General features: G+C 44.9%; 42 protein-coding genes and 1 riboswitch. Of the genes, 30 read left to right on the top strand and 12 right to left on the bottom strand.

The genetic code is table 11. From position 1 onward, the window contains the following. The first annotated feature begins 534 nt into the window (after positions 1 to 534). The 3 genes from uvrB to luxU all read left to right on the top strand — a co-directional run bounded on the left by uvrB (position 535) and on the right by luxU (position 4439). A complete protein-coding gene (gene uvrB, locus AWH66_RS19355) occupies positions 535 to 2565 on the top strand; it encodes an excinuclease ABC subunit UvrB (protein WP_063606492.1) in 2031 nt (676 codons plus the stop codon). Between the two features lie 132 nt (positions 2566 to 2697). Continuing rightward, entirely contained in the window at positions 2698 to 4095 is a 1398-nt protein-coding gene (luxO, locus tag AWH66_RS19350) for a quorum-sensing sigma-54 dependent transcriptional regulator LuxO (protein ID WP_063606493.1), read from the top strand. Next, positions 4092 to 4439 carry a quorum-sensing phosphorelay protein LuxU gene (gene luxU / locus AWH66_RS19345; RefSeq protein ID WP_063606494.1) on the top strand — a complete coding sequence of 116 codons (348 nt, stop codon included), beginning with the start codon at positions 4092 to 4094 and terminating at the stop codon, positions 4437 to 4439. Before luxO ends, luxU begins: the two co-directional genes overlap by 4 nt. Before the next feature lie 63 nt (positions 4440 to 4502). Here luxU and yvcK read toward each other — a convergent pair whose 3' ends face one another. After that, positions 4503 to 5387 carry a uridine diphosphate-N-acetylglucosamine-binding protein YvcK gene (yvcK, locus tag AWH66_RS19340; RefSeq protein ID WP_063606495.1) on the bottom strand — a complete coding sequence of 295 codons (885 nt, stop codon included), beginning with the start codon at positions 5385 to 5387 and terminating at the stop codon, positions 4503 to 4505. Between the two features lie 171 nt (positions 5388 to 5558). After that, a riboswitch (molybdenum cofactor riboswitch) is annotated at positions 5559 to 5696 on the top strand. On the opposite strand from yvcK, the gene moaA reads away from it, so the two are divergent. The 5 genes from moaA to moaE all read left to right on the top strand — a co-directional run bounded on the left by moaA (position 5685) and on the right by moaE (position 8429). Beyond that, the gene (gene moaA, locus AWH66_RS19335) at positions 5685 to 6674 is read left to right on the top strand and encodes a GTP 3',8-cyclase MoaA (protein ID WP_063606549.1); all 990 of its coding nucleotides are present in this window, start codon (positions 5685 to 5687) and stop codon (positions 6672 to 6674) included. (Overlaps the previous riboswitch by 12 nt.) A gap of 44 nt (positions 6675 to 6718) precedes the next feature. Then, positions 6719 to 7231, top strand: a complete 513-nt coding sequence (gene moaB / locus AWH66_RS19330) for a molybdenum cofactor biosynthesis protein B (protein WP_006072950.1) — start codon at positions 6719 to 6721, stop codon at positions 7229 to 7231. 16 nt (positions 7232 to 7247) lie between these two features. After that, positions 7248 to 7727, top strand: coding sequence for a cyclic pyranopterin monophosphate synthase MoaC (gene moaC, locus AWH66_RS19325; protein WP_006072951.1), 480 nt, complete (start codon positions 7248 to 7250; stop codon positions 7725 to 7727). Beyond that, complete coding sequence (gene moaD / locus AWH66_RS19320) at positions 7724 to 7969, top strand: molybdopterin synthase sulfur carrier subunit (RefSeq protein ID WP_063606496.1); 246 nt, start codon at positions 7724 to 7726, stop codon at positions 7967 to 7969. The genes moaC and moaD overlap by 4 nt, the downstream gene beginning before the upstream one ends. A gap of 1 nt (position 7970) precedes the next feature. Beyond that, positions 7971 to 8429, top strand: coding sequence for a molybdopterin synthase catalytic subunit MoaE (gene moaE, locus AWH66_RS19315; RefSeq protein WP_006072953.1), 459 nt, complete (start codon positions 7971 to 7973; stop codon positions 8427 to 8429). A 41-nt stretch (positions 8430 to 8470) separates the two neighbouring features. Here moaE and AWH66_RS19310 read toward each other — a convergent pair whose 3' ends face one another. Further along, on the bottom strand, positions 8471 to 9274 hold the full coding sequence (locus AWH66_RS19310) for a Cof-type HAD-IIB family hydrolase (RefSeq protein ID WP_063606497.1): 804 nt from the start codon (positions 9272 to 9274) through the stop codon (positions 8471 to 8473). Positions 9275 to 9443: 169 nt separating this feature from the next. Continuing rightward, positions 9444 to 10214 carry a glycoside hydrolase family 16 protein gene (locus AWH66_RS19305; RefSeq protein WP_063606498.1) on the bottom strand — a complete coding sequence of 257 codons (771 nt, stop codon included), beginning with the start codon at positions 10212 to 10214 and terminating at the stop codon, positions 9444 to 9446. A 435-nt stretch (positions 10215 to 10649) separates the two neighbouring features. Between AWH66_RS19305 and AWH66_RS19300 the strand changes: the two genes are divergently transcribed. Beyond that, on the top strand, positions 10650 to 11636 hold the full coding sequence (locus AWH66_RS19300) for a glycosyl transferase family protein (RefSeq protein ID WP_063606499.1): 987 nt from the start codon (positions 10650 to 10652) through the stop codon (positions 11634 to 11636). Between the two features lie 48 nt (positions 11637 to 11684). On the opposite strand, the gene AWH66_RS19295 is transcribed toward AWH66_RS19300, so the two are convergent. The 3 genes from AWH66_RS19295 to AWH66_RS19285 all read right to left on the bottom strand — a co-directional run bounded on the left by AWH66_RS19295 (position 11685) and on the right by AWH66_RS19285 (position 16394). Then, on the bottom strand, positions 11685 to 13052 hold the full coding sequence (locus AWH66_RS19295) for a TrkH family potassium uptake protein (RefSeq protein ID WP_063606500.1): 1368 nt from the start codon (positions 13050 to 13052) through the stop codon (positions 11685 to 11687). Then, entirely contained in the window at positions 13049 to 13711 is a 663-nt protein-coding gene (locus tag AWH66_RS19290; protein WP_063606501.1) for a potassium channel family protein, read from the bottom strand. Before AWH66_RS19290 ends, AWH66_RS19295 begins: the two co-directional genes overlap by 4 nt. 166 nt (positions 13712 to 13877) lie before the next feature. Next, the gene (locus AWH66_RS19285) at positions 13878 to 16394 is read right to left on the bottom strand and encodes a molybdopterin oxidoreductase family protein (RefSeq protein ID WP_063606502.1); all 2517 of its coding nucleotides are present in this window, start codon (positions 16392 to 16394) and stop codon (positions 13878 to 13880) included. Positions 16395 to 16821: 427 nt separating this feature from the next. Here AWH66_RS19285 and cobA point away from each other — a divergent pair, with 427 nt between their 5' ends. The 5 genes from cobA to AWH66_RS19260 all read left to right on the top strand — a co-directional run bounded on the left by cobA (position 16822) and on the right by AWH66_RS19260 (position 23958). After that, positions 16822 to 17628 carry a uroporphyrinogen-III C-methyltransferase gene (cobA, locus tag AWH66_RS19280; RefSeq protein WP_240495642.1) on the top strand — a complete coding sequence of 269 codons (807 nt, stop codon included), beginning with the start codon at positions 16822 to 16824 and terminating at the stop codon, positions 17626 to 17628. A 17-nt stretch (positions 17629 to 17645) separates the two neighbouring features. Beyond that, positions 17646 to 20201: a nitrite reductase large subunit NirB gene (gene nirB / locus AWH66_RS19275; protein WP_063606504.1), complete on the top strand. Its 2556-nt coding sequence runs from the start codon at positions 17646 to 17648 to the stop codon at positions 20199 to 20201. 51 nt (positions 20202 to 20252) lie between these two features. Next, the gene (nirD, locus tag AWH66_RS19270) at positions 20253 to 20591 is read left to right on the top strand and encodes a nitrite reductase small subunit NirD (protein WP_006072963.1); all 339 of its coding nucleotides are present in this window, start codon (positions 20253 to 20255) and stop codon (positions 20589 to 20591) included. 55 nt (positions 20592 to 20646) lie between these two features. Further along, a complete protein-coding gene (locus AWH66_RS19265) occupies positions 20647 to 22116 on the top strand; it encodes a NarK family nitrate/nitrite MFS transporter (protein ID WP_063606505.1) in 1470 nt (489 codons plus the stop codon). 96 nt (positions 22117 to 22212) lie between these two features. After that, entirely contained in the window at positions 22213 to 23958 is a 1746-nt protein-coding gene (locus tag AWH66_RS19260; RefSeq protein WP_063606506.1) for a bifunctional protein-serine/threonine kinase/phosphatase, read from the top strand. A gap of 7 nt (positions 23959 to 23965) precedes the next feature. Here the strand turns inward: AWH66_RS19260 and AWH66_RS19255 are convergent, their stop codons facing one another. Then, positions 23966 to 24223, bottom strand: coding sequence for a hypothetical protein (locus AWH66_RS19255; RefSeq protein WP_063606507.1), 258 nt, complete (start codon positions 24221 to 24223; stop codon positions 23966 to 23968). A gap of 253 nt (positions 24224 to 24476) precedes the next feature. Here AWH66_RS19255 and AWH66_RS19250 point away from each other — a divergent pair, with 253 nt between their 5' ends. The 4 genes from AWH66_RS19250 to udp all read left to right on the top strand — a co-directional run bounded on the left by AWH66_RS19250 (position 24477) and on the right by udp (position 29827). After that, entirely contained in the window at positions 24477 to 24893 is a 417-nt protein-coding gene (locus AWH66_RS19250; RefSeq protein WP_062462838.1) for a CBS domain-containing protein, read from the top strand. A 72-nt stretch (positions 24894 to 24965) separates the two neighbouring features. Continuing rightward, a complete protein-coding gene (locus AWH66_RS19245; RefSeq protein WP_063606508.1) occupies positions 24966 to 26432 on the top strand; it encodes an MATE family efflux transporter in 1467 nt (488 codons plus the stop codon). 70 nt (positions 26433 to 26502) lie between these two features. Further along, complete coding sequence (locus tag AWH66_RS19240; protein WP_063606509.1) at positions 26503 to 28815, top strand: zinc/cadmium/mercury/lead-transporting ATPase; 2313 nt, start codon at positions 26503 to 26505, stop codon at positions 28813 to 28815. A 253-nt stretch (positions 28816 to 29068) separates the two neighbouring features. Further along, entirely contained in the window at positions 29069 to 29827 is a 759-nt protein-coding gene (gene udp / locus AWH66_RS19235) for a uridine phosphorylase (protein WP_006072970.1), read from the top strand. Between the two features lie 68 nt (positions 29828 to 29895). Here the strand turns inward: udp and AWH66_RS19230 are convergent, their stop codons facing one another. Beyond that, positions 29896 to 31152 (bottom strand): MFS transporter, encoded by a 1257-nt coding sequence (locus AWH66_RS19230; RefSeq protein ID WP_063606510.1) that lies wholly within the window; start codon positions 31150 to 31152, stop codon positions 29896 to 29898. Positions 31153 to 31796: 644 nt separating this feature from the next. Then, on the bottom strand, positions 31797 to 33323 hold the full coding sequence (locus tag AWH66_RS19225; protein ID WP_063606511.1) for a diaminopimelate decarboxylase family protein: 1527 nt from the start codon (positions 33321 to 33323) through the stop codon (positions 31797 to 31799). A 682-nt stretch (positions 33324 to 34005) separates the two neighbouring features. On the opposite strand from AWH66_RS19225, the gene AWH66_RS19220 reads away from it, so the two are divergent. The 3 genes from AWH66_RS19220 to AWH66_RS19210 all read left to right on the top strand — a co-directional run bounded on the left by AWH66_RS19220 (position 34006) and on the right by AWH66_RS19210 (position 37499). Continuing rightward, entirely contained in the window at positions 34006 to 34941 is a 936-nt protein-coding gene (locus AWH66_RS19220; protein WP_031494278.1) for a bifunctional enoyl-CoA hydratase/phosphate acetyltransferase, read from the top strand. A gap of 36 nt (positions 34942 to 34977) precedes the next feature. Then, entirely contained in the window at positions 34978 to 36042 is a 1065-nt protein-coding gene (gene buk, locus AWH66_RS19215) for a butyrate kinase (RefSeq protein WP_143081542.1), read from the top strand. Between the two features lie 80 nt (positions 36043 to 36122). Next, positions 36123 to 37499: an aldehyde dehydrogenase gene (locus tag AWH66_RS19210; RefSeq protein ID WP_038229549.1), complete on the top strand. Its 1377-nt coding sequence runs from the start codon at positions 36123 to 36125 to the stop codon at positions 37497 to 37499. A 75-nt stretch (positions 37500 to 37574) separates the two neighbouring features. Here AWH66_RS19210 and AWH66_RS19205 read toward each other — a convergent pair whose 3' ends face one another. After that, complete coding sequence (locus tag AWH66_RS19205; protein ID WP_063606514.1) at positions 37575 to 38456, bottom strand: LysR family transcriptional regulator; 882 nt, start codon at positions 38454 to 38456, stop codon at positions 37575 to 37577. A gap of 364 nt (positions 38457 to 38820) precedes the next feature. Between AWH66_RS19205 and AWH66_RS19200 the strand changes: the two genes are divergently transcribed. After that, entirely contained in the window at positions 38821 to 40065 is a 1245-nt protein-coding gene (locus AWH66_RS19200; protein WP_063606515.1) for an MFS transporter, read from the top strand. A 59-nt stretch (positions 40066 to 40124) separates the two neighbouring features. On the opposite strand, the gene AWH66_RS19195 is transcribed toward AWH66_RS19200, so the two are convergent. After that, positions 40125 to 41297, bottom strand: coding sequence for a DUF1887 family protein (locus tag AWH66_RS19195; protein ID WP_063606516.1), 1173 nt, complete (start codon positions 41295 to 41297; stop codon positions 40125 to 40127). Between the two features lie 209 nt (positions 41298 to 41506). Next, complete coding sequence (locus tag AWH66_RS19190) at positions 41507 to 43498, bottom strand: methyl-accepting chemotaxis protein (protein ID WP_063606517.1); 1992 nt, start codon at positions 43496 to 43498, stop codon at positions 41507 to 41509. A gap of 418 nt (positions 43499 to 43916) precedes the next feature. Here AWH66_RS19190 and hinT point away from each other — a divergent pair, with 418 nt between their 5' ends. From hinT to AWH66_RS19150, 8 genes are all read left to right on the top strand, one after another. Continuing rightward, a complete protein-coding gene (hinT, locus tag AWH66_RS19185) occupies positions 43917 to 44267 on the top strand; it encodes a purine nucleoside phosphoramidase (RefSeq protein ID WP_063606518.1) in 351 nt (116 codons plus the stop codon). A 77-nt stretch (positions 44268 to 44344) separates the two neighbouring features. Then, positions 44345 to 45748: a COG3014 family protein gene (locus AWH66_RS19180; RefSeq protein ID WP_006072982.1), complete on the top strand. Its 1404-nt coding sequence runs from the start codon at positions 44345 to 44347 to the stop codon at positions 45746 to 45748. Further along, on the top strand, positions 45748 to 46140 hold the full coding sequence (locus tag AWH66_RS19175) for a YcfL family putative periplasmic lipoprotein (RefSeq protein WP_006072983.1): 393 nt from the start codon (positions 45748 to 45750) through the stop codon (positions 46138 to 46140). Before AWH66_RS19180 ends, AWH66_RS19175 begins: the two co-directional genes overlap by 1 nt. A 36-nt stretch (positions 46141 to 46176) precedes the next feature. Next, positions 46177 to 46767 (top strand): penicillin-binding protein activator LpoB, encoded by a 591-nt coding sequence (lpoB, locus tag AWH66_RS19170; RefSeq protein ID WP_006072984.1) that lies wholly within the window; start codon positions 46177 to 46179, stop codon positions 46765 to 46767. 10 nt (positions 46768 to 46777) lie between these two features. After that, positions 46778 to 47620 (top strand): phosphotransferase, encoded by an 843-nt coding sequence (locus AWH66_RS19165; RefSeq protein WP_062462861.1) that lies wholly within the window; start codon positions 46778 to 46780, stop codon positions 47618 to 47620. A gap of 115 nt (positions 47621 to 47735) precedes the next feature. Then, positions 47736 to 48275, top strand: a complete 540-nt coding sequence (ycfP, locus tag AWH66_RS19160; RefSeq protein ID WP_006072986.1) for an alpha/beta hydrolase YcfP — start codon at positions 47736 to 47738, stop codon at positions 48273 to 48275. Between the two features lie 211 nt (positions 48276 to 48486). After that, positions 48487 to 49518, top strand: coding sequence for an outer membrane beta-barrel protein (locus tag AWH66_RS19155; RefSeq protein WP_063606519.1), 1032 nt, complete (start codon positions 48487 to 48489; stop codon positions 49516 to 49518). Between the two features lie 10 nt (positions 49519 to 49528). Further along, a partial coding sequence (locus tag AWH66_RS19150) for an Ig-like domain-containing protein (RefSeq protein WP_206360063.1) occupies positions 49529 to 50388 on the top strand: 860 nt, incomplete at its 3' end.

Here is a 50388-nt window from a genome sequence, read left to right as displayed (position 1 = left end):
CGACATACGGATTAACAGTCCGCCGTTCTACCAACTGAACTAAGGGGGAATTGCTATAAGCGGGGCGAATGTTAGCTATCCCACCAAATAGAGTCAATATTTTTCTGCAAAAAAAGCAGAAAAAAATCCAGAGAAAAAACTTTACTTTTCTGTATGCCTTGCTGGATATAAGGCTATTTTACTTATCCACCAAATTTGTGGATAAATGTGTTAATTACACGGTATCAAATTAGAAGTAGGTGAAATGTGAGAAAAGGAGGCTGTGAATAAGTTTTAAACTTTCATGGTAACTATCTGAATTTTATATGATTAAATAGGAAGGTAAAATTAATGTCAGAATTGAGACTTGTGTGAATAAGGTGCTTTTATCGGTTGATTGGGGAAAAGTCGTGGATTAATTAACAATAATTAGTTGGCTGTGACGCCGAGCAGGGCGAATACAATATCAAAAAGTTTGTCTGATAGCGAGCTTTAGGTTGCAAATTACGTCGGCTAGGGGTGAAATACTAGGTTCGTTAACAAGGGAATCGCATTATGGCAAAACACTTCGAATTGGTTTCAGATTATCAACCTTCTGGAGATCAACCTACCGCCATCGCGCAGCTAGTCGATGGGCTGGATTCTGGTTTAGCACATCAAACATTGCTTGGTGTGACCGGGTCAGGTAAGACGTTCACGCTTGCCAATGTGATTGCGCAATCTCAGCGACCAGCGATTCTGTTAGCGCCAAACAAAACTCTTGCAGCTCAGCTGTATGGTGAAATGAAAGGCTTCTTTCCAAATAATGCGGTTGAGTATTTTGTCTCTTATTATGACTATTACCAGCCAGAAGCTTATGTGCCGACCACCGATACCTTTATTGAGAAGGATGCGTCAGTCAATGCACACATTGAGCAAATGCGTTTGTCCGCGACCAAAGCACTACTAGAGAGAAAAGACGCCATCATTGTGGCTTCGGTATCGGCGATTTATGGTTTGGGTGACCCAGACTCTTACTTGAAAATGATGTTGCACGTTACTCGAGGTGCGGTTATCGACCAACGAGATATTCTATTGCGCCTAGCCGAACTGCAATATTCTCGAAATGATGTGGCCTTTGAGCGTGGTCAGTTCCGAGTTAGAGGGGAGGTCATTGATATCTTCCCTGCGGAATCCGATCAAGAAGCGGTTCGATTGGAAATGTTTGACGATGAAATCGACTGCATCAGTCTTTTTGATCCTCTTACCGGAGTGATTACTGAGCGAGATATTGCTCGCTATACGATTTACCCAAAAACTCACTATGTGACGCCTCGAGATCGTATTTTAGATGCGATTGAGAATATCAAAGTAGAGTTAGCATCAAGACAGACTTATCTAAAAGAGAATAATAAGCTACTAGAAGAACAGCGTATTTCGCAACGGACTCAATTTGATATTGAGATGATGAATGAACTTGGCTTCTGTTCTGGTATTGAAAACTACTCACGTTATCTCAGTGGAAGAAATGAGGGGGAGCCGCCTCCGACGCTGTTTGACTATCTTCCTGCCGATGGTTTATTGATTATCGATGAATCTCACGTCACTGTTCCTCAAATCGGTGCTATGTACAAAGGTGACCGTTCAAGAAAAGAGACGCTGGTGGAGTATGGATTCCGATTACCTTCAGCATTAGACAATCGCCCCCTCAAGTTTGATGAATTTGAGATGATCGCGCCACAGACTATTTTTGTTTCGGCGACACCAAGTACTTATGAACTGGAAAAATCGGATGGCGATGTCGCTGACCAAGTTGTTCGTCCGACCGGTTTACTTGACCCAGAAATTGAAGTACGTCCTGTGGCTACTCAGGTTGATGATCTGTTATCCGAAGTGCGCGCTCGATCAGCGATAGATGAGCGTGTGTTAGTAACCACACTAACCAAACGTATGGCTGAGGATCTTACTGAGTACTTGAGTGAACATGGCGTCAAAGTACGTTACTTGCACTCAGATATTGATACCGTGGAACGGACTGAAATCATACGCGACTTACGATTGGGCGAGTTTGACGTGTTAGTAGGTATTAACTTACTACGAGAAGGCTTGGATATGCCAGAGGTGTCACTGGTGGCCATACTTGACGCCGACAAAGAAGGTTTCTTGCGATCTGAGCGCTCCCTGATTCAGACCATCGGTCGAGCTGCGCGTAACCTAAAAGGTAAGGCGATTCTTTACGGTGACCGCATTACCAATTCCATGCAAAAAGCCATTAATGAAACCAACCGTCGCCGTGAAAAGCAGCATGCTTATAACGTTGAAAACGGTATGGTCCCGATGGCCTTGAAACGTAATATCAAAGATATTATGGAGATTGGCAGCGTGGCCAAGGGTGGTAAGCCCAAGAAAGGCAAACAAGTACCGTTATCGAAAGTGGCTGAGCCTTCCCAAGCGTATGTGGCACTGTCACCTCAAGATCTAGAAAAACAAATTCTAAAACTCGAAGCAGAGATGTACCAGCATGCTCAGAACCTAGAATTTGAACTAGCAGCAGAAAAACGTGATGAAATAGAAAAACTTAGACAGCATTTTATTGCTAATAGTTAACAGTTTTAGTTGAGTTTGATAGGCTGTTGCAAATATAAACAGCAAAATAAAAATGGTCTTTACTGGATAAAAATTGCAAAATGCGAATATTCTTATAAAGACCAAATTATAATCAACAGTTAGCTAGGAACTATGCAACAACTATTCGACGAGCCAAAGTCTCGCTATCTACTTATGGTAGAAGACACGGCTTCCGTTGCTGCGCTGTATCGCTCGTATCTATCTCCATTAGGCATAGATATTAATATCGTTGGAAACGGTAGAGATGCAATTCAGAGTTTAGCGCACCGGACGCCTGACCTCATTCTACTGGACTTACGACTTCCCGATATGACGGGTATGGATGTATTGGACGCTGTAAAAGAGTTCAATACTGATGTACCTGTCATCTTTATGACAGCTCATGGTTCTATCGATATCGCGGTAGACGCTATGCAGCATGGCGCTCAGGACTTTTTAATCAAACCGTGCGAAGCCGACCGACTTCGCGTGACGGTAACCAACGCCATTCGCAAAGCCTCTAAGCTACGTAATGAGATTAATGATTCCAGTAGCCAAAACTACCAAGGATTCATTGGCAGTAGCCAACCCATGCAGGCGGTTTACCGCACTATCGACTCTGCCGCTTCCAGTAAGGCCAGTATCTTTATTACTGGAGAAAGTGGTACAGGTAAGGAAGTGTGCGCAGAGGCGATCCACGCTGCGAGTAAACGAGGCGATAAGCCTTTTATTGCGATCAACTGTGCCGCCATACCAAAAGATCTTATTGAGAGTGAGCTGTTTGGTCATGTCAAAGGTGCCTTTACGGGGGCGGCAAGTGACCGACAAGGTGCGGCAGAACTCGCTGATGGCGGCACGCTGTTTCTTGATGAGCTCTGTGAAATGGATCTTGATCTACAAACTAAACTACTGCGCTTTATTCAAACGGGTACCTTCCAAAAAGTGGGGTCTTCACGTATGAAGAAAGTGGATGTACGTTTCGTATGTGCGACCAACCGAGATCCTTGGAAAGAAGTACAAGAAGGGCGGTTTAGAGAAGATTTATACTACCGACTTTATGTTATCCCTCTTCATTTGCCACCGCTTCGAGAGCGTGAAGAAGATGTGATTGAAATTGCCTACTCGTTATTAGGCTTTATGTCGCATGAAGAAGGTAAAAGCTTTGTGCGTTTTGCTCAAGATGTCATTGACCGCTTCATTCAGTACGAGTGGCCGGGTAATGTCCGTCAACTGCAGAATGTATTGCGTAATGTGGTGGTATTGAATCAGGGCAAAGAAATTGAGTTAAGTATGTTGCCACCGCCGTTGAATGAACCTGCGGTTAAGCCCGCAACCTCAAGTAATGTAGTATCCGTGTCATTTGGGCCACAGGACATTCAGCCTTTGTGGAAAACTGAAAAAACAACCATAGAGCAAGCGATAGAAGCGTGTGATGGTAATATTCCTCAAGCAGCGAAATTCTTGGACGTGAGTCCCTCGACAATCTACCGCAAAATACAGGCATGGAATGCAAGCGAGAAGAAAGCATGAAGTTTATGAATCGAGAAAAAGTAGAGCAGCTCACTCGCGAGATTGGTCGAGATAACATTCCTATTCTTCTAGGAATTTTCACCGGAGAGTTGGTGACTTATCAGGCGCAGTTAAGTAAAGGTGACTTAACCGAAAAAATGTCGCATATGAAGGAAATCTGTCATGCGCTCAAGAGTAGTGCTGCCAGCTTCGGCGCTGAATCATTGTGCGAGTTTGCTATTGATGTAGACGCTCAAGTGAAAGGCGGCAAATTACGAGAAGATCAAGCTCAGGTCGACAGTATGCTGGCGAATCTCTCGGAAACACACTCCCGCTATATAGAGTTCTTAGAGTCGATCAAATAATATCATCGACGAGTTGCAAGACGGGGGTACCATTTGGTGTCCCCGTTTCTTTTGCGGCAATCATTAAAGCAGTGATTCGATAGCGTGCTTTAATTTTACTCGGTCATGACGCCAATCTCTATTAGGCGACGCCAGAGGAAGGGTAACGCAATTCCATTGATTGCAAATATCAGAGTGCGCTTCTTCACCCAAAATAACATCCAGCTTTCTACCTTGAAGTGCACGTTCACACCACAACAGCTTCTGTTCTAATGTCATGCGGCCAGCTGGACCATATTCGGGTGATAGGTTTTCTACGAATACGACTTTTGCCGTTTGATTCTGACAGATCGCTTGGCTCAAATCTGCGAGCAGTAGCGGTGGCATAATGCTGGTTAAGAAACTGCCCGGTCCGAGAATAATACAATCGGCTTGAGCAATCGCCTCTACTGCCTCTTTGGTAGCAGGGACGACTGGGTCGAGATCCAATCTTTGTAAATCTTGTTCCATCTCATCAACGGAGGTTTCGCCTGTCACCCATTTACCATCGACTGAAAGTGCTGTCAGGTCGGAAGGGTGTTCTGACATCGGAATAATATTGACATCAACCGCGAGAAGCTTGCGGATTAAGTGTATGGCTTCAAGTGGGCGAACGGACAAGTTATCCAGCGCAGTGAGCATTAAGTTGCCAAGGTTGTGACCGTTGAGATCGCCGGAACCTTTAAAGCGATACTCAAACATCATGGAGCCAATAGATGGGTCGGTGATAAGTTGATTGATACAGTTGCGAGTATCACCCCAAGCGATGCCGCCCTGACATTCACGGATGCGCCCAGTAGAACCACCATTATCTGTAGTAGCAACAATGCCAGTAGCATTCTCGCCAAATTCCTTTAAAGCCGCCAACATACGACCTAGCCCGTGACCACCGCCAATGGCCACGATTTTCTTTGATGAATATATGCTCATCTTATACTTCTTTTGAGTTATCTTAACTTTGTAACATAGGGTAAATTGTTCATTTGAGATACTCAACTATAATAAAAATGACGAATATGTAAGGTTTTTTGACATGAAGGCTGGAAAACCATACCGTTATTGAGTATTTTACTCAAAAGCTGTTATCGACTCATTATGCGGTAACTGCCATAACTCCGAGCTCTACACGCTAAGTCGAACCAAAGATAAGCTTCTAGAGCCAGTGACAATTTGTCACAAGGGCATAATTGGAAATGATTATGCCTCCCGTGTTTGGAAAGGTGTTCCGTGGCGCAACAATTCGAAGATAAATTTAATCGCAAGTTTTACTACTTGCGTCTTTCAGTTACAGATGTCTGTAACTTCAAGTGTACATATTGCCTCCCTGATGGCTACAAACCGCCTGGTCAAAAACGACCAGCCTTTTTGACGCTTCCAGAAATCAAACGCGTGGTTACCGCGTTTGCAGATTGTGGTACTTCCAAAGTACGAATCACTGGTGGTGAGCCGAGTTTGCGCAAAGATTTCCCTCAGATCATTGAAACGGTAGCGAATACACCGGGTATTACGAAAGTAGCAACGACGACCAATGGTTATCGAATGGCTAAGCAGGTTGATACATGGCGTCAAGCTGGCCTTACCAATATCAACGTAAGTGTAGATAGTCTCGATCCGAGAATGTTCCACCAGATCACCGGTGAAAACAAATTTACTGAAGTGATGTCTGGTATCGACCGAGCGTTTGAAGTCGGCTATGAGCAGGTCAAAGTCAACGTTGTTTTGATGAAAGATCTCAATGCCAAAGAGCTACCCGCCTTCCTCAACTGGATCAAAGATCGTCCGATTCAATTGCGTTTTATCGAGTTGATGCAAACTGGCGAGATGGATGAGCTATTTAACAAGCATCATGTGTCCGGCACTGACATTCGCAATCAACTGATTGCTAACGGTTGGATCTTGAAAGCTCGTAGTCAAAATGATGGCCCAGCTCAAGTGTTTGTTCATGCGGACTACCAAGGTGAGATCGGCCTTATCATGCCATACGAGAAAAACTTCTGTGAAAGTTGTAATCGTCTACGTGTTTCAGCAATGGGCAAACTGCACCTCTGCCTATTTGGTGACCATGGTGTAGAACTACGCGACTTACTGCAAGAAGACGCTCAAGAGAGCGCTTTGATCGAACGAATTCAAGCACAATTACAGACCAAATCAGTCAGTCATTTCCTGCATGACGGTAATTCAGGGATGACGCCGCATTTGGCATCTATCGGCGGCTAATAGACCGCGAAAAAATACGTAAAAATTTTATAGGGTGAATAATCATGGGTCACGCAGAAAGCAAATTCGTGCCTGCAAACATCGCAGTGCTAACCGTATCGGATACACGTACCGAAGAAAATGACACGTCTGGTCGCTTTTTAGTAGAGAATCTACAAGAAGCAGGCCACACTCTGGCGGATAAGCAAATCGTTATTGACGATATCTATCAAATTCGCGCAGTTGTGTCGAAATGGATCGCAGATGAGAGTGTGCAAGCGGTAATGATCACGGGCGGTACGGGGTTTACTTCTCGTGACAGCACGCCTGAAGCACTCGTTCCATTATTCGACAAACAAGTGGAAGGCTTTGGTGAGCTATTCCGCGCAGTTTCTTACGAGGAAATAGGCACATCAACTATTCAATCTCGTGCTATCGCAGGTTTTGCAAACCACACAGTTATCTTTGCGATGCCAGGCTCGACTGGAGCATGTCGCACAGGTTGGACGAAGATTATCAAGCAGCAACTAGATGCTAGCCACCGTCCATGTAACTTCATGCCTCATCTAAGTAAGTAATCATCTAGGGAAAGTCATGTCCGAATTTACCCATATCAACGCCTCTGGCGAAGCAAACATGGTCGATGTGTCGGCCAAAGCCGAGACTGTGCGTGAAGCAAGAGCCGAAGCTTTTGTTCACATGGCACCAGAAACACTGCAGATGATTACTTCAGGTAACCATCACAAAGGTGATGTGTTTGCTACTGCACGTATCGCTGGTATTCAAGCGGCTAAGAAAACATGGGATCTTATTCCTTTGTGCCATCCGTTGCTACTGTCTAAAGTGGAAGTACAACTGGAAGCGATCGAAGCGGAAAACAAGGTACGTATCGAGTCTGTTTGTAAGCTAGCAGGTAAAACTGGCGTAGAAATGGAAGCGTTGACAGCGGCGTCTGTGGCGGCTTTGACCATTTACGATATGTGTAAAGCGGTACAAAAAGACATGGTTATTGAAAACGTTCGCTTACTCGAAAAAACGGGTGGAAAATCAGGACACTTCAAGGTGGAATCATGATTAAAGTACTTTTCTTTGCACAAACTCGTGAACTGATTGGTCAAGACAGTGTGGAGCTTGCTGCTGAGTTTGTCACTATCGAAGATATTCGTGCCCATCTTGCGGCTCAGCAAGGTAAGTGGGAACTAGCTCTTGAAAGTGGTAAGTTGCTTGCTGCTCTTAATCAAAATATTGTCGCTCTGGATGAGAAAGTTCAAGACGGCGATGAAGTGGCTTTCTTTCCGCCGGTAACGGGAGGTTAACATGACCTTAAGAGTTTCCGTTCAACACGAAGACTTTTCAGTGGGAGCTGAATACGATGCGTTGGCTGAAGGCACAGCGTCGGGTGCAATTGTCACTTTTACTGGCAAAGTTCGCGATATGAACTTAGGTGACAATGTTACCGGTTTATCGCTAGAGCACTATCCGGGAATGACGGAACGTTCATTAGAAAAGATCTGTGATGAGGCAGAAGAGCGTTGGATGTTAAATGGTATTCGTGTGATTCATCGTGTGGGTGATATGGATGCCGGTGATCAAATCGTATTTGTTGGAGTATCTAGCGCTCATCGTGGCTCTGCGTTTGAAGCTTGCGAATTCATAATGGATTACCTTAAAACCAAAGCTCCGTTCTGGAAGAAAGAGCGAACCACAGAGTCTACGCGTTGGGTTGAGTCACGAGACTCTGATGCCGAAGCGGCGGCGCGCTGGCAAGAAAAATAATCTAAATCAAAAGAGCATGTCGATGACATGCTCTTTTTGTATCACTCGACGGTGGCTAAGTATTTATCTACCACTTTCAAGACACCTGCTTCATTGTTGCTCGGCGCAATAAAGCGACTCAGTTTCTTTATCTCAGGATGTGCATTGTCCATAGCGTAAGAGTGGTAGCTCTCTTTTAGCATTTCAACGTCATTGAAGTAGTCACCGAAGCTCATTGTTTCCTCAAACTTAAACCCTAAGTGCTGTTGCAAGAAACGAATAGCAGCCCCTTTTGAGGCTTCTTTATTCATTACATCCAACCAGATTTTGGCGCTTACCACCACTTGATACTCATTGCCAAAATGATCATTGATGGTTGGGAAGACATGTTGCTCCGCGCCGTCAAAGTTGCAGATAGCGACCTTGATAAAATCGTCTTCGACAGAGAGTAGGTCTTCGACATATTCGCATCGATGATAGTATTTACGGATCTCCTCAAGCGCTCTAGGATCCTGAGTTTCAATATAAGCTGAGTGCTTACCGCATAGAACCATATACGTATTATCTATAGCTCGGGCAGTTTTGATGATCTCTTTTGCGGCCGCAGTATCTAACGTGCAGCTGTAAAGTTCCTCATCGTTTTGCATGACCAGCGTGCCGTTTTCAGCGATAAAAATCAGCTCATCTTGAATAGAAGAAAACATGTCTTTAAGGCTATAGTACTGACGGCCGGAAGCCGGTGCAAAGTGAATACCTTGCTCTTTAATACGCTCGTAGAGAGGGAAAAAATCCGGAGTCAGTTGACCATTAGGGTCTAGCAGTGTGCCATCCATGTCCGTTGCTATAAACTTGATTGTATTGTGCATATATTATCGCTGTTCAAATGGTAAGAGACGTGCGCAGTATACGTAAATCAACGCGATGGTGAAGTAAAAAACTGGAATCTTAGTTAATGACTGGGTCACGTTGACTACAGACGGTTTAGTTGTCGGGTAAATGGGTTCTTATCACACTCACAATCACCTTTAAAGATAGCTAGTTATTGCATTTCGAGCGTGTGAAACGGAAATTTCGATAGTGAGCCGAATAGTGAGCGCCAGTACTTTGATCGTACAATCCTGCCCAGTTTGAGAGCTCTGGCGCTGTGGCCCAGATATTCATCATCGCTCTCAGTTTCGTATCGGATTGGCTAGGAATAGGTTGCGTTTTAGTATTGCGCACTTTGTATACTAGTTCATCGTCGATGTACCATTTTATGGTGTTTCTATTCCATTCTATGGCGTACTTATGAAACTCGTCTGCGGCGTCAAAATCTAGGTAGTGAATATACTCATTACGCTGCTCGTAGCTATCGTCGTTACTCCAGAAGTTAAACTGTACCAAGTTGGTGTTCAGTCCAATAAATTCAATGTCAATTTCGTTATGGATTCCATTGCCACCTTCTGGCTGATCGTAGGGACCTGCAAACAAGAAGAACGCACTCACGACACCGTCGGCTTTGACAGGCTTCATCTCTACCTCAAAACAGCCGTTCCCATAAAAGCCTTGGGTGCGTATCTCACCTGAAATGATATCTGGATAACCATGACTGTCGATGATATTGGATAAGTTGAGTGCCAATCCCTGTGGACTAAATACGGCATGGTCGTGTTGCCATCGATTTAAAAACGGATAACCGTTTTCCCATCCATCGGCGATAAACCAACGATTGGTGTCTAATGAAGTCAGCGGGTCGTCAAATACTTTTCCAGCCTCGGCAGAAGTGGCAAGACACACCATAGCAAGAGTGGTAGTCGTTGTTTTCATTATTGAGTCCTTTCGTTGGTTAGAGCTTTCCATCTCGCGTTGAATTTGCTGTTATGGCTCGCTTTTTATGGTAGTTGTGGGTGACTGACGATCCATTAGAGCGCTGTAACAGTTTTGAGAAACAACAAAGTTAAGATTCACACTATTGGTGCAACTGCATGATGCTAGTTCACAGTAGGATGTGGTAAAAACAAAGAAATAGATTTAACTTAATGATATTTAAGGGCTTTAACAACTGGCAATGTTCTTGCAATGACTTGAATACTTCTAAATAAGAAACGTGACATAAAGTGTCTCACTAATAATCAGTTGGCGACGGTGCGTTCTCATTCATTCGAGGCGCACCTTTTTTCTATTGGGTGAGGGGATATGTTGTGGCGATGGCTAATTCTTGGATTACAATGGGTGAGTCAGTACATATAAAAAGGATTAAGTTTGTCGATTATTAAAGAGTGTATTCGCACGGTCGGCCGTGGGTCTCGTGGACGTGGTCCGTTAACTCAGGAACAAGCTAAGCAAGTGATGGAAGAGTTTGTCGATGGACAAATTGGCGATGATCAAATGGCAATGCTGATGATGCTTATCCGCGTGCGCGATGAAACCCCTGAGGAAATCGCGGGCTTCGTGGAAGGTTTAAAACCTCATTACCCAGATATTAGCGCTGATTTCGACTGGCCATTATATGCGGGTAAAAGAGTAGGGCAATCATCGGGGAAACCTTGGCACCTTATTGCGGCGAGCATTTTGGCGGAACATGGTGTGCGGGTGGTGTTGCATGGCGACTTGGATAAAGAAAGTGACCGCTTACATGCAAAAGACTGTTTGAGTGCACTTAATATCTCCAAAGCGGAGGATTTAGCACATGCACAGCAACTTCTTGACCGCGATAATATTGCCTATTTACCGCTGAACCACTTTTGTCCGCTCGCCAAGAAAATGTTGGATTGGAAGCATCGCTACGGCCTAAGAACACCGATCAATACCGTTATTCGAGCCCTGAACCCAGCGAATGCACCTTTTGGCATGCGAGGTAGTTTTCACCCGGGTTTCCAAGAGCTGCATGCCAAAGTCGAACATCTTCTCGCTCGACATGGGCGAGACAACAATGACTATCAACGAATGCTCTCGTTCAAGGGACAAGGTGGTGAAACGGAATATAATCCGAAAGTAAGCCAAACTGTGTGGTGGGTCGAATCCGATACGATTCAATCTGAGTACGTTGAAGAGAATATGGCCGAGTTAGTGCTTCCACAATGCTGTCCATTACAGACTCCGCAAGAAGAAATGCAGTTGATGGCAAATACGGTTGTATCTACATTGACTGCAGCACTGTTTTCAATTTCAGGTGATTGGCAACAAGCATCCGAGAAAGCGAACCAGTATTGGAATGGTTACTGCGAGACCCCACACTCAAGTTGTTAAGAACAAACAGGCGCAGTCATAGACCGCGCCTGTTTTAGTTTAACGCTATTAACCCGTCAGGACGTTGTCTTCAGGGTATTTTAGTAACGTTGGTTTTGGTCTGGCTAGCATGTACGCTAAAGTAAGCGGCCCGACTCGACCAATGATCATCACGACAATCATAATCCACTTACCTTCGCTATTGAGTTGAGCAGTTAACCCTGCTGTTAGCCCGACGGTAGCAAATGCCGATATGGTTTCAAACAACACTTGTTCAAATTTGGCCTGTTGGGTGACCATCAGTAAGAACATGGCGATAGTCAAAATAGCGCCGCTCACTACTATGATTGCTAGCGACTTAGTGACGGTCTGCCAGCTAACAGTGCGATTAAAGATCTCCACGTATTGCTTCTGTCTTAAGAACGCCCATGTGGCATAAAAGGCAACTGCGAATGTCGATACCTTAATGCCACCACCTGTCGATGTTGAGCCTGCACCGATCAGCATTAAGATAATCATAATCAGCAGGGCAGGCTGCCCAAACTGAGCGATATCGACGCTATTAAAGCCAGCAGTACGAGCACTTGCCGATTGGAAGAAAGCAGAGAGCCATTGTCCACCAAGAGGTAAAGCTCCCAAAGTTTCTGGGTTAGTGCGTTCTAGTAAGAAGAAAAATAGTGTGCCGCCCAATAACAAGATGGGTGTGGCAGTGAGCATGATCTTTGTATGTAGTCCCAGTCTAGAAAAGCCTTTCTTACCGTTGATCGCAAGATCACTGACCACGGTAAAGCCCAACCCACCGAAGATGAATAACCCAGATAGAACCAGCAGGACGACTGGCTCTGATGCGAAACTCATCATACTGTCTGAGAATAACGCGAAGCCGGCGTTATTAAAGGCGGAAATCGCGTGAAAGATCGAATAAAACACCCCTTGAGACCAGCCCATTTCGGGGACCCAACGCATTGCTAAGACAGCTGCGCCGATAGCTTCGGCAATGAAGGCAAAAATGATGATTTTTTTCACTAACCCTTTAATATTGACCCGGCGATCTTGGCCAAGCGCCTCTTGAGCCAAGGCTTGCTGTTTCAGGCTTAATCTAACACCAAACATGTAGAGTAAAACCGCTGAAAGCGTCATTTGCCCAAGGCCGCCAATTTGCATCAGCAGCATCAGCAACACTTTCCCTGAAGTCGTGAAATGCTGACCAGTATCGACCACGCCAAGTCCAGTCACGCTGATAGCGGATGTCGCCGTAAAGAAGGCGTCGGTAAAGCTCAATCCGGTAACCGAAAAGACGGGGAGTGTCAGCAGCAAAGCAGAGGGCACTAAAACCGCCAGAAAGCTCGCTACAATAAGGTAAGGCTCTGACGGTACCGCTGATTTCTTATTGAGTTTAATCGGGTAAATCAGACCTTTCTGGAAACGACGATTCATGACAATCTGATCTTTTCGTGCAGGTCTTTTTCTGGGCCAGCAACAATGATCATGTCACCAATTTCAAGTGTTTGGCTCATTTTAGGGTTGGCATTCAGCTCAGGACCGCGCTTGAATCCCAGCACTTTAATATTGCTAGCTTGGCAAATGGCGATGTCAGCCAAAGTTTTGCCCATTAACTTATTGCCAACGACGATTTCCGTTAGCGCTAAGCCACTTCCTAGTTCATTGAAAGCAATCACTCGGTTATCGAGCATACGCTGCGCTACTCGGATACCCATATCTCTTTCAGGCATGATGATTTTATCCGCGCCTATCTTTTGCAAGATTTTGTACTGGAACTTGTCATTCGCCTTAACCCACACTTTCTTCACTTTGGCTTCTTTAAGCACCAGTGTGGTGAGAATACTGGCATTGATGTCATTACCAATGGATACCATCACCATGTCGAACTCGTTCAGTCTGAGCTCTTCAACGGTTTCTTCTATCGTACAGTTGGCAATGATGCCTTGTGCGACGATTTTAGACACTTCCTTTACACGATCTTCATTGATGTCGATTGCAAGAACTTGAGCACCAGCTTCAGATAACTCTTTACAGATACTCATGCCAAAACGCCCTAAACCAATAACGGCGTATTGTTTGGTCACTGCTTTCATAATATCTACCTGCTTACTTTGTTTTTATGCATTCGGAGCTTAACGCTAGGCGGCTGTCGTTTAAATATAGTATTAATTATCGGATAAGATTCTCAGTGTTATCTGACAATGACAACTGTTCACCTAAACGTACATTAAGCGCCTAAAATGTAGGCAGGTCAATGCTCTATTGGATTCTGCCGTGTTGAGGATATTCGGTTCGACTCATAAATTGGCTTTCCAGATGGTCGTTGACTGGTTGCTCAAACAAAGATGTCAGCCAGTCTAGGTCGTGTTCTTGTATCGTAGTTTTCACGATAAAGCCTCGCTGCATAACATTGGCGCTAATGACCGCCTTGCGATGTTCCAAATCCGTGATACCACTATCAAATGACAGTGTTTTGTTGTTCTCTACAACAATGATGTTTGTGAGCTTTACGATGAGCGACATGGCATCACATTTCGAGGCGAGACGATACAAGTAGCCAGATTCAACCTTCTGTTTCACCCAGTAATCCATGTCAATGAGGTTTAACGGAGTACGGCTGATGACCAGCGCTTCACACTGTTTTGGCCAAAGTTCTATTGATACTGGTGTATGTTTGAATTCAGGTTGACCAGAAAAAGGGTCAGTATTGGGCGAGATGAGTTGACACGCTTTTGCATTACTGGCTGTTGCTAAGTTCCAGTGAATGGGTACAAAGGCCTGCTCAGGAGTCACGCCGGAATCTACCGCCACCCGCATGTGAATGTTGGCGTGTGGGTTGGAGAGTTCTGCGATGTCTCCGGATTTAAGTCCCCACATGAGCGCCGTATCAGGGTGCAGGCTTATAAACGGTTCTGGAGTATGAGAGGCCAGATGAGGTGACAATCCAGTGCGGCTCATGGTGTGCCAATGATCTCGCGTCCGGCCACTGTTAAGCAAGATAGGCAGCGCATTGCTGGTTGTTTGTTGTGGGGCTTGATAACTCGTGGCGACAAAGTGTGCTTTTTGGTCAGCAGTATAAAACTGATGTTGGTTAAACAGCCGCTGGTTGACGATATCGGTTTGTAACGTTAACACTGGCCATTGTTGCGGAACAAGCGTGTTATAGCCTTTGTCATCCAACCGAGTTAACCCACTTAATGTCAGGTCACGCTGTTGACCGTCCTCATTACCTAAGGTCGTCATGCGAGCATACTCGTTGAAGATTTGCCCCTCATGTAAATAATCAAAAGCGTTTGTGAAACCCATTTCCATTGCCACTTTGCTCACTATCCACCAATCAGGTTTAGCCATGCCAGGGCTGGGAAGCAATCGACGTTGTCTTGAAATGCGGCGCTCAGAATTGGTGACCGTGCCCGATTTCTCGCTCCAACCTTGTGCGGGTAAAAGCACGTCAGCTAGTTGGGCGGTTTCGGTTTCCTTAATACAATCTGAGACCACCACAAACGGGCACTTTTGTAGCGCTGATTTTATTTTTTCTGAGCTAGGTAGACTCACCATGGGGTTAGTTGCCATGATCCAAATCGCTTTGATTTTTCCTGTTTCGATTGCGTTAAACAGGTCGATGGCTTTAAGGCCTGGCTCGGTGGCAAGAGTGGAGGTTTGCCAAAACTCACTAATTAATGAGTGATGCTGTGGATTATCAAACTCCATATGACTTGCTAATGTGTTTGCCAGTGCACCTACCTCTCTTCCTCCCATTGCATTAGGTTGTCCTGTGACAGAGAAGGGCCCCATGCCTGGCTGTCCAACTCTACCTGTAGCTAGATGGCAGTTTAGAATGCTGTTGACTTTGTTCGAGCCACTACTGGATTGATTAACGCCTTGCGAATAGATGGTGACGGTTTTTGGGGTGTTAGCAAACAGAGTATAAAACTCCTCAAGTTGGAATTGAGTTAGCCCTGTGATGGAACCAACGTCGACCGTCTGCTTCGCAACGGTTAACGCGTCATTAAACCCTTGCGTATGGTTTTCTATGTAGTTTGCGTTGAGCTGCTCCGTCAATGAGAGATGATTCAATAGTCCGTTGAACAGAGCAACATCACTGCCAGAATGAATGGCGAGGTGTAGATCGGCAAGCTCACAAGTAGCGGTTTCACGAGGGTCAATAACCACCACTTTCATATTTGGATTATTCTGCTTAGCAGTCTTTAAGCGTTGAAAAAGGACCGGATGGCACCACGCCAAGTTAGAACCAGTAATGACAACCAAGTCAGCCAGTTCGACATCTTCATAGACCACGGGGACAGTATCGCTGCCGAAAGCACGTTTATGGCCGACGACGCTTGAGGCCATACATAACCTAGAATTACTATCGATATTGGCGCTGCCGATAAAGCCTTTCATGAGTTTGTTGGCGACATAGTAGTCCTCAGTGAGCAACTGACCTGAGACATAGAATGCGACAGAATCAGGGCCATGTTGTTGAATGGTCTTCTGGAATTGCTCAGCGACAAGCGACGTCGCCTCATCCCAAGTCATAGACCTTTCCTCTAAAGCATCAATGCTGCGAGTACGATGGATTGGTGATAAAAGGCGACCGTCGGTAATGACCGTATCGCCAAGTGCGATTCCTTTGGTACACAGTTTGCCATAATTGGAGGGATGCTGTTTATCGCCTCTTATTTCCAGAAGACCGTTTGCTTTTGGTCTCGCTTCAACACCGCAACCGACTCCGCAATAGGCACATGTTGTCTTAATCCAGCCTTCTTTACTCATAACTTTTATCCTTGCTGATAATTTCCATTAATTGTTACTGAAAGCAAAACGCGCGCCATCGAGTGATTGTGAGGTTAAATATGTATTTATCCTAAATATAGTTAACTAATACAGTTAGTTAACCCATATACCACTAAAGTGGTATATGGGTTTTTTTGGCAAAATATCAGTCATTTGTTGTTTATTTGCACTGTTTTGGGATTTATCGCACTAAAAATGCTCAAAATCTTCTCTAATTGGGTTTTTGTGGGTGATGTTCTTGTCATTCTAAAATAAAGCTTTGATTTATATTTAATTGTTTTTAAAGGGAATATTGAAAAAATCACAAGGCTATTATCATCGCTGGCATCCTTATTGCCTCTAAGTTGGCAAGCGAATAAAAAAATTTCGCCTGGCTATAAGGAGAAATGCCATGCAAGGAAATAGTATGAGAAGTAATCATATCTCATTGGTGGGTGCTGGACCGGGCGATCCTGATTTGCTCACGGTTAAGGCTCTTCGAGCAATCCAATCCGCTGATGTCATTATCTTTGACAATCTCGTTAGCCAAGAGATCAAGGCACTTTTTCCCTCCAACAGCGAGCAGGTTTATGTTGGTAAAGCTAAGGGTTGCCATAGCTATACCCAGCAGCAAATTAACCAAACCTTAATCGACTATGCCCATCGAGGTGGACGAGTTTGCCGAGTTAAAGGGGGCGATGCCTTTATATTCGGTCGTGGCGGAGAAGAAATGCTACTACTCAAAAAACAAGGCTTTGATGTTGATGTTATTCCTGGCATTACGGCTGCTTCGGGGTGTACCACATACTCTGATATCCCGCTTACTCATCGCGGTTTAGCTCAAGGGTGTACTTTTATCACCGCCCATGCCGAAAAGGAGTTGGACATACATTGGAAAGCACTGGCTGACCTGAATCAAACTCTCGTTATCTACATGGGATTAAGCAAAGCGGAGATGATTGCGAGCTCTCTTATAGATGCAGGTTTATCGGCGTCTACCCCTGTAGCGTTAATTGAAAACGGCTGTTGCTCAACACAAAGAACGGCGCTGGGCAGTTTGGATGAGCTTGTCGAGTTAAGAGATCACCACCAAATTCAGTCGCCCGCTCTCATCGTAATCGGCCAAGTGGTCAAAGTTGCTGAGCAAATGCAGTGGCTGTCACAACTCAACGAACGAGTATCGATGGACGCATCAAAACAAAACCAACAACACAAATTACAGCTGACAGCTTAATTATTAAAGGAAGCATTATGAAAACACAAAGGATTGTGGTGGTCGGTAACGGAATGGTAGGCCACAAGTTCATTGATAGCGTGATTGCTGCAAACGATGAGTCGTCGCAAATTATCACATTTTCAGAAGAGCCACGACTTGCTTATGACCGCGTGCAGCTCACAAGCTATTTTGATGACGGTAAAGGTGTTGAGCACCTTGCACTCACCGATGAAACTTACTATCAGGATCATGGGATTAACTATGTCTTAAACGACAAAGTTGTCTCGATTGATACGGACCGAAAGCAGGTGACAACCGAAAGTGGGCGTCAGGAGAGTTACGATAAGTTGGTACTTGCCACGGGTTCATTTCCTTTTGTACCGCCCATTTCGGGTAATGACCAAGAGCATTGCTATGTTTATCGCACTATTGAAGACCTAGATGCCATCGAGTCGGGCAGTAAAGTCAGTAAAACGGGCGTCGTTGTCGGAGGTGGATTACTCGGCTTGGAGGCCGCTAACGCGATTAAAAACCTTGGTTTAGATACGCATGTGGTGGAGTTTGCCCCGCGTCTTATGGCGGTGCAGCTTGATGAAGGTGGCGGCGCATTGTTGCGCAGGAAAATTGAAGATTTAGGCGTATCGGTGCACACCGATAAAGCGACTACTGAAATTATTGCAGGTGAGCAGGCTCGCTATCGAATGAATTTTGCTGATGGTACTTACCTTGAAACCGACCTTATTGTCTTCTCGGCCGGCATTCGTCCTCAAGATGAGTTAGCGCGTCAAGCGGATATTGAGATAGGGCCGCGCGGCGGAATCGTAATTGATGATCAATGTCGTACCAGCGTCGAGGATATCTATGCGATTGGTGAATGTGCTTTGTGGCAAAATCAGATCTTCGGGCTTGTTGCTCCGGGTTATCAAATGGCAAAAGTCGCAGCTAGCCAAATGACCGATTCATTGGAGCCACTGGCATTTACTGGTGCAGATATGAGCACCAAACTTAAATTGTTGGGCGTTGATGTTGCGAGTATCGGTGAGGTTCACGGAAAAACAGTTGGTGCGCAGTCATACACCTACAATGACGAAATTGAGCAAGTCTACAAGCGGCTAATTGTGTCTGAGGATGGCAGTAAAATTGTAGGTGCTGTTTTGGTAGGGGATGCTGACGCCTACGGTAGTTTATTGCAACTCAAACAAAACGACATGGCTCTCCCAGACAGCCCGTCGGTATTAATTCTGCCGAATGTGGCTGACGATAGCTCAGCAGGACTCGGCGTAGATGCTCTGCCGGACTCTGCGGTGATCTGCTCCTGCTTTGATGTGACAAAAGGTGATATCAAACAAGCGGTGGCGAGTGGTTGTAACACGATGGCTGCTCTAAAAGATACCACTAATGCATCGACAGGTTGTGGTGGCTGCTCAGCGTTAGCAAAACAAGTACTCGATAGCGAGTTGATGAACCTCGGCGTTGAAGTGAACAACGATATTTGTGAGCACTTTGCTTATTCCCGTCAAGAACTCAGCGACATTATTCGCGTTAACCAAATTAAGACGTTCGATGAATTACTATCAAGCCATGGCTCTGGCTTGGGGTGTGAGATTTGCAAGCCAACAGTGGGCTCAGTTTTAGCGTCATTTTGGAATGACTATATTCTAGAAGAGCAACACATGGAGCTTCAAGATACCAACGATATCTATCTGGGTAACATGCAAAAAGATGGAACATATTCGGTGGTTCCTCGTATCGCTGGTGGTGAAATCACACCAGATAAGTTGATTGTTCTCGGTCAAGTAGCCAAAGATTTCGACCTATACACCAAGATTACCGGAGGTCAACGCGTTGACTTGTTTGGGGCACAACTCAATGAGTTGCCTTTGATTTGGAAACGACTGGTGGAAGCCGGATTTGAAACCGGACACGCTTACGGCAAATCGGTACGTACGGTGAAATCGTGTGTGGGGAGCACATGGTGCCGCTATGGTGTCGGTGACAGTGTAGGTTTAGCTATTGACATTGAAAATCGTTACAAAGGACTAAGGTCACCCCACAAGTTGAAGTTCGCGGTCTCAGGGTGTACTCGTGAATGTGCAGAAGCTCAGTCGAAAGATATTGGTGTAATTGCCTCCGACAAAGGTTGGAACTTGTATGTGTGTGGTAATGGCGGAATGCGTCCTCGTCATGCCGACTTGCTAGCCACTGATCTTGATGAACAAACACTGATTCGCTATATCGACCGTCTATTGATGTTTTACATCCGCACTGCGGACCGTTTACAACGAACTTCTGTGTGGCTTGAAAACCTAGAAGGCGGCATTGAATACCTCAAAAAAGTGATTGTCGACGATAAATTGCACCTCGCCGATGAGCTGGAAAAAGACATGGCTACCAATGTCGGTAAGTATCAGTGTGAGTGGAAAACTACACTAGAAAATCCAGAGAAACTTAAACGATTCCAACACTTTATTAATACCGATGAGCTGGATGGTAACCTTCAGTTTGTCAATATTCGCCAACAAAGATTCCCAACTAATAATAAGAAACAAGCGCTTGTTTTGGAGCAACGTATTGATGTTGTTGAAGTTTAACGACATTGCTTCGCTATAGGCGGATGAAATTTGATAGTTAAGGAGAAGAATATGAGTCAGTGGTTAACTGTTTGCTCAACTGATGACTTAGTACCACATACCGGAGTGTGTGCTAAAGTCGAAGATAAACAGGTCGCTATTTTCTATTGTCAGCGTAGCGACCAACTGTACGCGCTTTGCAATTACGATCCTTTTGGCCATGCCTATGTGATGTCTCGCGGCATTATGGGCTCGCTAGATGGCCAACCTTGTGTAGCTTCACCGCTTTACAAGCAGCACTTTAACCTACAAACGGGTGTCTGCATTGAAGAGCCAGAGGTCCAACTGACTCGGTTTGATGTACGAGTCAGTGGTAATGATGTTCAACTCAAGTTGCCACTCGCAGCTTAACCCTTCGTGTACAAGGAATTCTGATCAACATATTGATCAGTAAAAGGAATTTGTTATGGAAAGCACTAAATTTAACTTGTTTTCGTTTTCAGGGAAGATGAAAACACTGCACTTAAGCTGGATGGCCTTTTTTATTACCTTTGTGGTGTGGTTTAACTTTGCACCATTACTTCAAATGGTAAAAACGTCATTGGGCTTATCAACTCAAGAGATCAAAACGTTACTCATCCTTAATGTGGCCCTGACGATACCAGCGAGGGTAATCATTGGTATGTTGACTGACAAATATGGTCCACGTCTGGTCTACTCCGCACTGTTGGCGATATGTTCCATTCCATGTTTTGTTTTTGCGTTGTCAGATTCATTTATTCAAGCGGCCATCGCTCGTTTCCTATTAGGTTTTATTGGCGCAGGTTTTGTTATTGGTATTCGTTTAGTCTCTGAGTGGTTCCCACATGATGAACTGGGCACTGCGGAAGGTATTTATGGTGGTTGGGGCAACTTTGGCTCAGCGGCGGCTGCCTTTACCTTACCAACGTTAGCTCTGATGTTCGGTGGTGAAGACGGATGGCGCTATGCCGTTGGTGTGACGGGCCTAATGAGTTTGGTGTTCTCTGTCATTTTTTATCGTAACGTTCAAGATACGCCAAAAGGGTCGACTTACTTTAAACCTAAACATTTAGCAGCGATGGAAGTGACATCGAAAGGGGACTTTTTCTTCCTGTTGATCATGAAGATCCCTATGTATGCTGCGCTTGCTCTACTTGCTTGGAAACTTGCTCCATCGAATATTGGTATGTTGAGTGACACTGTGGTTAACGCCTTTTATGTCGGCCTAGTAGTCCTATACGGATACGAAGTGTTTCAAGTCTGGAAGGTCAACAAATCTATCTTCTCTAAGCCTGTTCCGGAGATGCATCAATACAAGTTTAAGCAAGTAGCTGTGCTGAACGTGTTGTATTTTGCCACGTTCGGCTCGGAGTTGGCAGTGGTCTCGATGCTACCTCTATTCTTCTCTGAAACGTTTGAACTGACGCCTGTTTTAGCGGGTATGGTGGCTTCGGCTTATGCCTTTATGAACTTAATGTCGCGTCCAGGTGGCGGTTGGATCTCAGACAAGTTTGGTCGTAAATCGACATTGTTAATTCTAACGGCAGGTTTGGCTGTGGGTTATTTCATGATGGGCCAAGTCAACAGTGAGTGGCCGTTGTGGCTTGCAGTATGTGCTGCCATGGTTTGTTCGTTCTTTGTTCAAGCTGGCGAAGGTGCGGTGTTTGCTACGGTGCCATTGATCAAGCGCCGCATGACAGGTCAAATCGCTGGAATGACAGGAGCTTACGGGAATGTCGGTGCTGTGGTTTACCTGACGGTTCTGTCATTTGTTGACTATCAAACCTTCTTCTATGTTATCGCAGGTACAGCGGTTCTTGGTTTCGCAACCTTGATGTTTATGGAAGAACCCAGTGGTCAAATAGCTGAGGTAAACGAAGATGGTAGCGTAACGTTAATCAACGTATCTCATTAATGGTAATCGGGGAGTGAGCACTTAGCGTGCTCACTCGTTCAAGAGCTCTGCTTGCACAGAGCTTTTGTTCTCCGAAGGTTTAATTAGGGAATGATTATGGGATTACCGCTTAACCATCCACAAACGCTGACGACATCATACGGCGGTGTGTCTTCTGCAGGTATTCGAAGCGAAAACCAAGATGCGTTTGTGGTTCGAGAGCCAAGACTGCAAAGTGAGTTGGAAACCAAGGGTATGCTTGCGTGCATTGCTGATGGTGTGAGCTGCAGTGAACACGGGCAGAAAGCCAGTCACACCAGTGTGATGCAGTTTGTTGCTGACTATTATGCGACGCCGGACAGTTGGAGCGTTCGGCGTTCGGCAATTCAGGTATTGACGTCATTGAATACGTGGCTATATGAGCAGAGCCTGAAGCAACCACTGAAGCATAATGGACTGGTTACCACCTTTAGTGCTGTTGTCGTTAAATCCAATACGGCGTATCTATTTCATGTTGGTGATAGCCGGATATACTTGCTTAGACAAGGCAAGCTCCGCTTGTTAACCAGAGATCATCAGCGAACCAATATCGGCAGAGCGGCGTACCTAACTCGCGCTTTGGGCATGGATAGCAAATTGGAGGTCGATTTTCAGACCTTAGCCGTCGAAACTGGTGATCTTTTCTTGCTCTCAACCGACGGCGTGCATGATTTCATCACTGATCAGCAGATGGTTAACACTCTCCAAAACCAACACCAAAGCTTTGAGACACGAAGCGAAGCATTGACGGATCTGGCCATAGAAAACGGTAGCCAAGACAATGTCACGAGCTTATTGGTTTCCGTCGATCATGTTCCTAACCTCACATTGCATGAGTTTCAACAACAATCACTTAACCAAGTGGTGCCTCCTCCGCTTAAAGTGAACAACAGGATTGATAGTTACACGGTGACAAAAGTACTTCACGCTGGAACTCGAAGTCATGTTTATGAGGTGACGCAAGAACAGACTGAGCGGAAGTATATTCTCAAAGCGCCTTCTTTACTGCATGTGGAAGATAAACAGGCTCTACTCGACATTAGTAATGAATATTGGGTGGGAACGCATGTGAATAGTCATCGAATCATGCGTACTTATCCACGACCTGCCGATTCTCCCTTTCTTTACTTACTGTGTGAGCCGATAGATGGGATCACGTTGAGGCAGTGGATGCTTGATAACCCGACGCCGAGCTTAGACACTGTGAGAAGCATTGTTGCTGAGATAGTGAAAGCGGTACGCGTGCTGCAACGGTTAGATATGGTACATCGCGACTTAAAGCCCGAAAATGTGATGATATCAGAGTCGCTGCAAGTGACCTTGATTGATTTGGGATCTGTTTCGGTGAAGGCCTTAGACGAAGCAAGGCAAGAACAAGGTGCTCAAATGCCCAAAGGTGCGGCAAATTATATTGCCCCTGAGTACCTGAATGGCAACGAAGCGACAACCATATCCGATTTATTTTCGGTTGCGGTAATTACGTATGAAATGCTGTCTGGCACTCTTCCCTATAAAGCGATGATTGCGCGCAGTGTCGACAATGCACGTCATCAACAGTGGAAATATCAGAGTATTCAAATCACCAATCCTGAACTCCCCCTGTGGCTGGATATGGCCTTAAAGAAGGCTTGTCATCCCAATCCGCAACATCGTTATCAAGCGTTGGGAGAGTTCTTGTTGGATTTGAGCCAACCGAATAAAGCGTTAATGAAACAGTATGAGACGAGTCCGCTGATTAAAAAGCATCCATTGCTATTTTGGAAGGGAGCAACAGCGTTACTCGCATTATTGGCCGCCATTGAGTTGATGTTATTACTTATCTAATAGCTGTTTATTTGACGCGCATTAGTTGATGTTTAGTGCGACCAAGTTCGAACACTAAGATTTGTGAGCGCTTCATGGACTCGACTTTACTCAGCATCTGCTGATCGTAGCCTTTGCTTTTCATCCAGGAAAGAGAAGACGAGAACTGATCTTCATTAACCACATATGACTGGTCTTTGAGTATGGACTCGGAAACATGGACTACCCAAATGCGAGAGCGAAATTCGACCGCATTCGCGAGAGAATTGAGAAGTTTTTTTAGCATGAAAATGACTCAGTGCATTGAGTTAACAGACAATAAGGCGACCGATTGTTACAAAAATCTTAACAATAAGATAGGCAAAACAAGAAAATTCGTCTTACGCTTAATTTAAACGGGATAAACAATTCTTACTTAACATCAAGGATTGATAGGTAATGTCTATTACAAGAATCGTAGAATCCCATTTAGCAATATTGAAAATTTGGACAACAATAAACTTATTACGATTAAGTTATTGGGGCTGAAGGAGATCGCCATGGAATCGCTAAAAGTTAAAGACTACATGACCCAAAGAACGGTGACCTTTACACAAGACATGTCATTGAGTGCTGCACTTGATAAAGTCATGCAGTCTAACCACCTTGGTGGTCCGGTTATTGATGAACGAGAACAAGTTATTGGCTTCATTTCAGAACAAGACTTGCTCGATAAGTTGGTTAAAGTTAGCTATCACTGTCAAGACACGCATACTGTTGGAGATTGTATGCATCAAGAGGTGCTGTCAGTGACGCCTGAAACGTCCATCATTGAACTCGCAGATATGATGAAGGTCGGTAAACCGAAAGTTTATCCTGTTATCGACAATGGAAGATTGGTAGGAACGATTACTCGTCGCGATGTACTTCGAGCCATCGGCAAAAATATTGAAGCGTGCTTCAAACATCCTGTGTAAACTAAACAATATTCCCCTATGGGCGCTTCGGCGCCCTTTATTGTTTGTTGCATGTAAATAAAAAGGACTGGTATGGCGGACCAATCGGCTAAATTCGTTGAAGGATCAACCATGAGGCATATCCTGGTGATGTCAGGAACCTCTACTGTCGGCATCATGGCGATATTCATTGTCGATTTACTCGATATGCTGTTCATCAGTATGTTGGGTCAAGCTGAACTGGCTGCTGCGGTTGGGTTCGCTGGTACGTTAACCTTTTTTGCTACCTCCGTTTCTATAGGAACTTCCATCGCTATGGGCGCATTAATGTCCAAAGCTATTGGGGCTAAGAACGTAGATTATGCAAGGCAGATAGGCTCTAGCGTTCTTGTTATCGCATTTATCATTAGTGCGATTGTAACGGCGATAATGTGTGCCTACATCCCAGAACTGCTGACAGCGATCGGTGCAGAAGGGAGAGCACACGAGAGAGCAGAAGCCTACCTTTGGATCTTATTGCCGAGTACGCCACTGATTGCTTTAGGTATGGCTAGTGGTGCAGGTCTGCGAGCGGCGGGTGATGCGAAACGATCGATGTGGGCAACGCTTGCGGGTGGGATTGTTAACGCTATATTAGATCCTATTTTCATTTTCGGTTTTAACTGGAATGTGGAAGGGGCCGCCGCGGCTTCGGTCGTTGCTCGATTTGCAGTGTTCTATTTCTCGTTTGCACCGTTACTACGTGTACACAAATTACTAGCTAAACCTACGTATTTGAATGTCATTAGTGATGCCAGAGTGATGCTGGCGATCGCGATTCCTGCCATTATTACTAATACCGCGACGCCTATTGGCAATGCGATTGTCACCACTGCTATTGCCCAGTATGGCGAGGATTTTGTCGCTGGTTTTGCGGTAATTGGTCGTCTGACGCCAGTTTGTTTTGCCTTTATCTTTGCGCTGTCCGGGGCTGTGGGGCCTATCGTAGGGCAAAACTATGGAGCGGTAAGAATTGATCGTGTGGAGGAAACGTTAAAGAACTCACTCATCGTGACGACCATATACACATTAGTGGTTTGCGCTTTATTGTATCTTCTCCAACAGCCGATTATTAACATGTTCTCGTTAACCGGGGATGCATCGCTGATCGTGGCAGCATTTGCGACTTATGTCGCCATCACCTTTGTGTTTAATGGTGTGCTGTTTGTCGCGAATACGTCGTTCAATAATTTGGGTAAGCCACTGTATTCCACTGCGCTCAATCTGGGTAAGGCGACGTTAGGTACATTGCCATTTGTGTACTTAGGTTCATTATGGTTTGGTGCGTTGGGCGTCTTGTATGGACAAGCGGTGGGTAATATCGTGTTTGGGGTGTTAGGTTACATTGTTCTTAAATTCCATATCTCTGAACTGCGTAAGACTGGCGAATGTCAAAGTACAGAAGAAGACCCAAGTTTGGTTTGTGTTAACTCTCAACCATTCAGTACAACAGACCCTGTTATGATTAATGATGTGTCGAAAGTAGAGGAGCAGTTAGAGTCCCCAACACTATCGGGGTAAAATTTTTCTTGACCTTGGAGCTAGCTCCAAGGTTTACACTTGGGATGTAGGATAAGCAAAGGAGAATCCCATGTGTACAAAACATAAAGCGTGCAGCTCACAATCTATCAACGCCATTCGTCCCGCGGGTGATGCGTGCAACGCGCCAAAAATCGCACAAGTAACGGCTACTTCTAGCGAGCAATCTGCTGATTGTTGCGAATCAGAAAGTAGTTGTTGTGCGTCGGAGCCAGATGAACCTGCCGCTTCCGGCGGGAAAACTGAATCTGATTCTGGACTATTAAAATCTTGGAAAGTTGTTGGGATGGACTGCCCTGCATGCGCCAGAAAAGTGGAGTCAGCAACCAATAAATTAGCTGGGGTGGTGAGCTCTAAAGTTCTGTTTGCCACTGAAAAGCTGGTGGTTCGAGTCAACGATGCTGCGTTATTTACTCAAGTTGAAGCAGCCGTTATTGATGCTGGCTTTACTCTGAACGCTCTAGATGGCAGTACCAATGGAGCGCCGCAAGACCAACTAACAGGTTGGAAAAAAACCTTAAAAGACAACTTTCATATCCTTGCTATCTCTACAGGTATGGCGATCGCTGCTGCGTTTAAAGGCAGTTTTCCTCAGTTAAGTGAATGGCTATTCACGCTAACATGTATTCTTGGTCTTATCCCTATTGCTTCAAAGGCACTGAAACTTGCCAAATCTGGTACTCCTTTTGCCATTGAAACACTAATGAGTGTTGCGGCGATTGGTGCGTTGTATCTCGGTGAAACGGTAGAAGCGGCAATGGTTCTGTTACTGTTTCTTATTGGTGAGCGATTGGAAGCTTTTGCTGCTTCTAGAGCGCGCAGCGGTGTTCAAGCGTTAATGTCCTTGGTTCCAGAAGAGGCCACCGTGATTGTAGATGGTGTGCGCCAAACCAAGAGTGCATCGGCACTTGCGCCTGGTGACATTATCGAAGTTGCACCTGGTGACCGTATGCCGGCCGACGGCTCGTTATTGGATGCTAACGCAAGCTTTGATGAAAGTGCTTTGACTGGAGAATCGCTTCCCGTCGAACGCCATATCGGTGAGACCGTTATGGCTGGTGCGGTCCTTACAGACAAAGTTGTGCGACTCACGGTGACGTCCAAACAGGGTGAGAACGCCATTGACCGCATTCTTCACCTCATAGAAGAAGCGGAATCGAGAAAAGCGCCAATCGAGCGATTCTTGGATAAATTCAGTCGCTGGTACACACCACTAATGATGCTGGTTTCGCTTCTGGTAATTATTACGCCTCCTCTTATGTTCGCACAGCCATGGGAAACCTGGGTGTATCGTGGTTTAGCACTACTGCTGATCGCTTGTCCTTGTGCGCTTGTGATTTCAACACCAGCAGCGATTACGTCAGGCCTTGCCGCAGCAACAAGACGTGGTGCACTGATTAAAGGTGGTGCAGCGTTAGAGCAGCTAGGCAACGTTCAAGCTATTGCATTTGATAAAACGGGTACGCTGACGTTAGGCAAACCTCATGTTACCGACGTAGTAGTGACAGCAGATTTGGATACGGAACAAGTATTGGCTCTGTCCGGTGCTATTGAGCAAGGTTCGAATCACCCTTTAGCCACGTCATTGATTAAGTACCTGGAGCAGCGTGGTATTGCTATTCCAGAAGCCCAAGAGAAAAAAGCACTGGTTGGTGTTGGTATCGAAGGTATTGTTGATGGTAGTAAGTGGATATTAAGCGCACCATCTAAAGTCACGTTTGATATTGCTGACGAGGTAATGGAGAAAGTGGTTGAGCTGGAAAATGGCGGCAAAACGGTGGTGGTACTGGTGACAGAAAATACGGTGAAAGGCATCATCGCATGGCAGGATGAAGTCAGAGCGGATACCGCAGAAGCGGTGGAAAAACTCGCTAAGCTCGGTATCGATACCATCATGTTGACGGGTGATAATGAGCGAAGTGCACATGCGATAGCAACGCCTCTGGGTATGGATTATAAAGCAAGTTTGTTGCCCGCAGATAAAGTCACCTTTGTTAACGAGCTAGCTCAAGGTCGTCGCGTCGCTATGGTTGGCGATGGCATCAACGATGCACCTGCGATGAAAGCGGCCAATATTGGTATTGCTATGGGTGGGGGGACAGATGTTGCGTTGGAAACGGCTGATGCAGCTCTGACTCATAACCGCTTGAGTGAGCTTCCTGTGATGATCGAGCTCTCAAGAGCAACACTCAGTAACATTAAGCAAAATGTTACGTTAGCATTAGGTTTAAAAGGCATATTCTTAGTCACTAGTCTTTTAGGTATTACAGGGTTATGGGTTGCCGTCTTGGCAGATAGTGGCGCTACTGCCATCGTGACCCTCAACGCACTGAGATTACTGCGTCATAAATCTAAATTTGATTGAATGTAGTACTCAGCTTCGCTGTATTTATAAATAATTCAATCAATAAACCGCCCCTCTGTAGGGCGGTTTTTTTGTGAACAGCAAAGAGTTATTCGTGTAATTTATAGACCGATACGACAATAAAGTGTGATGCAAACCGTTTTTATTTGAAATGTTGATGCTGTTACATTGGTAAAGTGTGATCTGTGTACGTTTATGTTGGGCGTGATCTTATAAGCTTTACCACATATCCAAGAGACAAAAGGAGTCCCCCATGTCCCAAGCTGTTTTCCATCTCGGAGTAAATAAAGAAGATCTACAAGGCGCTACACTAGCGATTATTCCAGGTGACCCAGCTCGAGTTCAAAAGATCGCTGAGTTAATGGATGAGCCAGAGTTTTTGGCTAGCCAACGTGAATACACAGTATACCGTGCAAAACTAGACGGTAAGACGGTTGTTGTTTGTTCGACAGGTATTGGTGGTCCATCAACTTCTATTGCTGTTGAAGAACTAGCTCAATTGGGCGTTCGCACTTTCTTGCGTGTTGGTACTACCGGAGCAATCCAATCTGACGTAAACGTTGGCGACATGATTGTCACGACGGGTTCTGTTCGTCTAGATGGTGCAAGCTTGCACTTTGCTCCTATGGAATTCCCTGCGGTAGCCGATTTCGATGTCGCAACGGCAATGAAAGAAGCGGCAATTGAAGCGGGTTCTACAGTGCATACTGGTGTAACGGCATCAAGTGACACTTTCTACCCTGGTCAAGAGCGTTACGATACCTTCTCAGGCCGTGTTGTTCGTCGTTTCCAAGGTTCTATGGAAGAGTGGCAACAAATGGGCGTACTGAACTTCGAAATGGAGTCGGCAACGCTACTGACTATGTGTGCAAGTTCTGGTCTTAAAGCTGGCTGTGTTGCGGGTGTTATCATCAACCGTACCCAGAAAGAAACGCCTGACCATGATACGTTGAAGCAAGCGGAAACTCGCTCTATCAAAGTGGTTGTAGAGGCTGCGCGTAAGCTTCTTTAAGCATTGATTCAAATAGAAAAGCCTCCTGTTATGGAGGCTTTTTTTTTAGTCAAAAATCGCCGAATTTTCTAAGCATGTTTTGTCGAGGTTTGGTGTTTTGCTGCTTTGTTGTCACGAGTGACGGCCCAAATACATACAAAAGCAACTGTTGTTAGTACACCAATGGCGACGGGTAATGCGCTCCAGCTAAACGATTCGACAGTAAAGCCGCTTATCGCGCTACCAGTTGCAAAACCGATGGAAATGAAGAACATCATTAGCCCTTGCGTATAACCAGCACCAACTCTTGTTAAGCGGGAAGCGACGGCTGGAGAACACATGTCTGTCACTGTTATGCCTTGTAAATAAATTATGACTAACGCGACTGGGAAAATAATGGTCGGTATGAGTTGGAACTCAGCAATAAAGTAAAGTGCTGCAACAACCACAATGGACGCTACTGTACACAGCCTAAATAGTGCTGCTGGACCAAATTTAGCTGAGAAGCGCTCGGCCATAACGACGACGATTAACCCTAGTACTGCAGATATTGATAGGCTGGTGGCGGATACTGCTTCAGATACCGAGAACGCATTTTTCATTAAGTTTGGGAATTGAGCTTGAAACGCGCCTTGACCTGCGCATAGCGCCGCGACAGCAAAAAGGAATAGACCGAATTTAGAAAACAGCACACTCAACAGATTCACTTTTTGTTGCGACTCAGCTTTCGCAGCTTCTTCGCGAGCTTTTGCGGTATCAAGCACTCGCTGACCAGCCTGTTTATTGGTCATAAAGGTGATCAAAGCTAAAACAGTGACGGTGCCCATCATAGTGTAAAAGCTTGTTTCATAGCCAAAACCACCATCTGTTAACGCTGCTAACACGCCACCGCCAATCAAAGTGCCGATAATAGCGGCTTGTGCCATTCGACCCAGCTTGAGAGCTTCAGTTTTATTGTCATAACCGGCGAAAGCGATAAAGACGGGGTTTAACATTAATAATGTTGCAGAACCTAGACCAAAGAAAATAGAGCCAATCGCCATCATCGTAAAGTCAGTGCCTGACGCGATATAGCAGAAACCGGCAATCACATATGCCACCATGCCTAAAAACTGAGCCAATCGGTGCGCTTTATATTTGTCTGCGAGTAAGCCAATAATAGGAGCTGCAAGACCAGCTACACCGAAGAAGCCCATTGCTAAGCCTGCATTGGCAAAACTGCCGGTTCGCTCTGCGACAAACGCAGGCATTACGATCGGGATAAATACAAGTTGGACAAAGCCATAAGCAAGGTGAGCGGAGAACCAAAGCTCAATCCCCAGTTTATTACATAGTTTTTTTAGCATAATCAATCTGCGTTTCCCATTTAGCTTCCCCCGTTAAGTCGAAAGAAAATAAAATTTCAACCCGCATCCTTCTAATTCATATTTCAGCCATCGTGGCTGCATTCACACTGATAAGTTTTCAAAAAGTGAAGCATTCAAATTGATAAGATGATTCTGTTAAAAATATTATTAACAAAAAATAACTTATTGGGTTGATGGTCATTCACTTGATAACTGTTACTTAAGTTAGCTAGAGATACTCCTTTTGGATATACCTTAAATAGGTACAAAGTAGTGTTATATATTGCGCTATGTCTCAATATTATTTTCTTAAAATAGTATCGATAATTAATTGCACATAGCCTTATTTATTTGTTAGTGATGATGTTTTTGAAATGTTAATTTGTATAAGTTGTTTTCAATTCTAGGCATTGGCTTTATCTATATAATATTTAGTTAGATTAAAGTAAGTTCTATTAAATTGGCAGATGGGAGAGTGGGTTGATTTTAATTGATGGAAAAATTTAACCTAATAGAGAAGTATATCTAGGCATTAATTATTTGAAGGAAGTATAGATAATAAAAAGGCTTAGCAATAAGCTAAGCCTTTAAATATAACACCTCATATGATAATTAAGAGGCTTCTGTTCCCGATATGTTAAAGCTTATGCTTTCGCGGTTCTCTTTTTAGTGATTTCTGCTTTGGCCTTCTTAAAACGTTCTGGAAGGATTTGAGTAGCGAATACATCCTCAACCGTTTCTGCACGTTTAATGAGTTCAGCTTGACCGTCTTTAACAAGTACGGTTGCTGGACGTGGCAGTGAGTTAAACTGACTCGCTTGAGATTCAGCGTAGTGACCCACATCCATAATTGCTAGCACGTCTTTTGGCTCTAGTGCAGGCATCGTTGCACCGCTTTCCCAGATTGATGGGATACAGATAGGGCCAGCGATTTCAGTTGTTTTCTTAACAAGAGGTTGTGTCATCTTGTTTGCTGGTAGCACAGGGTTTTTCGACTCTTGTGACTCCACTAGCGTTGCTAGGTAAGTCGACGCATCAACCATGGTGTAAGTGTAATCCATCTCTTGGTCGTCTTTTACGACGTATACAGATGTCAGTAGAGTACCAATGTTACCCGCAATGTAACGGCCAGGCTCTAGCCATAGTTGTGGGACTTTGAAGCCTTCTTTAGTGAACTCTTCTAGCATACCTTCACAGACGATTTTTGCGTAATCTTCGATAGTGTTGGAATTCATCATGTGTTCTTTGCTACGACACTCTGGCTCACGTTCACGAGGCCAGCCACCACCTAGGTCCACTTGGAAAGGTTGTACACCACATTCACGAGAGATCTCGATAACGTTACGTGCGTACTCTCGGTATAGCGCATCCCAACCTTCAGGCTGCTTAGAGAAGCGGCCTAGGTGAGTATGGAAGCCGTAGAATTCGAAGATATCGATTTCTTTAACGCGGTTGATGATTTTCTTCGCCTCTTCTTTAAGTAGACCGAATTTAATCCACTTCATCGCACCGATAAAGTTAGGGAATGGGTAGGCGTCTGGTTCAAAGTCGTTGAAGAAATCTTCAGGGATGACTTTTAGGCGAACAGCGATACGTACTTTTTCAGCAGGTTTTACTTCACGAGCGATACGCTCAACGATCTCGATCTCTTCGTAAGAATCAAGGTGGATTGCGTAGCCGTATTCAATCGCTTTACGAATAGCAAGCTCAGGTTTCACTGTACCGTTTAGTGCGATGGTTTTTGGATCAGCGCCTGCAATGTGAGTCGCTTCAACTTCACCCGGGCCGAAACAGTCGCCACCAACACCTTCCTCATTACAGATAGCGCGAACCGCGAAGTTTGTGTTCGATTTGATAGCGAACATTACGTTCACAGGTTCTGGCCAGTAGTTCCCGAAGGCGTTTTTCACACGGCGTAAGTTACCGCGTAGAGTGTCTTCGCTTAGAACGAACAACGGACTGCCGTATTGCTCAATAAGGTCAGTCGCTTTACAACCACCAATCAATAGATCGTCGCCTTGTGTGGTTAACTCGTCAGTTGGAGTCAATAGGTTGTTTAATCGCTCAGCGTAGTTTTGGTTAGCTTTGTGCTCTGCGAGTAGTTGTTTTTGTTCTTCAAGAACAACGCTAAGGTTGTTTACACTTTCTTCTAAGCGGTTTTGAATTGTCATCTTCGACCCTTACTATTTAGTCAATGATTATCATGAAGTTACATTCGATTTATTTACTGAGTTTGGGACTCTACAAAGGCTCGAATGCGATATTGATTTTATGCTGTTGAGTATATTCTCGGACGTTGTTCCCAAGCACATCACTCAGCGTCAAAAAAACTTACGCTAGCGGAAAATAACAACTTGCATCAGTAAGCAAAATCATTCCCCTGGTGAATGAGTGTTGTTTTCTGGCCTTTGTGTTGACGTGGTTATTAGAGGGTGTTTATCCATAAATTCAACTAATAAAGGCAATGACCAGCGAATGTTACCTCTCCGCTGTAAAGTAAATTACTCGGTTACTTTGTAGTGTTACCTAAGGGCAGGGCAGTAAAAAACTGTTTTGCTACGCGAAAATATAAGGTGTTTTTGTGATAAAGATCGCTAGTTATAGCCTTGGTTGATGCTTCACTGCTTCAATTATTCATCGTCAAATCATTGTTACCGTAAAACGGTCAAAAAACCTGACTCTGAGTGAAGTTTATTCCGACGATACCTGAGATAGATTAATTCCATCCTTTGAAAGGGTTAAAAATAGTCTCAATTTATTGCTCCACAATAATTGATTACTCCCTTTGATGAATATTTATCGAAGATAAAAAGAAGGTTGTTTCCTTCTTCTTAATTAAAAGGTATCGCCCCTATGTACAATAAAGATTTCTTTATTCAGCAAGCTAAAAAGTTCGGCAAAAAACAACGCATGGTTGTTGCGGCAGCACATGATGATGCAACGCTTGATGCAGCAAACAACGCATTCCAAGAAGGCATGGCAGACGTCATTCTTGTTGGTGAGCGCGCGTTAATCAACGAAGCAGCGGCGAAAGCAAATGTTGACCTAGCCAACTTTGAGATCATCGAAGCTGACGGTCTTGAAGCGATTGCAACTGCATCAGTTTCAGCTATTGCAGAAGGTAAAGGCGACCTACTAATGAAGGGTCTTATTGACACTTCTGTTCTACTTAAAGAAGTCCTAAAGAAAGAGCACGGTCTTCGTACCGGTAACGTCCTTAGCCACGCTGGTGTTCTATTCAAAGAAGGTGGCGACAGCTTCCATGTATTTACTGACGCAGCGATGAATATCATGCCTACGCTTGAGCAAAAAGCGGGCATCATCAAAAACGCAGTAAGTCTAGCTCACTCTGTCGGTATCGAAGAGCCTAAAGTCGCTAACTTATGTGCGAAAGAGAAGCCATACGACAAGATGCCAGCGACGATGGACGCGGCAGAGCTTCAAAAAATGAACCAAAACGGTGAAATCGAAGGTTGTATCGTTTCTGGTCCTATCTCTCTAGATATCGCGGTATCTCAGTACGCTGCAAACCTAAAAGGTTATGAGTCTCCAGTAGCGGGCAACGCCGATATCCTAATGGTTCCAAATATCGAAGTAGGCAACGTGTTTGCCAAAGCACTTCAGTACATGGCTGGCTTTAGCATGGCGGGTGTTCTACTTGGTGCACGTATTCCTGTTGTTCTTGTGTCTCGCGCTGACGGCGAAGCAGAGAAGACAGTCTCTATCGCGCTTGCTTGTTCTGTTGCCGCAATGAGCCAACAGAAAACAGCTGCAGAAGCGTCTGCTTAATCATAAATAGCAATAACTAAATTAGGTTTATAAGTGATGAAAATTCTAGCTATCAACCCTGGCTCTACCTCTACAAAAATCGGTGTTTTCGAAGGCACTACTGAGCTGTTCGAGAAAACACTACGTCACAGTGCTGAAGAGTTGGCACCGTTTGGCGCTGTTGTTGCTCACCAGAAAGCATTCCGTAAAGAAGCGATCCTAGCGGCACTAGAAGAAGCTGGTGTTAAAGCGTCTGAACTAGGTGCAGTGGCATGTCGTGGCGGTGTTCTTAAGCCAATCGCAGGTGGTACTTACAAGGTTGACGATGCAGTAATCGCTGACCTTCTTGAAGCACAAATTCAACACCCAGCAAGCCTTGCAGGCATCATCGGTAAAGAGATTGCAGACGAGAACGGTATTGAAGCGTTCTTCACTGACGCGCCAGTGACTTATGAGTTATCTGAGCTAGCGGCATTCTCTGGCCATAAAGCAATTAAACGCAAAGGTCGTTTCCATGCGCTTAACCAGAAAGCTATTGCTCGTCAGTTTGCTGAGCAGCAAGGTAAGAAATACGAGGACGTGAACGTTATCGTGTGTCACATGGGTGGCGGTATCACTGTTGGTGCACACATGGGCGGTCGTACTGTTGATGTAAACGACGCGGTTTCTGAAGGCCCATTCACGCCTGAGCGCTCTGGTGACCTGCCAACTCGTGAGCTAATCGACATCTGCTTCAGCGGCGAGTACACGCATGCTGAGATGAAAGCATTCATCCAAGGTAAAGGCGGCGCCTTCAGCTACACAGGTAGCATCGACATGCGTGAAATCGAAGAGAAAGCGGAAGCAGGCGACGCTGAGTTCAAACTAGTGACTGATGCAATGGCTTACCAAGTGTCTAAGCAAATCGCTGCAATGGGCGCGGTATTCGGTGGTGAGAAAGTTGATGGAATCCTGCTAACAGGTGGTATCGCCTACAGCAAATACATCACGGCGGAAATCACTAAGCGCGTTGAGTTCATTGCTCCGGTAACTAAGTTCCCAGGTGAAGTTGAACTAGAAGCACTAGTACTAGGCACACTGCGTGTGGCTAACGGCGAAGAAGCGGCGAAAACATACGCTTAATGAATTAAAGATTAGGGCAGGTCATGAGCCTGCTCTGTAGAAGTGGCTCGCCACTGAATACTTTACAGAAGGTAATTAAAATGTCATTCGATATCAATAACGCACAAGGTGTATTCGAAACTGTTGAAGCAGCAATCGAAGCAACTCACAAAGCTCAAGTTGAATTCTACGCTAACTCTACTAAAGAAGGCCGTGAAGCTATCCTTACTGCTATTCGTGGTGCGGTTCTAGCTAAAGCTGAAGACTTCGCGAAAATGGTTCGTGAAGAAACTAAACTAGGTCGTGTTGAAGACAAGATCGCTAAGCACCAGCTAACTGCTGCTAAGACTCCGGGTACTGAAGTTCTAGAAACTAAAGTATGGTCTGGTGACAACGGTATCTCTCTAGAAGAGCGTGCACCATACGGTGTTATCGGTGCGGTTACTCCTGTAACTAACCCAACTGAAACTATCGTTAACAACGCTATCTCTATGCTAGCGTCTGGTAACGCGGTAACGTTCAACGTTCACCCATCTTCAAAAGTTGTTTCTGCGGTAATGATCGACATGATCAACAAAACTATCGTTGAAGCAGGCGGCCCAGCTAACCTAGTTACTATGGTTAAAGAGCCAACTCTAGAAACTCTTAACGAAATCGCTAAATCTCCACTAGTAAACATGCTAGTTGGTACTGGTGGTCCTGGTCTAGTTAAAGCAATCCTACAATCTGGTAAGAAAGGTGTAGGTGCTGGCGCTGGTAACCCACCTGTCATCGTTGATGCTTCTGCTAACCTAGACCTAGCAGCGGCTGGCGTTTACGGCGGCGCATCTTTCGATAACAACCTACTATGTATCGGTGAGAAAGAAGTATTCGTTGAAGATTCAGTCGCTGACGAGTTCCTAGCTAAGCTAGAAGCAACTGGCGCTTACGTTCTTTCTGCAGAAGAAGCTGAGAAGCTAACTGCACAAATCCTAACTATGGACGAAATCGACGGTGCTAAGCCATGTACTGCGCAAGAAATTGCTCGCGTATGGCACCCAGTTAAGCAACATGTTGGTCAAGACGCAGGTGAAATCCTGAAGTCTATCGGTGTTGAGTCTGAGACTCGTCTAGCGGTTATGGTTGTTGAGAACGATCACCCACTAGTACACGTAGAGCAAATGATGCCAGTACTTCCAGTTGTTCGTTGTGCGAACATCGACGAAGCTATCGAGCGCGCTGTTGCTGCTGAGCGTGGTAACAAGCACTCTGCATGTATCTACTCGGGCAACATCGAGAACGTAACTAAGTTCGGTCGCGCTATCAACACCACTATCTTCGCTCACAACGGTCCAACACTATCTGGTGTAGGTTACAACGCTGAAGGTACTTCAACGTTCACAATCGCTGGTCCAACTGGTGAAGGTATCACAAACGCGTACTCGTTCACTCGTGCACGTCGTTTCGCAATCGCTCAAGGTGGTCTGCGTATCGTTTAATCGATTTACCCCAATCGATAAAACGAAAAAGCCGAAGCATTTGCTTCGGCTTTTCTCGTTGATGAAAGTGGATGGTTAAAACAAGTCGTAGATACCTTCTTCGATGCCATCGATCAGTGCTTGTCTTGTTTCTACCGCATGATCGTTCGGGCGTGACATCTCGCCAAAGCTCTCAAAATACATGCCATTCGGATGCTTCACGACCACTAAGTGCTCTTGACGCAACTCTTGTTTTACTAGTGTCTCAGGAATGATCGCCCAACCTAAATTATCGATAACCGCATCCAATACTTCTTGGTAGTTGGAAAAGCTCATTGTGCTACTCGAAATAGGGCGAAAATCTTGATGAATCTCTTCAAACAGATGAGACAGCACGATTTGTCGATGGGCACTGATGTCGGTACTGGTAACGTTGGTGAGTTTAGCCAGTTCATGCTGGGGAGAGCATACCGCCATCATTCGAATACGATGGAGAGCACGAACCTTCACTTGTGGGTCATCCCCAGAGCTAAAGACCAAACCATAGCCGAGGTCTACGTGATTTTCACGAACGAGAGTCGGGATATCGGCACTGGAGGCTTTGATGACGGTCAGGGAGACATGTGGAAACTCATCAGACAAAGCAACAAGTTGTTTGCGCCAGAATGAAGACGGTAACGTGTCGTCATAGGCGATGCGTATTTTGTCACTGTCACCTTGTCGAAACTGCTCGGCTTTTGAGTACAGACTTTCTGCCATATTGAGGATGTTTCGACAATCGGGCAGTAAAGCACTTCCCGCGTCATTCAATACCAGACGATTACGAGTCCGTTCAAACAGTTCTACACCCAATTCATCTTCTAAACTGGATAGCGCCATACTTAGTGAGGTGCGCGTTTTACCCATAATATTAGCAACTTTGGTCAATGAACCATGCTCTGCAGTTAACGCAAACACTCTAAGTTTGGTGAGATTCATAAGGCAAACTCCTACCTTAATAATTAGCGGCAAAGTATATACCCAATACGACTGGGTAGATGACAACTATTCTTTCTGTCAGCATGATTAGAGTATAACAAACTTGACGCTGAGAGAAGTGTGGGCTTAACACTGGAGGCTTTGGGCTATTACGACTTTGTAGGTAGGCTGATATTATCATCACTATAAATAAGCCCAGTATTTTTATGGTTAACAACGGGTCAAGCAGAGTGTTTACTCAGTTGATAATTTACCTAGATTTGGCGTGGGCTAGCTATTCGCTCAGTAGAAAACGGATCTTTTTGCTGTGGTTTAATTTATTACCCACAACACTAAGGGTAATGATCTATTGAGGTCTGTGATCATGTTGAAAAAACTTGGCTTAGAGGGCTGGTTTGCCGCGCACTTTGCTTATGGCATTGTGCAAATCGTGTTTATTCCTATGTTAATGCCTTCCTTTATTCTTGCTCGTACTGGTAGTGCGACTCAAGCGGGTCTGGCAATGGCTGTATTTGGTATGGCGGGTCTTGCCGCTCCAATTATTGGAGGCCTCGCTGATAAGTACAAAGCGCATCGACATGCACAGCTTTTCGGTATGATCTGTTATCTGCTTGCTGGGACAAGTTTTGTCGTCGCGGGTGAAAGCTTTCCATTGATGTTAGTGGGTGCTGCATGTTTCGGTGTTGGCTCAGCTATTCTTCTTATGCTCAACCCTGTTTTTATTACGTTTGCGGGCTACGATACAAAAACTGAAGCGATGAAGCTTGGTCGTATGGCTCAAACGCTTATCATTGGTGCTTTATTATCTGGTGTAGCCTTGGCATATATCACTGATTTAGGTTGGTCTTACGAACAACGTTTTGGCGTTATGATGGCGATTGTTGCTGTGCTGTTGGTTATAACCATGTTTACCAATAAAGCCGCAGCTCAACGAGTACTGGATAACGCTGAGGCGAGTGCCGAAGCGGATATCGGTGGCAAAGAAGACGTTGGTCTAGCAAAATCACTATTCTCAAATTTCGGTTTGTTCCTACTTGCCGTTGGTTTGCTATGTGCGGGACAAGGGGCATTTCAGGCACAATATCCGAACTTACTAGAAAACGCTTACGGTGTCACGCAATCTCTCTCCGCTGCTAACCTATCGGTGGCGTCAGTTGTGGGGCTGTTTATCTTAATCGCGGCTGAGCGCTTTGTGGCACGTTACGGCAACCTTAGCTTGTTCAAAGTGTCAGCGATTGCTTCTATCGTCGTGATTGGTTTGCTTTACGTGATAGCTGAAGCCGGAATGAGTGTGCACTACATTATTACCCTAGGCTTGTTCCTGATTTATCTGCAAGGTATCACTATTACCGATATGATTTCACCAGCGATTGCTGCTCGCTTGACCGTAGTAGGTGGCGGTCTGACTCAAGGCTTAATGATGTTCTTCATCTCATTAGGTTTTGCTGCTGGTAGCGTTATCAGTGGTGTTGCTGTAGATGGGTTTGGTTGGGCAGCGTTGCCATTTGCTATTTTAGCCCTGACGACTGCTGCATATGTATGTATTGTCATTGTTGGCGCGAAACACAAAGCGTCGGTAAAGCATAAGCAGCAACAAGCTGCAGCGTAAACGCAAAATCAAAGTAAAAAAAGCTTGGCGATGGCCAAGCTTTTTCTGTTTCTATCTGCTTAAGAAAGGTGAGCTTTCTCATCGATACCGCCGGCACCTTTAAACCATTTGGTTAGATGCAGTTTTAGATCCTTCAACTCATCCGGTCCAATAAGTGCTAAGCCAAGATCTTCTGCACGAGTAATATCGTTGTGACGTAGCGGTCTAAAACTAACCAACATGGCACGGGCTTGCAGGCCACCTAACAAGTCACGCAGCGATTCCAGTTTGTATAGAGTGTCGTCACCATCGTCGCGCATACCTTTGGTCTTACATTCAATAATATGCAATTTATTGTTTACAACGGATGCGACATCCAGTTCGTTGCGAACTTCTCGCTCACCAAGCTGACGGTATACTTGAACATTCAAAGAACGGTCTTGAATGGTCGGTAAGTCGTCTTGGATTTGTTTGACCGTGCTATGAACTAGGTTCTCTAACCATTCCCCATTGGAAAAGCGACGTGCATCTTCACTGATAAAGGTTAAAATGCCGTTGTCATAAGTCGCTATTTCAGATTCTACCAAATCGCTAAGTAGCATATTGAGTTCGCGATAACCTTGTTGTTTTTCGGAAAGCTCAACATCGAGTTTCTGTTCTTTTCGGCACGTGGTTGCCAAGTAGTTTAGCGTCGCTAGACCCGGACCTAATTCCAGTGCGTTACTCGCCCATTTTTCACCCAGCTCATAAAGTTTTCTGTCAAGTAGTGGGGGAAGATCGTAGTCAGTAAATTCACCACGAGCACCAAAAATCGTGAGGTAATCACCAATGGTGATATGATCTTGTACCTGCGCATCAGTTGCGCCTTCCGGGTACAACCAGCACATCTTATCGCTGTTCGGTTCAACAACGAAGATTGGCCAATGGAAGGTACGGAATACTTCATAGACAGAAAGCAGTCGATGTCTTAAGCCGCAACTGGCATTCAATTTAACTTCGACATTCTTTTCTTTAAGTTGCTTAGCTAAACCGAGAATGGATTGTTTGATAACAGACGTATTGACGATATTGGGAATTTCATAAAATTCTGCAGTAATGTAGCGCTCCGCCAATACTGAGCTCAAACGCTCATACATTTCAAATTGGGATTCGTCACCAATAAAGATGATGTGACGACTAACGGTTCGGTCATCCAGTAAAGGAGTTACCAAACGAATGGGATCTTGATCAATTATGCCTACGTGAACGGCCATTATAGCTTCCTTCAACTATTGGCTTGCTGAAGAAAATGAGAGCATGACATTCGTCATTGATATCGAAACTTGGGCTTTCAAAATCAAAGGTCATGGAAAAGTGAAGCAAGCCATAATTCAGATATAATGCCGTTACTTGTAAAAAACAAGAGCAGGTCTCAACGAAACCTGCTCTTCAGGGGAGAATTTACGCGTTTCTTACACGAAAACTAAAGTTTGAAGCGGTGTACTAGTTCACTTTGCTGATTGGCTAGGCTAGTTAAGCTTTCACTTGTTGCCGCGATTTGCGACATGGCTTGATAGCTTTCATCGGCGATATGATTGATTTCTTCGATGTTTTTAGCGATATCTACGGTAGTTTCACTTTGCTCGCCTGCGGCTTGAGAAATATGCGTACTCATTTGGCTGATTTCGATGATCAACGCTTGTATCTCTTCCATGGCTCCATTAGCGGTAGAGGCTTGCTCAACCGATAGTTCCATATCCTTCATACAGCTTTCAATGACTTGTCCTGCACTCTTAGAGCTGGTTTGTAAGTTACTGATCATAGTTTCGATTTCAGTGGTAGATTCAGTGGTCTTCTGAGCTAGTACGCGAACTTCGTCTGCCACCACTGCAAACCCACGTCCTTGCTCGCCTGCACGTGCTGCTTCAATAGCAGCATTGAGGGCGAGTAGGTTGGTTTGCTCAGCGATGTTGCGAATGACATCTAAAATGCTGCCAATTTGGCTGCTCATCTTCTGAAGTTCGCCAACCGCTTCAACCGATTCATTAAGACGAAGCTCCAACTGATTGATGGTGCTGATATTGGTACTCATGATTTGACGACCAGATTCAGAGGCCGATTCGACTTGATGTACCTTCTCTAACGAGTTTTGCGCACTGTTTGCCACTTCCTGTACTGAATGAGACATTTCGGTCATTGCCGTCGCGACGTTAGCGGTTTGCTCACGCTGCGCACTAAGTTGGCTTTGCGCACTCAAAGACGTGCTTTGGTTGTTGCTTGCAGTATCAGTGAGGTTGTCCGATGCATCATTCAGTTTGACCAACACGTTGTGCAGGCTGTCTGCAAGCGTATTAATGTGGTTGCCTAGACGGCGGAACTCATTGTTGTATTTCACCTCAATGCGCTGCGTCATGTCGCCTTCGGTTAAGCTTTCTAGTGTTTTGAGTGTGCTGTTCAGTGGTTGACGCACACTTTGCGCAATGTGGTAACCAATACCGACTGCAATTAAGACAACGACCATACCTATACCAATGGCTTTTATTACGCCTTCGTCATAGATAGTGCCTGCTTGTTCAAGAGATTGGTTTAGATTGGCTGTCGCAGTTTCGGTGAAGCCGTTAAGTGTCGCCATCGCACCGTCTACTTCCAGAGCTAGGTTTTCGATGTTTTGATACAGAGCGGCTCTGGCGATCAAATAATTATTATGTTGGTCTAACACGCCACCTTTCTGGCCGACATCTTTGGTAAATTGTTCCACAGAGCTCTCAAACACTTTCTTCAACTCTGGCATTTGTGTAACTAAGCCGCGGTAAGCGTAGTTGAGGTGAGTGACGGCTTTGCGGTTTTTATTAACGGCTTCTTGAACGAAGACGGTATCGCTACTGGCGAGTGCATCTGAAGTGATGAGTTCGGCGTCTTTTAGCTTGATAAAGTAACTTTTTGCCATCACTTTGACAGAAATACTCGAAGCGTCATCTACATACTCTTTCATACCAACAGAAAGGTCTGAGTGGAGTTTTTGGAATCGTCGTGTAGAGAGTTGAACCTGTTCTTGTGCTGCGAACATGGATTGGTAGTTATCCATCGCTTCTTGGGCTTCTTCGCTATAGCGAGCTTGAACCTCTCGCAGTTCTCCAATTCGGTTTTCTAGCTCAGGGAAACCGGCACTCGCGCTAGCGAGTTGTTCTAAGTCACGACCAAACTCTTCCATTGAAGCGGAAAACTCTTCGCGACGGATAGTCATTCTCTCTTCGTTCTGCGTTGTGAGGAAATCTTTGAAGGATTTGTCCGCAGACAATAATTGCACACTGGTTTGATTCGAAAGAGAAACTAACGGGAGAGAGGACTTAGAAACAGAACCAAAATACTGATGAATTTGGTTCATGCCACTGAGCATAATCATGATGGTGATAACAAAAAGAATGACGATGAGCGTGAACCCGGCGTACATCCTCCGTATAACGGAACCCTGCATATATCTCTCCCTAGTGATGTTGCAGCAATACAAAAATCATACAAAATTTAACTGGACGCTTTACGCTAAACCTTGCACTATCCGTCCACTCGTAACATCAGGTCGGAATTGAGGTTTGGCGCTTTTGTCTCTTTATCGTTACAAATAACAAAAACTGAAATATATATGACTTGTCGTGCTACGTTTTATGACGCACTCGTCAAAAATGTAATAAAAGCCAAGGTTTTGTCGTGAAGTGTTATCTCAAAAAAAGTACTTCTAGCGAGATATAGGTTGAGAATCGAACAATAGTGAAAACAACAAGCTATGTTGGCTTTGCTTTAAATTGTGATTCTATAGACCTTAGTGCATACTTCTAAAGTAAGTATGTGCTGGCGATCCTGTGTCAGTATTATTGGTTTGGTAATTGGAGAACTTCATGGCTGAAGAAACCATTTTTAGCAAAATTATTCGTAAAGAAATTCCTGCCGATGTGTTGTATCAAGACGATCTTGTTACCGCATTTCGTGATATCAATCCGCGTGCTCCAAGCCACGTGTTGATCATTCCAAACAAACTGATTCCCACTGTTAATGAAGTTGAAACTGATGATGAAGCAATGATGGGACGTATGTTCACCGCTGCAAGGAAGATCGCCCATGATGAAGGTATTGCAGAAGATGGCTATCGTTTGATCGTCAACTGTAATTCTCACGGCGGTCAAGAGGTGTACCATATTCACATGCATCTCGTTGGTGGTCGCCCACTTGGCCCATTGTTGATGAGCTAATTTCGAGAGGCTTTGGCAACTTAGTACTAACGTAATTGTCAAAGCCTCACTAAAGGTATCTATTCTCTTCAAAACATATGTTAATACGTAGCGTTAAACACGCACTCATCGTCGTACTTGCTGCATCACTTACCGCTTGTGCGGGACTAAGTGCAGGTAATCTGTTTAGCCACTATACCCAGCAGAATACGGTGGTGTATCAAGCGGTGAAAACTGGCCAATATGAAAAAGCGCAGGCTGCATTGCCTCAGGCTGAAGATGTCGTTGCGGGTGATATCTTGGATAATTTTGAGCGCGGCAGGGTCGAGTTCTTAAACCAATCCTATCCGCAAAGTAAATCAGCGCTTGAAGTTAGTGATAAGGCCGTTAGAGTTCAGCAAGATAAGGCGCTTATTTCTATTACTGACACTGCGACTAGTGTTGGCGCCTTAGCGGTCAATGACAATATAACCGAGTATGTGCCGCCAGATTATGAGCTAGGTTATTTACACCTGTATCTAGGGCTCAACTATATTCAAAAGAACGACCTAGAGGGTGCACTGGTTGAAGTGCGACGAGCAAACCAAGTTCAACAGCGTGCTCGCCAGGCGCGAGAGAAAGACTTACGTTCTGCTGAAGCTGAAATGAAGCAGAAGGGGTTATCACCTAATCTAGGGTCGGTGTTGTCGCGTTATCCTGATGCGGGAAATCAACTGAAAGCGATTCAAAATGGCTATTTGTTGTTTTTGTCAGGCTTGATGTACGAAGCTTCAAATGACCTCAATGGGGCCTATATTGACTATACTCGCGCACTTGCTGTTGCACCAGATAACGAAGCCGTTATCGACGCGGTAATTCGTGTGGCTAAACGCTCAAGTCGTAACCAAGATCTTGCGAAGCTTAAAAAGCAATATGGTGATCGACCAGGTGTTAAAGCTGGTGAAGGTCGTGTCATCCTGCTCGAAGAGCAGGGGGTTGTGAGCGCCATGCAATCTTGGAATCTGACTTTGCCTGTTTATGACAGCCAAGGTAATACTGCGTTGTATACTGTGGCACTGCCGTATTATGTTCCAGCGGTGACGCCTAAATTTTCGAATATTATGTTGGATGGTAAGCCCCTGAAGTCAGATGAATTAGTGGATACTAATTTAATGGCACAGCAGCAGCTTACCGAGAATATGCCGACCATCTTGTTGCGACAAGCACTGCGCGTGTATGCCAAAGACCAAATTCGTAAGAGTACGGCGAAAGACGATGATGTCGGTAACCTTATCTTCAACGTGTGGAACACCTTGACGGAACAGCCTGATACTAGGAGTTGGCAAACATTACCGGGTGTCGTGAACGGTGCTAGTCAAATCGTTAAAGCGGGCAGCCACAAAATGACGTTAGATGGTCAAGACTATACTTTTGATGTGAGAGACAGACAAACAACTTTGGTTTGGGTGTCGCGCCAGGGCGGCAATGCCACCATTTGGCATAAACAATTAGGAAGAATGTAATGAAAAAATGGTTAGTGAGTATTGGTGTGCTGTTGACGCTGTTTGGCTGTGCTTCAAGTAAAACCTCAGGGATCAAAATCGAAGGCCAAACTCAGGCAGTGCTTTATGGTGACGCACAAATGGGTAAAAAATTCTCTATTGATGATATTTCGACCATTGATACCAATGGTCATGCGAGAGGCGTGGTGCGATTGTCTAATACGACATCTACGGACCAAATCATCCAATATCGATTCTATTGGTATGATGCGCAAGGACTCGAAGTAAATACTAAACAAGCCCCTTGGAAAAGAGCCATCTTACGCGGTGATGAAACTATTACCCTATCTGAGGTGTCTGTAAATCCTAATGGTAAAGAATTCCGTGTGCAATTGCGCGGAGCGGATGAGTAATTTCCACCCGTTGGAAAGTAAGACTAAGGAAACAAAATGAAAAAAAGTATTATTGCTTTGTTGGGTTTGGCTGTCATTCTCGGTGGCTGTTCAAATAAAGTAAGTTACGGCGACGCGCAAGCTACTGAAACGACAACAATCGATTTCGGTTCAACTGACCTACAGAAGATCGCTGGTGATATGGTTGATAGCATGCTGATGTCTGGTTCAGTTGCGGCAATCACGCGCGACAGTCGCCCTATTGTATTTGTTGAACGTATCAAGAACAAAACAACGGAGCACATTGATACCGAGTCTATCACTGACAGCATCAGCACCAAAATGCTGAACTCTGGTAAGTTCCGTTTCGTAGATATGGATCGTGTTGAGTCTGTACGTGAACAGCTCAACTTCCAAAACAATGATGAGCTAGTGAACCAAAGCACAGCTATCCAATTCGGTAAAATGGTTGGTGCGCAATATATGCTTTACGGTAACCTAAGTAGTATCGTTAAAGAAGCGGGCAGCGATAAAGACGTATACTACAAAATGACAATGCGTCTTATGGATCTAGAAACGGGTCTGATTGAGTGGGCTGACGAAACTGAAATTCGTAAGCAAGAGTCTCGTTCAGTACTAGGTCTATAACAAGCGCTCAATGCTTAATTGGATTGATGCGGTCCAGCAATCACCAGATTTGGCTGGATTATCTTCCTTGTTAAACGAAGTGCCCTTAGGGGCACTTCCGTTATCTGGCGGCCTGACAAATCGGGCGTGGCGTGTATTGACTCCATCTCATGGTTGGGTGATTTGGCGTGCCAACTCATCGCTATGTCAGTCATTTGATATCAGTCGCGACAATGAAGCTGAGGTTTTGAACTCGGTTGCCGGACACCTCCCTACTAACAAAGTCATCGCTCGCGGCCCAAAGGGTATCGCGCTCAGTTGGTGTAATGGCATTCCTGTTAGTCAGTTAGACGATCATTCAAAGGTTATCGCGCTTCTTGCGAATATCCATACCATTCAACCTATCAGTCAGGTACGACGTTTTGATTACCAAGAAAAAGTGGATCATTACTGGTCTCAGCTTGACGATTCTGTTCTAAAGCGGCGCTTTCGTCCGATCTACGAAAGCCTTCGAACGCTACCAAAATTAAGCTGTGCGCAACAAGCGCTTTGTCATTTTGATTTTGGCATTCATAACTTAGTGCAGATTGAAACGGGCCTTGCGGTAATTGACTGGGAATATGCTGCAATTGCCAGTCCCGTTCTGGACCTAACAATGACCTTGGATATGCTTCAAATGGATGTCGTTACAGGAATTGAACTCTACAAACAGCACCAGCCCACGATAGATAGTAGATCTTGGCAAAAGGATGTGGAGATTTGGCAAAGACACTCGCAGATGATGGCTATGCTCTGGTATCTACTTGCAGCGCAGGTGTGGCAAGATGATGGTTTTTTAGTCGAAGCTGAGGCTATTTATCTACGATTATGTTGAGGGGATCACTGTTTAACGTTATCTTTTCTGAAAAATCATCTTACCCCCTATGAAACTAGGGCTTTCGTGGTAGATTTAACGAAAGCGTACCAATAAGGACGGATTGAGAGGTACTATGATTATTTATCTTCACGGCTTCGATTCAACAAGCCCAGGCAACCATGAAAAAGTGCTTCAGTTGCAATTCATTGACGAAGACGTTCGTTTCGTCAACTACAGCACACTTCACCCCAAGCATGATATGCAGCACCTTCTTAAAGAAGTGAACAAGCTGGTTCAAGAGTCAAAAGATGAAGCGCCGATTATTTGCGGTGTAGGTCTGGGAGGCTACTGGTCAGAGCGCATAGGCTTCTTATGTGGCATTAAACAAGTTATCTTCAACCCCAATTTGCACCCTGAAGTAAATATGCAGGGTCGTATTGATCGGCCAGAAGAATATGAAGACATTGCCACTAAGTGTGTTGAAAAGTTCCGCAGTAAAAATGCGGGTCGTTGTATGGTCATTTTGTCCAAAGAAGACGAAATTCACGATAACCAAAAAACGGCGGATGCCCTTAAAGATTATTACGATGTAGTGTGGGATGAAACTCAAACACATAAATTCAAAAAGATCTCTCAGCACCTTCAAACGATGAAGGCGTTTAAAGAATCGTAATGTAAGAAACGTCCGAGTGGCGTGTACTACTTTTTACAAAAGCAGCGGATTTCGCTGCTTTTTTTTGTTCAATACGGTAACAACTTTCACACAACATTAAGATTTTATTATGGTACGCCCAGTTAATTTAGGTTGGTTACTCTTACAAGGTCATTCTCACACTCTTCAGTAGCCTGCCTCACGCTCGTATTAGACGAAAACGGAGGAAGCTTTGGTTTCTACTCATAAAGTACTCAGTTTAGCGATAGTTGTATCGCTCAGCTTTAACGTCCTCGCCGATGAAACATCGGCTGACAGTGACGCTTTTTCATCGCATTGGTACCTAGGAGGAAAACTAGGTGCAATGAAATACCAAAATGCCTGTGAAGAATGGGCGGTAGATTGTGATGGAACTGATGTGGCGTTAGGGGGCTTTATTGGCTATCAGGTTTGGCAGCACTGGGGACTAGAATTAGGCTATCTCGATTTTGGTGAAGCGAAAGCTTTGTATCCAGAAGGTGGTAGAGTCAACCAATATTCGGGTTCTATGTCAGGCATAGAAATGTCAGTTGTAGGTCGTATTCCTGTGACCGACAATTTGGACGCGTTTGCGAAAGCGGGCACACTCTACTGGCAAGGTAAGAATAGCGGACCAAGCAGAACTCTAACAGATAACGGTTGGGCTCCAACAGCTGGTGTCGGCTTGGAATACCACTTCTCAAATCATTGGGCGGGCAGAGTAGAGTACCAATATGTCAATGCGCTTGGCAGCGACAAACTTGGTGGAAGTAACGGGCATCTAGCTACTTTAGGTATTGTGTATCGATTTAGCTCGGCAGAAGACTCCAAGCCAGAGACTCAAACCGAGGCCAAACCAGTTACTCCAATAATAACAACGCGCTTGCCAGAGCTGCATTCTTCGGTTCTCTTCGCATTTGACTCCGAAAAAATCGAGAATGTTGAGGCGCTTAACCCTATTGTCTATCGATTAACTCGCTATCCTGAAACTCGTGCAACCGTATATGGTTACACCGATTCTACTGGACCGAATGAGTACAATCAAAACTTGTCCGAGCGTCGAGCAAATGCGGTTTATGAGTACCTAAAACATGCGGGCGTAAGTACTGAGCAACTAAGGGTTGCTGGTTATGGAGAAGACTCTCCTGTTGTTCCTAATGACACAACGGAACATCGTCATATGAACCGAAGAGTGACCGTTCATATCGAAGAAATGACTACCCCGTCTAGTACTAATCAAAACTAAAGAGTGACTCATGCAGATGACAAAAACACTTTATCGCTTATGTGTGTTATGGATGACATTCTTTTTGGCGGCATGTAATGGAGACAATAGTGGCTTTCCAACCAGTGAGTGCGGTGGGCCAGATAATCCGTGTGCACCTTATATTACCAGTATCGCTGTTGTGCCACCGGTCAAGGCGATAGCGAATGGGACACAGTATCAGTTTCAAGCAATAGCGAATTATTCTGACGGCAACGTTCAAGATATTTCAGCGTTATCACAGTGGAGCATTATCGATTCCTCTATTGCGACGATTGTCGCTGATGGCGCACAAGGTGGACTTGTTGGCGGAAAGCAAATCGGAATTACGACGGTCAACGCTCAGTATCAAACCTACCAAGCTTCATCGGAACTAACGGTTACCGATGCGGTATTGGATTCGTTGTCTATCTCTCCTGTAAACAAGACGGTTCCAGCAGGTATCGCGGTTCAGTACCAAGCGATGGCGCTCTTCTCTGATACAAGCCAACAAGATGTGACTAAATTCGGTAACTGGCAAAGTGGCACTGCTAATGTCGCAACGATAGGTTCACAAAGCGGTAATGCGGCCACGTTATCTCAAGGTACAACTCAGATCAGTTTTAGCTATCAAGGTAAGTCGGTACAAACGGATTTAAACGTTACTAATGCGGTTGTGTCGAGTTTACAGGTCACCCCGAAAAATCTGGCGAAGCCTGTGGGTACCACAGGTAAATACACTGCGACCGCGTATTATTCAGATGGGCATAGTGAAGACGTAACGCAATTAGCCATATGGAATTCGTCAAATGGTAGAGCAGTTTCAATTGTAGTAGATGGCACAAATGGCGGCTTGGCGACGGCAAACGAGAT

This window comes from Vibrio barjaei, from assembly GCF_001639065.2.
Classification (GTDB): domain Bacteria; phylum Pseudomonadota; class Gammaproteobacteria; order Enterobacterales; family Vibrionaceae; genus Vibrio; species Vibrio barjaei.
This window is presented reverse-complemented; position numbering and strand designations above follow the sequence as displayed.

Coding starts and splice junctions, on each gene's coding strand:
- AWH66_RS19310 (WP_063606497.1), bottom strand. CDS start 9,274: ATGCACAATACAATCAAGTTTATAGCAACGGACATGGATGGCACACTG.
- nirB (WP_063606504.1), top strand. CDS start 17,646: ATGAAAACACAAAGGATTGTGGTGGTCGGTAACGGAATGGTAGGCCAC.
- AWH66_RS19200 (WP_063606515.1), top strand. CDS start 38,821: ATGTTGAAAAAACTTGGCTTAGAGGGCTGGTTTGCCGCGCACTTTGCT.
- moaB (WP_006072950.1), top strand. CDS start 6,719: ATGGGTCACGCAGAAAGCAAATTCGTGCCTGCAAACATCGCAGTGCTA.
- AWH66_RS19255 (WP_063606507.1), bottom strand. CDS start 24,223: ATGCTAAAAAAACTTCTCAATTCTCTCGCGAATGCGGTCGAATTTCGC.
- AWH66_RS19250 (WP_062462838.1), top strand. CDS start 24,477: ATGGAATCGCTAAAAGTTAAAGACTACATGACCCAAAGAACGGTGACC.
- yvcK (WP_063606495.1), bottom strand. CDS start 5,387: ATGAGCATATATTCATCAAAGAAAATCGTGGCCATTGGCGGTGGTCAC.
- AWH66_RS19220 (WP_031494278.1), top strand. CDS start 34,006: ATGTACAATAAAGATTTCTTTATTCAGCAAGCTAAAAAGTTCGGCAAA.
- lpoB (WP_006072984.1), top strand. CDS start 46,177: ATGAAAAAAAGTATTATTGCTTTGTTGGGTTTGGCTGTCATTCTCGGT.
- moaD (WP_063606496.1), top strand. CDS start 7,724: ATGATTAAAGTACTTTTCTTTGCACAAACTCGTGAACTGATTGGTCAA.
- luxU (WP_063606494.1), top strand. CDS start 4,092: ATGAAGTTTATGAATCGAGAAAAAGTAGAGCAGCTCACTCGCGAGATT.
- buk (WP_143081542.1), top strand. CDS start 34,978: ATGAAAATTCTAGCTATCAACCCTGGCTCTACCTCTACAAAAATCGGT.
- AWH66_RS19190 (WP_063606517.1), bottom strand. CDS start 43,498: ATGCAGGGTTCCGTTATACGGAGGATGTACGCCGGGTTCACGCTCATC.
- nirD (WP_006072963.1), top strand. CDS start 20,253: ATGAGTCAGTGGTTAACTGTTTGCTCAACTGATGACTTAGTACCACAT.
- AWH66_RS19205 (WP_063606514.1), bottom strand. CDS start 38,456: ATGAATCTCACCAAACTTAGAGTGTTTGCGTTAACTGCAGAGCATGGT.
- AWH66_RS19225 (WP_063606511.1), bottom strand. CDS start 33,323: ATGACAATTCAAAACCGCTTAGAAGAAAGTGTAAACAACCTTAGCGTT.
- cobA (WP_240495642.1), top strand. CDS start 16,822: ATGAGAAGTAATCATATCTCATTGGTGGGTGCTGGACCGGGCGATCCT.
- hinT (WP_063606518.1), top strand. CDS start 43,917: ATGGCTGAAGAAACCATTTTTAGCAAAATTATTCGTAAAGAAATTCCT.
- AWH66_RS19305 (WP_063606498.1), bottom strand. CDS start 10,214: ATGAAAACAACGACTACCACTCTTGCTATGGTGTGTCTTGCCACTTCT.
- AWH66_RS19260 (WP_063606506.1), top strand. CDS start 22,213: ATGGGATTACCGCTTAACCATCCACAAACGCTGACGACATCATACGGC.
- AWH66_RS19265 (WP_063606505.1), top strand. CDS start 20,647: ATGGAAAGCACTAAATTTAACTTGTTTTCGTTTTCAGGGAAGATGAAA.
- AWH66_RS19245 (WP_063606508.1), top strand. CDS start 24,966: ATGGCGGACCAATCGGCTAAATTCGTTGAAGGATCAACCATGAGGCAT.
- AWH66_RS19175 (WP_006072983.1), top strand. CDS start 45,748: ATGAAAAAATGGTTAGTGAGTATTGGTGTGCTGTTGACGCTGTTTGGC.
- AWH66_RS19230 (WP_063606510.1), bottom strand. CDS start 31,152: ATGCTAAAAAAACTATGTAATAAACTGGGGATTGAGCTTTGGTTCTCC.
- AWH66_RS19295 (WP_063606500.1), bottom strand. CDS start 13,052: ATGAATCGTCGTTTCCAGAAAGGTCTGATTTACCCGATTAAACTCAAT.
- AWH66_RS19210 (WP_038229549.1), top strand. CDS start 36,123: ATGTCATTCGATATCAATAACGCACAAGGTGTATTCGAAACTGTTGAA.
- ycfP (WP_006072986.1), top strand. CDS start 47,736: ATGATTATTTATCTTCACGGCTTCGATTCAACAAGCCCAGGCAACCAT.
- AWH66_RS19285 (WP_063606502.1), bottom strand. CDS start 16,394: ATGAGTAAAGAAGGCTGGATTAAGACAACATGTGCCTATTGCGGAGTC.
- moaC (WP_006072951.1), top strand. CDS start 7,248: ATGTCCGAATTTACCCATATCAACGCCTCTGGCGAAGCAAACATGGTC.
- uvrB (WP_063606492.1), top strand. CDS start 535: ATGGCAAAACACTTCGAATTGGTTTCAGATTATCAACCTTCTGGAGAT.
- AWH66_RS19195 (WP_063606516.1), bottom strand. CDS start 41,297: ATGGCCGTTCACGTAGGCATAATTGATCAAGATCCCATTCGTTTGGTA.
- udp (WP_006072970.1), top strand. CDS start 29,069: ATGTCCCAAGCTGTTTTCCATCTCGGAGTAAATAAAGAAGATCTACAA.
- luxO (WP_063606493.1), top strand. CDS start 2,698: ATGCAACAACTATTCGACGAGCCAAAGTCTCGCTATCTACTTATGGTA.
- moaE (WP_006072953.1), top strand. CDS start 7,971: ATGACCTTAAGAGTTTCCGTTCAACACGAAGACTTTTCAGTGGGAGCT.
- AWH66_RS19180 (WP_006072982.1), top strand. CDS start 44,345: ATGTTAATACGTAGCGTTAAACACGCACTCATCGTCGTACTTGCTGCA.
- AWH66_RS19240 (WP_063606509.1), top strand. CDS start 26,503: ATGTGTACAAAACATAAAGCGTGCAGCTCACAATCTATCAACGCCATT.
- AWH66_RS19290 (WP_063606501.1), bottom strand. CDS start 13,711: ATGAAAGCAGTGACCAAACAATACGCCGTTATTGGTTTAGGGCGTTTT.
- AWH66_RS19165 (WP_062462861.1), top strand. CDS start 46,778: ATGCTTAATTGGATTGATGCGGTCCAGCAATCACCAGATTTGGCTGGA.